Genomic DNA, 57,671 nt, shown 5'->3' with positions numbered 1-57,671 from the left:
GAGCCTTGGGAGGCCGCTTTGCAGGCTGTGATGTCCAGGCTGCGCAAGGATGGACTCAAGGCCGCGGTCGGCGAACTCAAGCAAGGTCTGCAGGCCGCGTGCAGTGATCGAGCCCGCTTTCATTGGCGATTGGCACTGGCCAGGTTGTGCATTCGGGCAGGCAAGCATGAGTTGGGCAAGATCCAGCTCGAGCAACTGGACTTTGAATTACAGCGAGCCGACTTGGAGCGTTGGGAACCCGAGCTGGCTTTTCAAGTCGCCCAGCTCCTGCACCGTTGTTATGACCTTTTGCCACAAGACCAGGCCGTGCGCGAGCGCAAGGAAGTCACCCACCGCAGGTTGTGCCGCTTCGATCTGGAAGCGGTACTTGAATAGGCCTTCGCGCCCACTGAAAAAGGAGAAAAACCATGGCCAAAGACGGTTCGGTAGCCCCCAAGGAACGTATCAACATCACCTTCAAACCCGCCAGCGGCGGTGCGCAAGAGGAAGTTGAGTTGCCCTTGAAATTACTGGTGCTGGGTGACTTCAGCCAGCGTGAAGACCCGCGCAAGCTCGAAGATCGCAAGCCTATTGGTATCGACAAGAACACCCTTGATGAAGTGCTGGCCAAACAAGCCTTGAGCTTGACGTTGAGCGTACCCAATCGCTTGCAGGAGAACACTGACGTTGAAGAGTTGGCCCTCCAGGTTCGGATCAACTCGATGAAAGACTTCAATCCCGCAAGCCTGGTTGAGCAAATACCTGAATTGCAAAAACTGATGGCGTTGCGTGAGGCATTGATGGCGCTCAAGGGGCCGCTGGGCAACACACCCAGCTTTCGCAAAGCCATTGAGCAGGCACTGGCCGATGACACTTCGCGTGCGCGGGTACTCGCGGAACTGGGGCTGAGCAGCCCTGGCGCCGGAAAACTTCAGTAAAAGGACACTGACACCATGATGACGACCCAGCACAACCCGCAGCCCGCAAGTGCGGCTGACGAATACAGCATCCTCGACAACATCGCTGCCCAGACGTTACTGAGTGCCGACGACGAGGCGTACGGCATTGCCAAACGTGGCGTATCGGCGTTTATCGAGGAGCTGCTCAAGCCGCACAACAGCGCAGAGCCGGTGAAGAAACGCCTGGTCGACCGGATGATCGCCGAGATCGATACAAAACTCAGCCAGCAAATGGACGAGATTCTTCATCACCCGGATTTCCAGGCACTGGAGTCGGCGTGGAAAGGCCTGCAGTTGCTGGTCGACCGTACCAATTTTCGCGAGAACATCAAGATCGAGCTGCTGAATGTCTCGCGGCAGGACCTGCTGGATGACTTTGAGGACTCACCGGAGATTACTCAGTCCGGCCTCTACAAGCATATTTACAGCGCCGAATACGGTCAGTTTGGTGGCCAGCCGGTAGGCGCGATCATTGCCAACTACTTCCTGTCACCCAGTGCGCCCGACGTGAAGCTGATGCAATACGCGTCCAGCGTAGCCTGTATGGCACATGCACCCTTTATCGCCGCTGCCGGGCCGGGCTTTTTTGGGCTGGAAAGCTTCACGGGGCTACCTGACCTCAAGGACCTCAGGGACCATTTCGAAGGCCCGCAGTTCGCCAAATGGCAAAGCTTTCGCCAAAGCGAAGACGCCCGCTATATCGGTCTTACCGTGCCGCGCTTCCTGCTGCGAACGCCATACGACCCGCTTGAATGTCCGGTGAAAACCTTTGCCTATCAAGAGAACGTGGTCAACAGCCACGAGCACTATCTATGGGGCAATACCGCTTACGCTTTTGCTACTCGCCTGACTGATAGCTTCGCGCGCTTTCGCTGGTGCCCGAATATCATCGGCCCGCAAAGTGGCGGGGCAGTGGAGGATCTGCCACTGCATCACTTCCAGAGCATGGGAGAGATCGAAACCAAGATCCCTACCGAAGTGCTGGTTTCAGACCGGCGCGAATACGAGCTGGCGCAAGAGGGGTTTATTGCTCTGACCATGCGTAAGGGCAGTGACAACGCAGCGTTTTTTTCCGCCAGTTCCGTGCAAAAACCCAAGACCTTTGGCATCAGTGAAGAGGGCAAGGCCGCCGAATTGAATTACCGACTCGGCACCCAGTTGCCTTACATGATGGTGGTCAATCGTCTGGCCCATTACCTCAAGGTGCTGCAGCGCGAACAATTGGGTTCCTGGAAAGAGCGCACAGACCTGGAGTTGGAGCTCAACAAGTGGATTCGCCAATACGTGGCCGATCAGGAGAACCCCAGTGCCGAAGTGCGTGGGCGGCGCCCATTGCGTGCAGCACGCATCGTCGTCAGCGATGTCGACGGAGAGCCAGGCTGGTATCGGGTTAACTTGAGCGTGCGCCCGCACTTCAAGTACATGGGGGCAGACTTCACGTTGTCTCTGGTTGGCAAGCTCGATAAAGAATGAGTAAAGGCCAGGGCAAGTCCCACACCAATAGTCTTTTCGAGCGCCTCGAATGTGACGCGCCAACCCGGACGTGTGGCGTGGCATCTGTCGCGGCTCATTTGGGGAAAATGCTCAGCACCCGCGCAGGCAGTGTCCAGACGTTGCCTGATTACGGTTTGCCTGACCTCAATGACATGCGGCTCAGCCTGCATGAGTCCATGAGTCAGTCGCGGGTTCTGATCGAGCGTTTCATCCGGGCCTATGAGCCGCGGTTGGTGAATGTGCGTGTCAGGGTGTTGCCCCGTGGGAGCGACCCTTTGGCCTTGGCATTCGCAATCGATGCTGCGCTGATGATTGACGGTGTGATGCAACCCGTGGTGTTTCATGCGCGTCTGGTTGATGCCGGGCGGGTTGAGGTTTGCGCCGATGGGCTTTAACCGCCATTTCCAAAGTGAGCTCAGTGCCTTGCGGCAGCTGGGTCGACGGTTTTCCGAGCGCAACCCCGCACTGGCCCCGTTTCTGGCGCAAACCGGCCAGGATCCGGATGTGGAGCGATTGCTGGAGGGCTTTGCGTTCCTGACAGGCCGCCTGCGCCAGAAGCTGGACGACGAGTTGCCGGAACTGACGCATTCCTTGATGCATTTGCTTTGGCCCAACTACATGCGGCCAATGCCCGCCTTCAGCATCCTGCAATTCGACCCATTGAAACGCACGGGTCCCGCTGTGCGAGTGGCGCGCGATACCGCCGTAGAAAGCATCGCGATACAAGGGGGGCGTTGTCACTTTCGGACCTGCTACGCCACTGACGTCATGCCCCTGCAACTCAGTGGCCTGGAGTACAGCACCCAGGGTGAAAGTGCACGGTTGGAGCTGCGCTTGAACATGACTGCCGAGGGCAACTTCAGCGAGTTGACGTTTGACTCCTTGCGACTGCATCTGGCCGGGGACCGCTATATCAGCCAGGGGCTGTACCTCAGCCTGCTGCGCCACCTTGAGGGCATCCACGTGTTGTTATTGGACGAGTCAGGTTCAGCGGTCAACGGCATCGATGGGCAACCCGTGACGATGCGTCTGCGCGCCAGTCAGGTTAAGCCGGTGGGGTTTTCAGAGGAACAGGCGTTGATACCTTGCAACCGACTGACAGCCTCAAGCAAGATGCCGAACAACTGGCGAGCCTCACATCGGCACAGTCGCCATTGATGCAGCTTTTGCTGCTACTGCGTGAAAATACGCGCCTACTGCCCGCCCCAGAGCTTTTGGGCAAGGCGGCCGCGAAGGCGAGCGAATCAGGCGTGCTCGCCCAGGCGGCGGTAGCCGATGGGTGGGTGGCGGCCGTGCCTGACTCTGCCCGACGTGCGTTGCAACGGCGTTTTGAGCCGTTGCACCAGTTGCTCGATGAGCAGCAGAACCCGGGTGTCGAGTTGACCCGAGCGCTGCGTTTGCTCGACGAATTGCACCTGCAACTGGCGGCGCTGAACCGCGAGAGTTCACCTGAGCAGGCCGCGTTCAAACGGGTAAAGCGGCGTATGGAGGGGCAACAGGATGCCTTGGGCGACCTGCGTGACGCTGCTGCACGTCTACCGCTGCCACTCGCCGGTTGGTTTGAGGGGATGGCTGACGACAGTTGGCGCCACCTGTTGGAAGGCGCCTATGTGCACATCAACCAGCGCTATCAAAACGAGGTGCACGGCCTCTACGCCAAGGCGATTCGCGAGCGTTATCCCTTCAGTGCCCACGCCGCCAGTGAGGTGGCTGTCAACGATTTCCAGGAATTCTTCAAGCCCAATGGGGTGATGGCGGGTTTTTATGACGGCTATCTGCGGCCTTTCATCAGCGCCGACGGCAACCGGTACCGGCTGCGTGGCCTGGATGGCATTAGCTTGCCAATATCGCGTTCGTTGCTGGACCAATTGACGAAAGCCGAGGTTATCCGCCGCGCGTTTTTCAACGAGGAGCACAGTGGGTTGTCGGTTCGGTTCACCTTGGCACCCTACAGCCTGGATCAATCGGTCAGCCGCGCGACCCTGCGCTTTGGCGAGAGGCAGCTGGAGTATCGGCATGGCCCGATCGTGCCTATGGCGTTTGATTGGCCCACGGATGCAGACAATGGCCGTACCAGCCTGGTCGTGGAAAGAGGGACCGAGCAACGGCCATTGGGCATCGAGAAAAATACCGGGGCCTGGTCGCTCTTCAGGTTTTTCGACTTGTTGCAGAAAGAGCCTGCGAGCGGGCGAAATGCGCAGCTCTACAAGGCGGACCTTGCCGGTTTGCGCGCCAATTACCTGCTTACGAGCCCACGTACTCCCAGCCCGTTTGACATGGAGGCGTGGCGCACCTTTCGCCTGCCGGAGCAACTGTGATGCCCATGCAGGTTCACAGTGCCGGGCGTACGCAGCGGGGCAAGACCAGGTCGCGTAACGAAGATGCCTTCCTCGACTGCCCGCAGCAGGGCTGCTGGGCGGTGGCGGACGGCATGGGTGGGCACCGGGACGGCGATGTGGCCAGTCAGTGGGTGATCAGCAGTCTTGCCGCGTTGAAAGCCCAGGGTTCCCTCGACCAACGTGTCAACGCGACTCGGCAACGGCTGCAAGCTGTGAACCAGCGGTTGGAGAGTGTCGGCACCCGTTCCGCTGCAACTATGGGCAGCACCGTTGTGGCGTTGCTGCTTGAGGAGGGGCGTGCGGCGTGTGTGTGGGCAGGCGACAGTCGTTGCTACCTGTGGCGCGGGCAGCGCCTCTACCAGTTGTCGAGGGATCACTCGCTGCTTCAGCGCCTCATGACTGAGCGTCAAATGAGTGTGGACCAAGCCCAGGCACACCCTGATGCGCGAGCGCTGACCCGTGCTATCGGGGCCTGTGCGTCGTTGCAGCTTGAAGTGCTGGAGCTCGGCACCCAGCCAGGGGATGTGTTTCTTTTGTGCAGCGATGGCCTGTATCAGGCACTCAGCCATGGGGAGTTGGGGCGGGCGTTAAGCGCGGGGACGCCGCAACAAATGGTGGACCAATTATTTACGGCGGTGTTGCTTACACCGGCGCGTGACGATTTGACCGCAGTGGTTGTGCAGCCATGAGTGAGGTATCGGCCCCACCCCGTTTGCTCGCTGGGCGCTATCACCTTGAACGCGAGTTGGGCAGGGGCGGAATGGGTGTGGTGTATCGCGCCCGAGATCTGTTGCACGAGCAATTTGGCGAGCCCAGCGCAAGCGTGGCACTCAAGCTGCTGGGTGAAACGTTTTCCGAATGCCCGGATGCGCATGTGCTGCTGTACAGCGAGTTCGCCATGACCCGCAGCCTGCGCCATGAAGGCGTGGTAAGGGTGTTTTCGTTCGAGGTGGACACCCCTGGCCGGTGCGCTTTTTTCACCATGGAGTTGATGCACGGCGTCACCCTGGATCGACTGTTGCCGCAGTGGCCCAGCGGCTTGACCTGGCCGCAATTACAACCGATGGCGCTACAGTTGCTCGATGCGCTGGTTTACACCCATCAGCAAAATGTACTGCATGGCGATATCAAGCCCGCCAACGTCATGGTGAGCGAAGAGGGTGTGCGCTTGTTCGATTTTGGTTTGGGGCATGCCCAAGCACAGGTGGCGGCAGGTTTGCCGAGCTTGAGTCGCAACCGTTTCACTGCCTGGACACGCGCTTACGCAGCGCCGGAATTGCTCGCCGGCGATGAGTTGACCGCGGCCGCCGACCTCTATGGCGTGGCGTGCATCGTGTACGAACTGGCCAACGGGAAACGCCTTGGCGAGCGTCAGCTTACGCAACGACTCACGCGGCCTCGGCACCTACCCAGGCATTGCTGGCCTGCGTTACGCACCGCCTTGGCAGTTGACCCCGAACGCCGAACCATCACCGTTGCTCAATTGCGCGAGGTGATGGGGTACACACGACGTCCCTGGTACTTGTAGGCAATAGCTCACCCAGCCAAGCCATGCAATTGACAGTATTCAGCCCAGCTCAACCCCGCCATCTGCGCAACTTCCTTGTGCACTTCCAGGCGTTGGGCCTCGAACGCTTCGGGGGTCTCGGCCGTCAACTTGAGGGTCAGCTCCCAGGCAAACAGGCCCTGGTGCTCAGCCTCGGCCTCGAAGGCTTCGTGCAGGCGTTCGGCACGATACTGCGCCTGGGTTTCACCCTTGGCCTGCGCGGCCAAGGGGTTGAGGGTATCGAGCTGCGTGGCCACATCCGGATGTTCGCTTAAGAACCGATCCAGGGCACGTTGGTGATTATCACCGGGTTCTGACAAGGGCTTGCTCCCGTTTAAGTGAATTGACTCAATGGGGTCATGCCCCTGGGTTTGCAATCAGGTAGCGCGCGATTGCCTCATACGCCGGCAACGTCACCCCGTCATTCGCGGCATTGGCCGCTACCGGGTGGGAGGCGAAGCGCACAATCACCATTTCGGCCGCCGGGTCGATGTAAATACTCTGGCCATGCACGCCACGGGCCATGAACGCGCCATCCGGGTTGTGGGTGACCCACCACATGTTGCGATAGCTCCAACCTTTCAATTGGCTGTAACCGGCCTGGGCAAACGCGTGCTTGTCGCCACCTTGGCGAATGTCTTTCACCACGCTGTCGGGGACGATTTGCTCGCCGTTGAAGCGGCCGTTATTGCGCAACATTTCAGCGAAGCGCGCCATGTCCCGCAGGCCTGCGTTCAAGCCGCCACCGGCGAACGGTGTGCCGATGGAGTCGACGCTGAAATACGCGTCCTGCTCACTGCCCAGCCGGCTCCAGATGCGTTCACTGAGCAACTGTGCAACATTGCGCCCGGTAGCGCGGGCGATCACCCAGCCGAGCACGTCGGTGTTCACGGTTTTGTAGCTGAACGCCTGACCATGTTCGCCGCGTGGCTTGACGGTTTGCAGGAACTCGAAGTAGTTGCGCGGCCCCATGTAGTTCTTGGGCTTGGGCAGCGGATTACCGGCTTGGAGGTACGCCCAGATCCCGGCGTTGGAGTCGGCGTAGTCTTCGCTGTAGTCAAGGCCCGTGGTCATGTCCAATACCTGGCGCAGCGTGGCGCTGCCGAATGCGGATTGGGCCAGTTCGGGCACATAGTCGGCGATCTTTTTACCCGCATCGAGGGTGCCGTCGGCCACCAGCATCGCGCCCAGTGTGCCGACTACTGATTTGGTCACGGACATGGCCGCATGTTGCCCGTCTTCCTTGAGTACCCCGAAGTAGCGCTCATACACCACGGCCCCTCGGTGCAACACCACGATGCCGTCGGTGTAGGTGGCCTCCAGCGTCTGGCGCCAGGTCAGCGGTTGGTCGGCGCCGATGGGCACTATGGGCAGCGCTTCGATGCGCGGGTCAATACGCTGCGGCAGCGCCGATGCAGCACCGAGCCCCCGCGACACATTGACGGTCGGCATCAGCTGACGGAAGTTCGCCACACTCCAGCGCAAGGCCGGGAAACGAAAGTAGCTGCCATCTTCAAAACGCAGGGTTTTGTCCGGCGGCGGCGGGGCGCCGACCATCCACTTGAGGCGGGCAGGGTCACTGGCTTGGGCGTCGGGAAATTGCTCAACGCCGGCGTTGACGGCGCAGCTCGAAAAAACCAGCAGCGCGCAGCTCATGAGGGGCAGGATGGGGCGCATCGCCAAGCTCCTTGGTGTCGCAAAATGCACACGGAGCAAGGCCTGAGCTCGGGTCCGTTCGAGAGTCACGCGGCAAAGGATGGGCTAACACTCGGTAACCGACAAGCATCAACGGGCAAAATCAATTCTAAATAATTACTGACGAGCCGGTAAAAACCTTTCGCGCAGGCTATCAGGGCGTGTAGCGTTAACCAGGGTTTTCGGGCTTGCCTACCATGGGCGCAGAGGCACAGAGCGATGGGCAGAGGAACAGAGGGACGGAGCATGGCGCAAACGCTGTTCAAACTTTTCCTCACGCAACGTCTGGCTGCCTTGGCCAGCACCGAATCGTTGCGTGCCATCCGTGAGGGCTTGTTGTGGATTTTGCCGTGCCTGCTGGTGTCGGCCGGGTTCCTGATCCTTTCCGAATGCGCCAGGGTGCTGGGGGTCGATCCGCAGGTGGTGGCCTTTCTGTCTGGGCTGCACAACCAAATCAGCTCAGTGATCCCGCTGCTGGTCGCTGCCTCGATTGGTTATATGTTGGCGATTCAGCACCGCCTGCCCCAATTGCCCGTCGCGTTTTTGTGCCTGGCCCATGTGGTGGTCGCCACGTTTGTGTTGCGTGATTACCCGCGCGCTTCGGCCACCTTTGTATTGTTTATCGCCATCGCCTCGCCGCTGCTCAATGTGCCGGCGATTGCCTGGCTGCATCGGTTTCGGTGGACGCGTCTGGTCAACGAGGACCTGGTCGGCCACAACCTGCGCGGCACCATCAATATGGTGGTGCCCGGCGCCATCACCGCCTTGTTGCTGGTGGTCATTCTGTCGTTGCTGCTGCAAATCCCTTATGTGGCGCAACTGCAAGGCCCGCAGGTGCTCGACGCCTTGCAAACGCCGTATGGCAGCGGCTTGTTTGTGACCTTGATGAATTCGCTGCTGTGGTTTTTCGGCATTCACGGTGTGTACGCCATGCAGCCGTTGTTCGATGTACTCGACCAGGCGGTGGTGCTTAACGGTGCGGCCTTGGCGGCCGGTGAACCGATCAAGTACCTGCTCAACAGTGGCTTGCTGGGCAGTTTCGCGTTTATCGGTGGCTCCGGCGGGGCGTTGTGCCTGCTGGTGGCGATCCTGCTGTTCTCTAAAAGCCAGTCCATGCGTTTGCTGGCGATGGCCAGTTTGCCGCTGTCGTTGTTCAACGTCAGCGAAGTGCTGCTGTTTGGGTTGCCGATCATCCTTAACCCGCGTCTGTTCATCCCGTTTTTGCTGGTGCCGGCGCTTAACACCATGGTGGCGTTGGCGGTGGTGCAACTGGGCTGGGTCTCACCGGCGGTGGCCAGTGTGCCGTTTACCGCGCCGGTGCTGCTCAATGCCTACCTCAGCACCCATGGCGATGTGGCGGCAGTGGTGCTGCAAGTCGCGCTATTGGGCCTCGGCACGCTGGTGTACGCGCCGTACGTACGCGCGATTCATCGCCAGTCCAGCGAGGGCGGCACGGTTTACCTTAAATCGCTGGACATGACCTTCCGTGGCCTCGAAGAGAAAGGCCGCCTGTTGGCGCTGGACGCGGTGTTGGCGTCGCACAAGATCCTGGCCCAACAGGCCGTGGCGCTGAGCCGCATCCAGCAGATCAGCGACTACGAGTTCTACCTCGAATTTCAACCGCAAATCTCTACCCGCACCGGCCTGTGCACGGGGTGCGAGGCCCTGATGCGCGCGCGGGACAACCAGGGCACGGTGCATTCACCTTGGGAGTTCCTGCAGTGGTTGGCCCAGGCGCGGTTGATGCCGGACGTGGATGTGTGGGTGGCGTCCCAGGCGGTGCGCCAGTACCAAAAGTGGCGCAAGGGGGGCTTTGCTTTGCCGATGACCATCAATGTTTCCAGCGCCACGCTGACGGACGCTGCCTACGCGGATCGCCTGGTGGAGATCCTCGCCCAGGCCCATGGCCAGGTGTCGGTGGAAATCACCGAAGACGCGCTGGTCGGCGATGTCCAGGCCACGCGCCGGACCATCCAGAAACTCCAGGCCATTGGCGCCAAGGTGTATATCGACGACTTCGGCACCGGGTTTTCAGCCTTGAGTTATCTGCACCAGTTTCCGGTGGATTTCATCAAGATCGACCGCAGCTTCGTGGTGGCCCAGCGCGACCCCAAGGGCGCCCAGGTGCTCACCGGCATGCTGCGTTTCTGCGAGGCGCTGAACCTGGGCGTTGTGGTCGAAGGCGTAGAGACCGCCGAGCAGTTGGCGTTCTTGAATACCGGCACTGAGCTGTTCATTCAGGGCTGGTATTTCAGCAAGGCACTGCCCGGCGATCAGTTGCAGCGCTTTGTGCGCGAACGCGCGGCGGCTCAGGTTTAACCCGGCTGCGCCGCGTATTCGCGCTGGGTCTGTTCGATCTCTTCGACTAAACGATCGATCCCCGCCAAGCGCGCGCGGTTGTCGTGGTCCCAGGGGTGAAAGCCCGGTTTGAAGTAGTGCAGCCACGGCCGCAGCATGCGCGGGAACACGCCCTTGGGGCCGTACAGAAACTTGAGCATGCGCCAGAAGCCCTTCACGTGCCCGCCAGCCTTGCGGTCGGCAATCAGCAGGCGCAGGTGGAAATCCAGTACCACCAGCCAGAAGAATACGCTGGTGACGAGCATGGTGCCGGTGCGCAACAGGTAGCGCCCAGGCCCCGGCTTGATCACCGTGTTCCACACGTCGAACGCCACGGCTTTGTGTTCGGTTTCTTCCAGGGCGTGCCAGTGCCACATCTGCTGGTAGCCTTTGAGTGATTGGCCAAAACGCGAAGGGTCACTCAGCAGGATTTCCGCGAGCATCGCCGTGTAGTGCTCAAGCGCGATGGTGACCGCCAGGTTGAACGAGGGCGGCAGGTGTTTTTTCTGCAGGTCGAGGATGAATTTCAGGCGTCGGTCGAGGGTGTGCGCCGGCAGGCCCGCGGCTTGCAAATGATCGTTGTAGGCCACGTGTTCGCGGCTGTGCATGGCTTCCTGGCCGATAAACCCCTGGATCTCTTTTTTAAGCTCAGGGTCGTCGATGCGATCGCGGTAGTGGCGCACGCTGTCCATGAAAAACAGCTCGCCCTGGGGAAACAGCAGCGACAACGCGTTGAAGAAGTGCGTGATGAACGGGCCTTGTTCATGCCAGTCCTTGATGCGCTCGGCAGGCAAGGCAAAACGGATATCGCGACGGATGGGTAGCATCGTACGTGCTCCTGTTTAGAGACGAGGTTCGTCGTTGGTTTCAAACACCGGCGTGCGCTGTTTGGGCGCCATGCGCTTGCTGGCGAACACCACCAGGGCTTGATAAGCGGCGGGCAGGCAGCGGGCGAGCAGGTCGAGAAAATACGCATCGCGGCCGATCAGCACGCGGCGTTTGTTGTTGCGCACGCCTTGCAGGATGACCTTGGCGGCGTGGTCGGCGTCGGTGATGAAGAGCTTTTCGAAGTCGGCGCGGGCCTGTTGCTCGCTGTGGATCAGAAAGCCGGTCATGTTCGCGTCGATACGGCTGCTGCGGCAGATATCGGTGCGAATACCGCCGGGGTGCACGCAGGTGGCGGACACCCCGCAGCGTTGCAGGTCGAGTTCCTGGCGCAGGGATTCGGTAAAGCCGCGTACCGCAAATTTGGTCGCGTTGTAGCCGCTCATGCCAGGCTGGGCGAACAGGCCGAACACGCTGGAGGTGTTGATCACATGGCCGTCGCCGCTGGCTTTGAGGTGCGGCAAAAACGCCTTGGTGCCATGCACCACGCCCCAGAAATTGATGCCGACGATCCACTCGAGGTCGGCATAGTCCACGCCTTCGACGGTGCTCGACAGCGCCACGCCGGCGTTGTTGAAGATCAGGTTGACCTGGCCGTGATCCGCCACGCAGCGTGCCGCCCAATCCTGCATGGCCTGGCGGTCGGACACATCCAGCACCTGGGTGGTGATCGTTACCGGCGCCAGCGTCGAGGTCTTGATCAGCGCCAAGGTCTGTTCCAGCCCTTGGCTGTTCTTGTCCGCCAGGGCCAGGTGGCAACCTTCGCGGGCGAGCGCCAGTGCCAGTGCGCGACCCATGCCGGACGCCGCGCCGGTGATGGCCGCTACGCGGCCGTTGAATGACTTCATGACAGGCTGCCTTCTGCGGTGGAGTGGGGCGCCGGAACCGCGCGAGGTGTCGGCGCAGGCAGTGGGTGGGCGAGGTAGTCCTTGAGGGCGAAGTGCCGCGTGACCTGCTTGAAGCGCCAGGTCGAGCCGGGCCACAGGGTGGTGTTTTTGCCGGTGCGCGGGTCGAGGTACCAGCTCTGGCAACCGCCGGTGCTCCAGATGGTGCGCTTGAGCTTGGCTTGCAACTGCTGGTTGTAGGCCAGCTCCACGGCGGGTTTGACGTCCACGGTGGCGATGCGTTGGCGCTGCATGTGCTCAATGGCATCGAGGATGTAGGTGACTTGGGCTTCGATCATCAGAATCATCGAGTTATGCCCAAGGCCGGTGTTCGGCCCGACAATCAGGAACAGGTTCGGATAGCCCGGCACCGTGGTGCCTTTGTAGGCGTGGGCGCCATCGCGCCAGGCATCCATCAGGTCGATGCCGTCGCGGCCGATGATGCAATCGCGGGGCAGCGGGTCGGTGGCCTGGAACCCGGTGCCGAAAATCAGGCAGTCGGCCGGGTGCTTGATGCCGTCGGCGGTGATCACACCGTCAGCTTCGATGCGCAGCACCTTGTCGGTCACCACCTCGACATTGCTGCGTGACAACGCCGGGTAATAGTCATTGGAGATCAGCACGCGCTTACAGCCGATGGTGTAGTCCGGCGTCAGGGTTTTACGCAGGGAAGGGCGCGCCACTTGTTTGCGCAGGTGCCGCAGGGCGATTTTCTGCACCATCTTCATCAGCCGTGGGTGCAGGGCAAAGCCGACCACGCGGCCTTCCAGCGCCCAATAAAACGCCCCGCGCACCAGGCGCTGGGTGAAGGGCAGGTGCTTGAAGGCCCAGCGCTCAAGGCGCGAAATCTTGCGGTCGGGCTTGGGCATGATCCACGGCGGCGTGCGCTGGAACAGGTCCAGGTGCGCCACCTGCGGCGCGATCTGCGGCACGAACTGGATAGCGCTGGCGCCGGTGCCGATCACCGCCACGCGTTTGCCTTTCAATGAATAGTCATGATCCCAGTGCTGGGAGTGGAAGCTTTTGCCCTTGAAGTTGTCCAGCCCAGGAATATCCGGCAGCGCCGGGCGCGACAAGCCGCCCATGCCCGACACCAGCACCCGCGCGCTGACTTGGCGGCCATCGCTGAAGCTCAATTGCCAGCGTTGCTGCTGCTCATCAAACACTGCTCGTTGCAGGCCCATGCCGAAACGCAGGTAGGGCGCCAGCTCGAAACGCTGTGCGCATTGCTCCAGGTACGCGCGGATCTCTGCCTGGGGCGCGAACTGGCGGGTCCAGTCCGGGTTTGGTGCAAACGAAAACGAGTACACGTGGGACTGCACATCGCAAGCGCAACCCGGGTAGTGGTTGTCGCGCCAGGTGCCGCCGAGTGTGGCGGCCTGTTCGGCGACAAAGAAGTCGGTGAGCCCGGCTTCCTTGAGTTTGATCGCCATGCACAGGCCGGCAAACCCTGAACCGATGATGGCGATGTCGATTGAGTCGCTGTGGGCATTCATGAGTTGTCCCTCTTGGGCATCAGATGTGCTCCTGTTTTTGTTTTGTCTTTTAGATAGAACACCATTGCAAAGGAAAAATGAATTAATTATTTTAAAAAAGATTTTAAATAATCTACCTGAAAATATCGCCTACGCTAGGACCTTGTTCCTCATGTGCGACTTGTCCGACGGACGAGTACGGGTTGCATGAAGTTTAGGTCCAAGGTGTGGACGATGGCTGAGGCCTTGATCAATACCGGTCGGGTCGCCAGCAGCAGGGAAGCAGAGGGCCAAGCTATGGCGGTTGAATGGGTTGTCGCTGCGGGCGTATTGGCGGGGGCGAGCGTGGTGTTATGGGGCTTCAGTGCCTGGATGACACGGCGCATAGAAGCCCGTGTGCCGATCAACGGGCGTTTTGTCGAGGTCGATGGCGAGCGCTTTCATTATGTAGAGGAAGGCAAGGGCCCGCCGCTGGTGATGATTCACGGGCTGATGGGCAGCAGTCGCAACTTGACGTATGCCTTGTCCGGCCAGTTGCGTGAGCATTTTCGGGTGATCACGCTGGATCGTCCGGGGTCGGGCTATTCCACGCGCCACAACGGCACGGCGGCAGACCTGCCGGGCCAGGCTCGGCAAATCGCTGCGTTTATCAAGACCCTGGACCTGGATAAACCGCTGGTGCTGGGGCATTCCCTCGGCGGGGCGCTTGCTTTGGCGCTGGCGCTTGACCATCCCCACGCGGTGTCCGGGTTGATCCTGGTGGCGCCGCTGACCCATCCCCAGCGCCTGCTGCCGCTGGTGTTCCTGTCCCTGGCGGTACGCCCAGCGTGGTTGCGGCGCTGGGTGTCACACACGCTGACCATGCCCGTTGGCCTGCTGACCAAAGGTTCGGTCGTGAAGGGCGTGTTCGCCCCTGATGCCGCGCCGGCGGACTTCGCCACGCGCGGTGGCGGGTTGCTGGGTATGCGCCCAACCAACTTCTACGCCGCCTCCACCGAGATCAACACGGTCAACGATCACCTGCCGGACATGGTCAAGCGCTACCCGCAACTGACCCTGCCGATCGGCCTGATCTATGGCGCGCGCGACCAGGTGCTGGACTTCCAGAAGCACGGCCAGGCCCTGGCAAGCAAGGTGCCTGGGCTGAAGCTGCAGGTGGTGGAGGGCCGTGGGCATATGTTGCCGATCACCGCCACAGAGCGCGTGGTGGCCGTGGTGGAGCAGGTCGCCAAGCGCGTCAGGCCGGTAGAAAGTGCCACCGTGTTGCACCCGCCGTTTGCCCTGGCGAGTAAATAATTGTGCTACCCGACTCGCGGTTCAACGGCGTCGATGCCTGCTTTAGACACCTGACTAGATGGCTGAAAAAGAGACTGCCCGGTCACGTCAAAAAGCCTTCGAGAAACTAGTTGACGACCTAACGATTCCGCGCTATTTATTTAAAAAAATTATTTCAATGTGAAATTTGAAACGATTTTTGAAATGCCTAAGAGCGAATAAAATAATGAAAAAAACGCCTTTTATCGCATCTCCAATCTGTCTCGTTCGGAGGCTGCCATGAATCAGACTCTGGTAACTCCGACCGTCTGGGCCGACGGCAAACGTCACCTCTGGTGGTTGGGCATCATGCCCCTGGCAACCCCATTGCTTTCCGGCGCGCTGGCCATTACCACCGGCGTGCAGCAACTGTGGTGGGTTGGCGTACTGGTGATCTTTGGTTTCATCCCCTTGATCGACGGTCTGCTCGGCGAAGACGTCAGCAACCCACCCGAATCTGCCGTCAGCAACCTTGAATCGCAAAGCTATTACCGTTGGATCGTCTACACCGGCGTGCTGTTTGTGATCGCCTCCGTGGTGATCACCGGCTGGCTGGCTGCCGGCGGTATCGACTGGATCATCAACGGCGGCCTGCTCAACGCCACCGCCACCCTCGAACCATCTAGCTGGCTGGCCAAAACCGCCGCGTTTATGACCGCACGCACCGAGTTGCACGGCGAAATCACCTGGTTCACTTACCTGGGCATGGCGATGTCCACCGGTGCCGCCACCGGCATTGCGATCAACACCGCCCACGAGCTGGGGCACAAGCCCAAGGCGCTGGAAGTGTTCCTGGCCAAAGTTACGTTGGCGCCGACCTTCTACGGGCACTTCTACACCGAACACAACCGTGGCCACCACGTGCGCGTGGCCACGCCGGAAGACCCGGCCAGCTCGCGCCTGGGTGAAAGCTTCTGGGCGTTCCTGCCGCGCTCGGTGTGGTTCAGCGCCGTATCGGCCTGGAACTTGGAGCGCGAACGCCTGCGCAAACTCGGCCTGCCGGCGTTGCACTGGAAGAACGCCGTGCTCAGCGCCTGGATGTACAGCGTGGTGTTGTGGGGCGCAATGATTGCTTGGTTGGGGGCGTCAGTGATTCCGTTCCTGATCATCCAGGGCATTTATGGGTTCTCGTTACTGGAAGTGGTCAACTACGTGGAGCACTACGGGCTTAAACGCCAGAAGTTGCCCAACGGCCGTTATGAGCGTTGCTCGCCACGGCACTCGTGGAACAGCAATCGGATCGTGACCAATATCTTTCTGTTCCAACTGCAGCGTCATTCCGATCACCATGCTAACCCCACGCGTAGTTATCAGTCGTTGCGCCACTTTGATGAGTCGCCGCAACTGCCTTATGGCTACGCGAGCATGATTGTCTGGGCCTATGTGCCGTACTTGTGGCGACGCCGCATGGACCATCGGGTACTCAATCATTACGCCGGTGATATCAGCCTGGCTAATCTTCAACCGTCACAACGTTTGAAGTACCTGGAGAAGTACAGCAACAGTGCCAGGCCGTTTTGATCTGATTTAAAAACAGGATGGGCGAACTCGGGATCTGTGTATCGCGCAGGTTTTCATCGCCCAAGGTTTAGCGGTTTAGTTGCAAGAAAGTGGTTTGACCCGAACAACAATAATTTCAAGGGAAGGACGTACATTATGCAAAGCCCTGCCAAGTTCACCGCCCATGTCGTATTGGCCGCCCTGGGCCTGATTGTCTACCACCAGGCCCAGGCCGCGCGTATAGAGCCTGCCGGCAGCGCCTTTACGGCCCAGGGGCCGATCAGCTTTTCCAAGGGCGCGCTGATCAGCGCCGACTGCACCATCAAGGTGGCTGGCAAGGTCGCGGCCGATGGTTCATCGGTGAATGTCGATAAAGTTGAATTTGACGGCGGCCTTAAGTGCAGCCGCGTCGAAGCCATCAACTTGCCTTGGGTATTAGTTGCCAAGGATACCAAGAGCGGCTCCATGTCCAAGATCAGCGTGGATGTTCATGCCTTTGGCCTGGGCGGCAAGTGCGGCCCTTCAACCGCCGACGGTACTTGGGATAACGCCACCGGCAAGTTGGAAGCCGTCAATGTGCCGATTGGCGAAGACTGCACGATCAAGACAGTGTCGATCAAGATGCCGCCGACCTTCAAAGTGGTCGAGTAAACGGTGCGGTAATTGAATTGAGATTTGGCTGGAAAGGGAAGTTCTGCAGTTTCACCGTGACCTCTCGATCATGGCCATTACCCCTGGCGAAATGACTCGCCATAACATGTGAGGAAAAACAATGAAAAGCTTGAAAACTCTCGTGTCGTTGACTGCTCTGACTGTTTGCATGGGTGCTGCTTCGCTGGCCAGCGCGGCTTCGATCAGCCCGGAAGGTCCTTTTACCACCACCGCAGGCTCCATCGTCGTGCAGTCACCGTCTTCATTCGGGGGCTCTGTGACGTGCGGTATTACCTTCAGCGGTAATGTGAGTGGCGGCGTTGCCACTATTAACAATGCCGCCCTGACCGGTGGTGGCCTCTGCTCGTTGCCAACCCTCAAAAGCATCCCGTCGCCAGGCTGGAAGCTGACCGCATTGTCGGGCACTACAGGCCAGGTGGAGAACGTGGGTTACACCATCAAAAAGTCCATCGTTATCCCAGCCACCGATTGCGGCCCTTCCACCATCAGTGTGGCCTGGAACGCTGCGACTCACACCCTCACCGCGGCTAACCAGGCGCTGAGCGGCGGCTGCAACATTGTATCGCTGACCACTACTGCCGCCGGTCTGACCGTTAACCCATAAAGGGCGCGCGTCGCAGGACAAAGGGTTGATCTCCCGATGAAAGGCCGGTGTCTCGCAAGAGGTGCCGGCTGACGTGGAAACCCGGCAATACCGGGAGCGCATAATAATAAGGAGTGCCGCATGATCACTAAGAAACAACAGGCTCAAACACTGCTGGGGCTGGCATTACTGGGGGGGCTGATGACGACAGCGCCCGTGCAGGCGGGTGGTTTCTCCACGCCGACTTACGGTGCCCCTGGGTGGGGGCGGGCGTTCGGCGGCGGTTCTCTGTTCAAGAACGACCCAAGTTCTGCTTACAACAACCCGGCGGCCATGGCATTTGTTGACCAGGCCGTGGTTCAACAGACCGTCGACTATGCGCGTGTGAAGATCAAATACAGCGGCCAGGCTTACGACTACGCCGGTAACCCAGTCTCCAATACCGCCGTGATGCCCGATGCCAGCTTTGATCCGAGTACGGCAGTCGTCAACAACAATGACGGTGGCCAGGGCGGTTTCACCGCCTGGTTGCCGACCGGTTTTCTGGTCATCCCGATGGGTGACCGTTTTGCATTCGGCCTCAGTCAGGTCGTGCCACAAGGGATGCGTACCACCTGGAATGAAAACTCCAAGTTTCGCGACTTCGCCGTCGACACCAAAATCGAAACCGTCGGCTTGACGGGGTCGTTATCGTTCAAAGTGCGTGACGACTTCTCCATCGGTGGTGGCATGATCGTCCAGCGTAGCCAAGGCTTCGTCAGCCAGAACATCGATCTGTTTTCGGCTGCGTCGGTCTCTCCCGGTTTGGGCAATGGGGCGTTTCCGTCGGGCGTCGGCAGCGCGCTGATGCGCGTCAAGGTCGATAACGTCTCCGTTGGCTGGTTTACTGGCGTTGTCTGGAAGCCGACTGACCAAGACTCGTTGGGCCTTAACTACCACGCCAAAATCAAAAACAAGCTGACCGGTAAATACAACATTCGGGCTGATGCGTTGAACAACGGCTTGATGACCGACGACACCGTCTTCGGTACCGGTAAGACGCTGGTCGAAACGGCGTACCCTGGGCTGAAGTTGTACCCCAACGGCGCCAATGCCAGCACTCAGCTGGATATTCCGGCGACTGCCGCGATCGACTGGGTGCACCAGTTCAACGACCGTTGGACCTTGGGTCTCAGCGCCATGTGGACGCAATGGTCGTCCTTCAAGGACCTGACACTCAAGTCCGAGGGCTCGACGATCGTTGCCATTCCTTACAACTATCGGGATGCCTGGATGTACTCCGTGGGTGGCGATTTCAAGGCCACGGATGAGCTGACCCTGCGGGCCGGTGTGGCGTATGACCAAACCCCCACGCGCAACTCGACGCGTGACCCACGTATCCCGGACGGCGATCGTTACTTTGCCTCGCTGGGTGCGGGTTACGACATCAAGGCCATTCCGGGCTTGACGCTGGATGCCGCGTATTCGCACCAGTTTGTCGAGAAGGTCAACATCAAAACCCAAAACGTTGATCGTCTTGGTGGCGGTCGACTAGACGGTACGGCTGAGTCTTCAGGCGACATCGTCAGTCTGTCTGCTACCTACAAGTTCTAAAACCATTGCGGCCCGGGCACCCAGCGCATCTAGGTGCTCGCGGCTTAACCCCCTGATTGCTGTTCAAGCAGGCTGACGCGTTCAGCCCGTTATTGTTGCGCGAAAACATTAAATAAAAATTTCAAAACATAATTTGAATTTAGCTTTTCAAGTTTGTAGTGTGGTCTTGCGCCGCCGCTCATTTCGAGTGGCCTGCGCATCGGCCACGCCCTGAATCAAGTAGAGGTATCCCCATGGTTATCTGGTTATTGGTGGGCTTCGCAGCAGCGATTGCCCTGGCGTATCGACAAGCCGTCGCCGCCCTGTGGTTGGGCGCTGGCCTTATCTGGCTGGCGGCGGGTTACCTGTTCAACGTGGTGGCCGGGTTTGGCGCCACCGTCGCGGCGATACTGGTGGTGTTGCCCGCGTTGCTGCTGGCGATCAAGCCCCTGCGCCGCGCGTTGTTGACCAGCAAGGCCCTAGGCCTGTTTCGTACAATCATGCCGGCCATGTCCGACACCGAACGCGCCGCGATCGAATCCGGCACCGTGTGGTGGGATGCCGAGCTGTTCAGCGGCAAACCCAACTGGGACCGCCTGCTCAAGGCCGCACCGGCCAGCCTCAGCGCTGAAGAACAAGCCTTTCTCGACAACGAGGTCGAGACCCTCTGTGACATTGCCAACGACTGGGAAACCACCCAGGTCTGGCAGGACATGTCCCCCGAAGGCTGGCAGTACACCAAGGACGCCGGGTTCCTCGGCATGATCATTCCCAAGCAGTACGGCGGCAAAGGCTTCTCCCACTATGCGCATTCGCAAGTGGTGATGAAACTGTCGACGCGCTGCTCGGCGGCGGCGATTTCGGTGATGGTGCCCAACTCCCTGGGCCCGGCTGAACTGCTGCTGCATTACGGCACCGATGCCCAGCGCAATTACTACCTGCCGCGCCTGGCGCGGGGTGAAGACATTCCCTGCTTTGCGCTGACCAGCCCCTATGCCGGTTCCGATGCCGGGGCGATTCCCGACCTGGGCATCGTCTGCAAAGGCGTGCACGAAGGCGAGGAAGTGCTGGGTTTCAAAGTGACTTGGGACAAGCGCTATATCACCCTTGGCCCCATCGCCACGGTGCTTGGCCTGGCGTTTCGTGCCGAAGACCCGGACGGTTTGCTCGGCAAGGCGGGCTCGCTGGGGATTACCTGCGCGTTGATTCCAACGTCCCACCCAGGTGTGAACAGCGGCCGTCGTCACTGGCCGCTGAACGCCGTGTTCCAGAACGGCCCGACCACCGGCAAGGATGTGTTTATTCCGCTGGAATGGGTCATCGGCGGCCGCGAACAGGTCGGCAATGGCTGGCGCATGTTGATGGAATGCCTGGCAGCCGGGCGGGCGATTTCCTTACCCTCGGCCAACGTCGGCCTGGGCAAAGTCGCGGTGCGCGGCACCACCGCCTACGCGGCGATGCGTAAACAGTTCGGCCTGCCCATCGGCAAGTTTGAAGGCGTGCAGGCGCCATTGGCGCGCATGGCCGGGCATTTGTATGCCTGCGATGCGGTGCGCAAGGTCTCGGTGGCGTCCCTGGATGCCGGCGAAAAACCCTCGGTGATCTCGGCCATCGCCAAATACCACGTCACCGAGCGCGCGCGGATCATCGTCAACGACGGCATGGACATCGTCGCCGGCAAGGGTATCTGCATGGGGCCGAATAACTTCCTGGCCCGCGCTTACCAGCAAAGCCCGATTGCGATCACCGTGGAGGGCGCGAACATCATGACCCGTTGCCTGATCATCTTTGGTCAGGGCCTGATCCGCTGCCATCCCTATGTGTTCCGCGAGATGGAAGCCGCGCGCAACCCGGACCGGCGCAAGGCGCTGGAGGCATTCGACAGCGCGATGTTCGGCCATGTGAGCTTTGTGCTGGCCAATACCGTACGCGCGGCGGTGCATTCGCTGACGGGTGGGCGGCTGCTTTCTGCACCGGCCAAGACCGACCCGGCGCTGGCGTCCTACTACCGCCAGGCCAATCGGCTGTCGGTGGTGCTGGCGTTGATCTCGGACGTGTCCATGGGCGTACTCGGCGGTGCGCTCAAGCGTAAGGAAAGTATCACCGGGCGCCTGGGGGATATTCTGTCGCAACTGTACATCCTGTCCTGCGTGCTCAAGCGCTTTGAGGATGACGGACGGCCCCAGGCAGACCTGCCGCTGGTGCACTGGTCGGCCCAAGACGCGCTGTTGCGTGCCCATGAAGCCCTGGCCGAAGTGCTCGATAACTACCCCTCCAAAGCCGCTGCAGTCGTGGTGCGCGGTTTGAGTTTCCCGTTCGGTATTCCACTGCGTAAACCCTCGGACCGCTTGCTGGCGCAAGTGGCGGATGTGGTGCAAACCCCAGGCGAAACCCGCGGCCGGTTGCTGGCTAACTCCTACATCCCACGCCCGGAAATCGACAAGCTGGCTTACGGCGAATTGGGCTTTCGCTTGTTGCCGCAGGTAGAACTGATCGAAGCGCGGCTCAAGTCGGCGGTCAAGCAAGGCCTGATCGAACCGATGCCGATTTGCGCCACGGCCTTCACCGGCTGGCGCGTCAAAGCGCGGGCGCTGGACTTGATCAGTGACGAGGAAGACAGCTTGCTGGGGCGCTATGTGGAATACGCCGACCATGGCATTCAAGTCGACGACTTCCCGCAGGATTTCGGCTTGCTCGAAGCGTTGCAGCAGCGTCAGCAAGCGCTGGAGCCCAAGGCCAAACGCCGCACCCCCCAAGGCGAAAACGCCTCGGTGAACTAGGAGAAGCGCGGTCCACCTGTGGGGGCCGGCTTGCCTGCGATGGCATCACCTCGGTGTATCGGCAAGACCGAGTCGCCTGTATCGCAGGCAAGCCAGCTCCCACAGGGGGCGGGTTTACAAGGCAAGGCACGTGGTGTGAGTGAATACGTTTACTGAATGAACGCGTTCAATGTGGGAGCTGGCTTGCCTGCGAAGGGATCACCTCGGTGTATCGGCAAGACCGAGTCGTCTGTATCGCAGGCAAGCCAGCTCCCACAGTTGATCGGGTTTACAAGGCAGGATTGTTTTGTGAGTGGGACCTTTTATGAGTGACAGCTACCTATCCTTCGTCAATTCCCCCTGGGGCCGGCGCTTGGCCCAGGCTATCGGCCTGCCGCAACCCTTACCGTTGCAGCGTCATCGCAGCGGCCAGTCAGGTCTGGCCAACCCGGTGATCGTCGCCGGGGCAGGGCGGCTTGCCTCGCAGGTGCAACAGATTTTCGAGGCCACCGACACCGTCGCCGCCACCCCGGCGACCCTCAAGGCGCCGTCCACGGTCAAGGTGCAAGGCGCAGTGTTTGACGCCACGGGTGTGCTCGATTTACAGCAGCTTGATGAGCTGTACGTGTTTTTCCACGCCAACGCCAAACGCCTCGGCCACCACGGCCGCGTGGTGGTGCTCGGCACCGCGCCGGAACATTGCCAGGATTTGCCCCAGGCCATCGCCCAGCGTGCCCTTGAAGGCCTGGTGCGTTCGCTGGCCAAGGAGCTGCGCCGGGCGATCACCGTGCAATTGATCTACGTCGCGCCGGGTGCCGAACACGCCCTGGACAGCAGCTTGCGCTTCTTCCTGTCGCGCCGTTCGGCCTATGTGTCGGGGCAAGTGGTGCGCCTGGAAAAGCCGGTGGACGGCGCTGTCGCCGTGAACTGGGACAAACCCTTCGCCGGTCGGCGTGCGCTGGTGACGGGTGCTTCCCGTGGGATTGGTCTGGCCATCGCCCAGGTGCTGGCCCGCGACGGCGCCTATGTGGTTTGCGTCGACGTGCCCCAAGCCCAGGAGGCGCTGCGCCAGGCCGCTGACAGTGTGAACGGCTCAGCCTTGGCGCTGGACATCACCGCCGCGGATGCCGCCGCGTTGTTGCAGGCGCATGTCAGTCAATACGGCGCCTTCGACGTGGTGGTGCACAACGCCGGGATCACCCGCGACAAAACCATCGCCAAGATGACCGAGGCGGCCTGGCGCAGTGTGCTGGCGGTCAACCTGCAAGCGCCGTTGCAGCTGAGCAATGCCTTGTTGCACAGCCAAGGGTTGAACCCGGGCGGGCGGATTGTGTGCGTGTCGTCGATCTCCGGCATTGCCGGCAACCTGGGGCAAAGCAACTACGCCACCTCCAAGGCCGGTGTGATTGGCCTGGTGCAGGGCCTGGCGCCGTTGGCGGCGCAGCAGCAAGTCACGGTGAATGCCGTGGCGCCCGGGTTTATCGAGACGCAGATGACCGCGAAAATTCCGCTGATGATTCGCGAGGCGGGGCGGCGCATGAACTCGATGTCCCAAGGCGGGCAACCGATTGATGTGGCCGAGACCATCGCCTGGCTGGCCCATCCGGCGTCCGGCGGGGTTAACGGCCAAGTCGTACGCGTGTGCGGCCAAAGCCTGCTGGGAGCCTGAGCCATGGACTACGTGACGCAGATCATCGACCCACCACCCTCACGCACCCAGCTGTTACTGGATGGTGTGCGCGCGCTGCGCAAACCCAAGCTCGACGGCGCGCCGTTGCTGCCCCAGGCACTGTTGGTGCGCGCGGCGGTGGAGCTGTCGGCCAGTGACATCGCCGCGTATGGCCGCGCCTGTGGTTTCCGGCGTGAGCAGGGCGTGCCGCTGTCCTATCCGCACGTGCTGGCGTTCCCGTTGCACCTGATGCTGCTGACGCGGCCAAGCTTTCCGTACCCGGCCAGCGGCATGGTGCATCTGGCCAATCGCATTCGTCAGCACCAGCGCTTGCACGAAGGCCAGGCGCTGCGCCTGGAGGTATTTTGCGAGCGTTGGGTCGCGCATCCCAAAGGCCAGGCGCTGAGTATCGCCACGCGGGCCTACAGCGCCGACGCGCTGGTGTGGGAGAGCGACAGCCTGTACCTGCGCCGCGCCGTGAAAAACCCGGTCGGTGAACCGTGGGATGACGTGCTGGGGTTGCAGGAAGACGGCCTGTTACGCACCCAGCGCTGGGTGCTGCCCGCCGACCTCGGCCGACGGTTTGCCAAGGTTTCGGGGGATTTCAACCCGATTCACACCTCGGTGATCGGCGCCAAAATATTCGGCTTTCGCCGTGCTATCGCCCACGGCATGTGGACCTTGGGCCGCGCATTGGCGGCCCAGCAACCGCCGGGTGGTCTGGATCAGGCGCAAGCGCATTGCGACTTCAAACTGCCGATCTTCCTGCCCGGCCAGGTCGCCCTGTGGAGTCGCCCGGCAACCGGCCCGCGCCGTGAGTTCGAAGTGCGCAACTTTGCCGGTGATAAACCGCATATGCGTGGGCTGTTTATTTGGAATGAGAGCCACCCATGAGTGATTACAGCTTCAACCCGGCCCCGACCCGCCGTGTGGCGATTATCGGCGGCAACCGTATTCCGTTTGCCCGTTCCAACAGTGTGTATGCCCATGACAGCAACCAGGACCTGCTGGTTGCCGCCTTGCAAGGCCTGGTCGAGCGCTACAACCTGCACGGCCAGCGCCTGGGCGAGTTTGCTGCGGGCGCGGTGATCAAGCATTCGCGGGATTTCAACTTGGCGCGTGAGTCGTTGTTGTCGACCACGCTGTCGCCAGAAACGCCTGCGTACGACGTGCAACAAGCCTGCGGCACGGGCCTGGAAGCGGCGTTGCTGGTGGCGAATAAAATCGCCCTGGGCCAGATCGAAGTGGGCATTGCCGGGGGGGCCGACACCACCTCCGATGCGCCCATCGGCATCAATGAATCCCTGCGCCACACCTTACTCTCGGCTAATCGCGCCAAAGGCCTTGGCGACACGTTGAAAGCGCTGCTGAAGGTGCGACCGGCGATGTTTTTCAAGCCGTTGCTGCCGCGCAATGGCGAGCCGCGCACCGGCTTGTCGATGGGTGAGCACTGCGAAGAAATGGCCAAGCGCTGGCAGATCAAACGCCTGGCCCAGGACGAGTTGACCCTGACCAGCCATCAGCGCCTGGATGCGGCCTACCAACGTGGCTTCTTTGACGATTTGATCAGCCCTTACCGTGGCCTGGTGCGCGACAACAACCTGCGCGCCGACGCCAGCCTGGAGAAGCTCGCCGGGCTGTCCCCGGCCTACGACCGCCAGAACGGCACCCTCACGGCGGGCAACTCCACGCCGCTGACCGATGGCGCCTCGGTGGTGCTGCTGGCCAGCGAAGAATGGGCGGCTGAACATGGCTGGCCAGTGCTGGCCTACCTGCGCACTGGCGAGACGGCGGCGGTGAGTTTTGTCGACGGCGCCGAGGGCCTGTTGATGGCACCGGCCTATGCGGTGCCACGCATGCTCAAACGCGAAGGCCTGAGCTTTGCCGACTTCGATTTTTTTGAGATTCACGAAGCCTTCGCCGCTCAGGTGCTGTGCACCCTCAAGGCCTGGGAGGACGCCGATTATTGCCGCGAGCGTCTAGGCTTGGACGCACCGTTGGGCGCCATCGACCGCAGCAAGATGAACGTCAACGGCGGCTCGCTCGGCTGCGGTCATCCGTTCGCCGCCACCGGTGGCCGGCAACTGGCGGCGCTGGCCAAAACCATCCATGAGAACGGTGGCGGGCGCGGCTTGATTTCGATCTGCGCGGCGGGCGGGCTGGGCATTACCGCCATCGTCGAAAAGTAGCGTTACCCAAAACAATAACAAGGAGACTGCCATGAACGCTGTAAGCCTGGAACACGCCGAACGGATCTGGTTGAACGCTTACTTGCCCGGCGTGCCGGCAGACATTGAGGCGGGTATCGAGGCGTATCCGTCGTTGCGTGAGGTGTTCCTGGAACACCTGGAGAAGTTCCGCGAACGCGTCGCTTACGTCAGCATCGGTACCGAAATGACCTATGCCGACTGGCAGGTGCAAGGCATCGCGTTTGCCGCGTGGCTGCAGGGCCAGGGCGTGAAGAAAGGCGACCGTGTGGCGTTGATGATGCCCAACTGCTTGCAGTACCCGATCTGCCTGCTGGGCACGATCCTGGCCGGTGCGGTGGTGGTCAACGTCAACCCGCTGTACACCGCCCATGAGCTCAAGCATTTGCTCAAGGACAGCGGCGCCGAAACGGTGGTGATCTTCGAAAACTTCGCCCACACCCTCGAAAAGGTTGTGGCCGGCAGCAGCGTCAAGCGCGTGGTGCTGGCGGCCATCGGCGATTTACTCGGCACCTTGAAGGGCGCGGCGATGAACTTCATCCTGCGCAGCGTGCAAAAGCAGGTGCCCACATTCAACCTGCCCGGCGCCGTGCGCTTCAACAAGGTGCTGAAACAGGGACGGGCGCTCAATCACCTCCCGGTGGCGATGAACCTCGATGAGCTGGCCTTCTTGCAATACACCGGCGGCACCACGGGGGACGCCAAGGGCGTGATGCTCAGCCACCGCAATATCATCGCCAACCTGTTGCAGGCCAAGGCCTGGGTCGGTGACCAGTTGGACCAGGACACGCAAGAAACCAACGTCACCTTGTTGCCGCTGTACCACATCTTTTCCCTGACGGTGAACTGCCTGATGTTCATGTGCCTGGGCGGGCGCAACATCCTGATCGCCAACCCGCGCGACGTGAAGCGCGTGCAGATGATCCTGCGCAAAGAGCGTTTCAACGGGATTGCCGGGGTCAACACCTTGTTTAATGGCTTGCTGGAAAACAAGGAATTCTGCGCGAGGGACTTCTCCGACCTGCGCATGGTGATTGCCGGCGGCATGGCCACGCACACGGCGGTGGCCAAGCGTTGGAAGGAGGTGACCGGGCTGCCGATCATCGAGGGCTACGGGCTGACCGAATGCTCGCCGGTGGTGAGCATCAGCCCCATCGACATCTCACGCATGCGCGAGATGGAGTTTACCGGCAGCATTGGCGTGCCATTGCCGTCGACCTGGGTGCGCTTTATGCGCGAGGACGGCGAGTTGGCCGGCATCGGTGAGCAGGGCGAGCTGCAAGTGCGTGGGCCGCAGGTGATGCAGGGTTACTGGAAGCGCCCGAAGGAAACCGCCGAGGTGCTGGATGCCGAGGGCTGGTTGTCGACCGGGGATATCGGCGTAATGGATGAGCGCGGCTATATCCGCCTGGTCGACCGCAAGAAAGACATGATCCTGGTCTCGGGCTTCAACGTGTACCCCAATGAAATCGAAGACGTGGTGGCCTTGCACCCAGGCGTGAGTGAAGTGGCGGCCATCGGCGTGGAAGACGCTGTGACCGGGGAAAAAGTGAAAATCATCGTCGTGCGCAAAGACCCGAACCTGACCCAGGAACAGATCCTCGCTCACTGCCGGGAATACCTGACAGGGTACAAAGTGCCGCGGTATGTGGAATTTCGCACCACCGAACTGCCCAAGACCACCGTCGGCAAAGTACTGCGCCGCGCCTTGCGCTGATTTACCGGTGTAGGTGATCTAACTGTGGGAGCGGGCTTGCCCGCGATAGCTCTGTGTCAGTCACCGAATTCATCGACTGACACACCGCCATCGCGGGCAAGCCCGCTCCCACATGGGTGTTGTGTAAGTCTAGGCGATCAGTGTTTCCAGGCGGTTGGATTCACCAGGTTTTTCGGCCGTTCACCCGCCAGCGCCGCCAGCAGGTTGTCCACCGCACACTTGGCCATCGCCTCACGCGTTTCATGGGTCGCCGAGCCGATGTGTGGTGTGGCCACCACGTTGTTCAAGCGCAGCAACGGCGAGTCGTGGTTCAACGGTTCACGCTCAAACACATCCAGGCCCGCCGCCCGAATCGTACGTTGCTGCAACGCTTGGACCAGTGCGGCCTCGTCCACCACTTTGCCACGCGAGATATTGATAAAGATCGTCTCTGGGCCCATCAGCGCAAACTCTTCAGCGCCGATCAGCTTTTCGGTTTCGGCGGTCAGCGGCAAGGTCAGGCAAACAAAGTCGGCTTCCTTGAGCAAGGCCACCAAACTGCGGTACTGCGCGCCGAAGCGTTCTTCCACCAACGGTTTGGGCGAGTGGCTGTGGTAGATCACCGGCATGCCAAAACCAAAATGCCCGCGTTGAGCCAGGGCTTCGCCGATGCGGCCCATGCCGATAATGCCCAGGGTCTTGCCGTGTACGTCGCTGCCGAAATGCGCGGGGCCGATGTTTTTGTTCCATTGGCCGGCGCGGACCATGTCGGCCAGTTCGACCACACGGCGCGCGGTCGCCAGGATCAGCGCGAAACCGGTATCGGCAGTGGTTTCGGTGAGCACATCCGGGGTGTTGCTGAGCAGGATGCCACGTTGGGTGAGGTAGTCGATGTCGTAGTTGTCGACACCCACCGAGACGCTGGCGACTGCTTCAAGCTTGGGCGCCAGGTCGAGCAACTGGGCGTCCAGGCGCAGGCTGGCACCCAGCAGGCCCTGGGCACGGGGTAAGGCGTCGCGCAGTTTGGCCAGGCCCGGTTCGTCCAGCGCGTCGATCAGCGTGACGTCGGCGTGCTCGTGCAGCCGGGCCATCAAGGGCGCGGAGAGTTTTTTATATAAAACGACAGATTTTTTCATCAGGTTTTCACCTTCAATCCAAGAGTGGGCATCGGCACGCGTACACGGTCGCTGGCGCCGGGCTTGAGGAAAATCGTCAGCACCACGGCCAGCATCAGCGCACCGCTCATCAGCAGGTACGAGGCGCCAGGCGAACCGGTGCTGCTATTGAGGTAACCCACCAGGTAGGAGCCGCCGAAAGAGCCGAGCGCGCCCATGCTGTTGATCAGTGCCATGGCGCCACCGGCAACGTTGGCCGGCAGAATTTCCGGGACGATGGCGAAGAACGGCCCGTAAGGCGCATACATGCAGGCCCCGGCAATCACCAGCAGGGTGTAGGACCACCAGAAATGCTCAGCGCCGAGTGCGTAGGACGCATAAAACGCGATGGACGCAATCAACAAGGGCGGCCACACAAAACGTTTACGTTTTTGCAGCTTGTCCGAGCCCCACGACACCACGAGCATGCCGATCACCGCTGCCAGGTACGGCAGCGCCGACAGCCAGCCGGCTTCGACCATGTCCATCTGCAAACCGGCCTTGAGGATCGACGGCAGCCACAGCACAAAGCCGTACACGCCGATGCTCCAGCAGAAAAACTGCAGCGCCAGGACGATCACCTTGGGCGAGCGAAACGCCTCGGCGTAGTTCTTCACCGCCTTGATCCCGACTTGTTCGGCGGCCAGGGCGCTTTCCAGGTCTTTTTTGTGTTGCTCACTCAGCCACTTGGCGTCGGCGGGTTTTTCATCCGCCAGCTTCCACCAGATAAACGCCCAGATCACCGCCGGCAAACCTTCGATGATAAACATCCAACGCCAGCTGAAATGCTGCACCAGATAGCCCGAGACCACCGACATCCACAGCATGGTCACCGGGTTGCCGAGGATCAGGAAGGTGTTGGCGCGCGAGCGTTCCGCACGCGTAAACCAATGGCACAGGTAAACCAGCATCGCCGGCATCACGGCGGCTTCGACCACCCCGAGCATGAAGCGTATGGCGATCAACATGTAGGCGTTGGACACCACGCCGGTCAGGGTGGCGAGGCCGCCCCAGAGGATCAGGCTGACGAAAATCAGTTTTTTAACGCTGCGCTTTTGCGCGTAGATCGCCCCCGGCACCTGGAAGAAAAAGTAGCCGAGGAAGAACAGCGCGCCCAGCAGCGAGGACATGCCGGGGGTGATCATCAGGTCTTCGGCCATCCCGGAGGCGGCGGCGAAGCCGTAGTTGGCGCGGTCCAGGTACGCCAGGCTGTAGGTGATAAACACGATGGGCATGATGTACCACCAGCGGCGGGTGGCGAGTTTCAAGGTATCCATGGGGTTGCTCCTGAGCTTGTTGTAGTTGTGGCAACAGGGTGTGGGTCATGCAACGGATCGGGCAGGTAACTCCAAGCGGGTCGGCAAGCCTTCCATATCGCCCCGGCTCTGCACGGCGCGGCTGCCGATCCAGTTGCCGCGCTTTACCGCGTCGGGGAAGCTGAGGTTCTCCAGCAGGGCGCTGATCATGCCGACGGCAAAGCCATCGCCGGCGCCGACGGTGTCGACGACTTTTTCCACCGGCACGGCGGCGACAAAGCCTTGGTCCATTTGGGTGCGGTAATAGGCGCCATCCGGCCCAAGCTTGATCGCCACGGCTTCGGCGCCTTGGTCGAGATAGAACGCGGCGATGTCGGCCGGGTCGTCGAAACCGGTGAGCAAGCGGCCTTCGCTCAAGCCTGGCAATACCCAATCAGCCAGCGCGGCAAGGGCGTTGATTGCGCCGATCATTTGCGCTTGGCTGGCCCATAGCAACGGGCGCAGGTTCGGGTCGAACGACACACTGCGCCCGGCCTTGCGCGTTTGCGTCATCAATTCCACCGACAGCTCGCGGGTCGCCTCAGACAAGGCCGGCGGTATGCCGGTGGCATGCAGGTGCCGCGCCTGTAACAGCGCGGGGCTGATGGCGGCGATGGACAAGTGGCTGGCGGCCGAACCTTTGCGGAAGTATTCGACCTGAGGGTCTGCGCCGGCTTCTTCGCGGGACTTGAACTGAAAGCCGGTGGGGTGCTGCGGGTCCACCGCCACATGCTGGCAATCCAAGCCTTCTTTTTTCAGTGTGTCGACCACAAAACGCCCGAGCGAATCATCCCCGACGCGGCTTAGCCAGGCCACGTTGAAGCCCAGGCGCGACAGGCCGATGGCGACGTTGCTGTCGGCGCCGGCAATACGTTTGTGGAACTGGGCCACCTGAGCCAAATCGCCGGTCTGCTCGGCGACAAACATCGCCATGGTTTCACCAAACGACAGGATATCGATCTCAGACATGGGCATTCTCCGCACGGGGTTGGCCAAGGACGGCGAGGGCGGCGACCTGCTGCGCGGTGACCTCCACCAGGTCATCGCCTTGCAACGGGAATTCCACGGCCCGGGTAATACCTTGAGTCATATGTTTGAGCAGTTGTTCCCACAGATGCAGGTCGGTGGCGCCGGGCGGCAGGGCCACCAGCTTGCCGTCCTGGCGGCGGGCCACGGCCTTGCAATGCAGGTAATCCACATGCCGGCCGAGCAGGCGTGCGGCGGTGAGGGCGGATTGGTCCTGCCACTGCCAGTTGCCGATGTCGAACGTCATTTTCACGGGCAGGCCAAGGCGCTCGACCTCAGTGAAGAACCGCTGCAACGGCTCGATACGCCCACCCTGCAGGGTCTGGTCGTTTTCCACCAGCAGCTGAACGGGGTGGCGGTTGAGCAGGGCGTGCAGGCTTTGCAGGTCGTTGGTGTCGGTGAAGTAACCGAGGGAGACCTTCAGCCAGCGCGCGCCAAATGCCTGGGCGCGGTCGAGGGTGGCATTCAGCTCGGCGTTGGGCTGGGCGCGGCCGGCGACCCACAGTTCCAGCGGCGAGGAGAACACGCATTCCAGGCCATGCGCGGCGGCGGCCTGGGCCAGAGCGGCAGGGTGTTCGCGGGTCAGCAGTTCTTCGCGCCATTCGATGCGCTGGGCGCCGGCGGCGCTCAGCAACTCGACGAAACTCAGTTGGCCCTGCTGGCGTACCAGGTCAGCGCCGTAGCTGGAAAGGCTGATGGAGACGGGGTATTTATGCATTGTTATGTACCTCTGAAACCGGTTTCATTTTTCTACGCAAAACAAGTGTGGGAGCTGGCTTGCCTGCGATGACGGTGTGTCAGGCGATTACTACTTCGTCTGCTGAACCGTCATCGCAGGCAAGCCAGCTCCCACAAGGGATTGTGTGGAGCCACGGATGATTAATTCCGGCAAAAAATCCAGGGTGCGCGTCGGCGCGTCATCGCCGCGCAGGCGTTTGAGCAGGCAGTCGAAGGCACTGGCGCCAATCGCTTCAGTGGGCTGGGCGAGGGCGGTGATGCCGTTGCCCACCAATGGGTACCAGTCCAGGTCATCCAGGGCGATCAGGCCCACATCGTCAAACAGGTTACAGCCCAGGGCCTTGAGCGCACGGGTACAGGCCAGCGCGGCAATGCCGTTGGCGCAGAACAACGCCTTCGGGCCGGGCTTGGCAACAAAGGCCTGCAAACGGCTTTCCAGTTCGCCATCCAGTTCCAGCACTGCGCCAGTCAGTTCGGGGCGGCTGGCGATCTCGGCCGTGAAACTGGTCTGGCGCTCCAGGCGCGAGCTGGTGCCGTCGGCGGCTTCGCTCACCAGCAACACATCGCGATAACCCTGCTGTTGCAGATGCTCCACAGCGATGCGCACGGTGGCGGGGTTATCCAGCCCGACCAGGTCGCTGTGCAGCGGCTCGACCTTGCGGTCCACCAGCACCAGCGGCATTTCCTGCTGCAGTTCGAGCAATTGGTCGAGGTGATGGCCGAGGGTGTTCACAATCAACCCTTCGATGTTGTACGAGCGCAGCGCCGCCAAGTGTTGGCGTTCCTGTTCGTCATCGCGGTCGGTGTTGCACACCACCAAGCTATAGCCATGCCGGCGGCAGGCGGTCTCGACGCCGTGCATCACGGCAATGGAATAGGGGTTGCGGATATCGGCGACCAGCATGCCGATCAGGCGTGTGCGCCCTCGTTTCAAACCGCGGGCCATTTGGTTGGGGCGGTAGCCGAGGTCGCTGATGGCTTGCTCGATGCGCAGGGCAATGGCGTCGGAGAGCAGGGCGCGGTCATCACCGATAAAACGCGAAACGCTGGCCTTGGACACGCCGGCGCGCTCGGCGACGTCAAGCATGGTCACGCGGCTGCGTTGGGCGGCGGAAAATGGAGTCACGGTGGCGGGCCTTTCTTATTGGATTTAGTCGTTTGATTGCCAGCATTCGGCAGTCTGAAACCGGTTTCATAGAATGCCAGGCAGCCCGTTTCGTCAAGAACTATTTAAAAAAGGTCACGGCACCAGGCGTGAGAAAACCGACGAACGGATAGGGCTACCTGTTAGTTATGACAGTATCCGGCCAAAGGCTTTAGGCGTTTAATTTTCCTACGGACGATAGGCAGAAGTAATCCTCTCCTGTGATGCGTCGTCATGAAAATTAACCTGAGGCCGGAACATGGCTAACCTCCAAAAACCCTATCCGCGCTTCGGTTCGAAGATACTGACCCTGGGGGTCGGCGCAGAGTTACCGCCGATGACGATCACGGGTGTCGACCTTAACGACCCCGATGGCGTGGTGCCGCTCAACTATTTGTTAACCCCCTTGAAAGTCCAGATCCCACGTTGGTCGCCGTTACAGGTAGCGGGTGATGAAGACCATATCCTTGAGCTTCGAGAGCTCAGCGACGATGGCGAGTGGCTTATCGAGCGAATAACAATCAAGCCACCGCCGCCGGCAATTCCCAACGAATACGAGTTTGAAATCCCTTTGGCGTGGTTGAGGCGCCGTCCCCGTCGTACAGCGTGGCTTTTTTACTCGGTTATCAATGGCGGCAACACGACGGAATCTCAAAAAACACAGATCCTCGTCGATCTGGAACGGCCAAGCCTGCTGAAATCGACGGATACCGTGCGGTTTGTGGTGCCGCCCGTACCGGCGGTCAACGAGGCCTATTTGACAGCCAACCCTCTCGTGGCGTTTTACATCCCGCTCTACAACGTGATGGCGAAAGGGGATCGGATCGAGTTCTTTTTATCCAACCAGCCTAACGCTCCCGTAGCGGCGGCGGCGGGCGGGTCGTTGCTGAATGTCAGTAGCCTCCCATGGACCGCAACACTCGCGGCTGACGCCTTTCGCAAGCTGAGCAATGGCAACGCGTACGTGCGCTTCAGAATTTACGACGCGACGGGAAATTACAGTGACTTGAGTGCCGATCTCCCTTTCGTGGTGGGGTCTGCTGTGGTAGTCCAGCCTGTCACGCTTCCGGCGCCGAGACTGGAAAGCACACTTAATAGACTAGGTTACTTGACGTGTAGTTCGCTCACTACCGAGAAGAAAAGCGTTAGTTGGACAATTCTTCCGAACACCAACATACAGGTGGGCGACCAGATAAAGTTTATCTGGCAAGGGTATCAAACCAATAACTGGGAAACACTGCTTGCGAACGTCCTATTTGAACAGACTGCGACGTGGACGTTACTGCATCAAACGACAGGCATGCCGGTCGTCATGGATGCGTACTACACGGCACTGTTTCCCTTGCGCAAATTTTCATCCGCTATTGGTCGATATGAAGTCTGGCGTGGGGGTGCAAAGTTGGGCGACTCGCTGCAACGTTTGTTGCGTGTTGATTTGACTTTTCCCACGGGGGGCTATTGCGCGCCGGGTGGAATCATTTTAGATACGTGAGCCTTTGCTGTTTTGAACAGCGTGTCGTTGTTTTCGGAAAATAACGTAAGCACTCAAGGTGCGCCTTAAAGATTCGTGGTGGGTAAGCGTAAGTTTGCTCGAGTGGCGAAGTGGGTAGAAGGTTGTATGGTTTAAAACAACGGAGAATTAAAATGAATGTCGCAAATAGAAAAATTATCACTGATTTTGAGACCGCGATTCTTGCTCGTAATTATACCGATAGGTTTGCGCCAGCCACGTTTTTGGGTGAAGTGCCTAACTTTACTGGCTTGCTGTACCGAGAGACGGCATTGGGCGATACGATAACTGTCACTATACCGCTTGGGACTGGTGTACTAGCTGGTAACACCCTAACATTTGAGGTGGTGCCGTTTGATGTTACGGTACCCTTTGCCCTTCCTACTCCTGATGTTGAGGCAACCGATAGTCCATATTTTTTAACGGCTAAGACTTACCTCGCTTTTAGATTCCTTGCCGACCCCATCGGCGATACGGTGGTGTCTCTTCCTCGATCCCTTTTCTCATCGGGCGTACACTTGCTACGGTACGGTATCGGCGACGACGACCCGACTGTAGGCAACAGAACCATGTCTGTACCACAGTTGATCATTATAGACGGTGTGAGCCCGTATGATCTGCCGCGAATAGCCCCGCCTGCACCGGTGCCCCCTCAGCCTCTACCGGTCCCGTTTGATCGCAATTACTTCGCGAGCCAGCCCGGTCGAAGGGTGATGTTTACGCTGCCGTACGATGCTGCGAGAGGTCGTCAGGAAGGCGATTATGCGCAGTTTAGATTCGGCGAGTTGCCCTATCCTATTCCCATTGATTCAACCAGTGCGGAAACAAAATACCCGATTTCCAACGATCCGGCGGTTGCCGTTACCGTTCCATTGTCATTGGATACTATCGAGGCTGCGCCTAATGGTAACTTCCGTTTCAGCTACCAGCTTTGTGACGTTGCCAACTACTGCAGTGAATGGTCGAATGTTTACCTGCTAAACGATGTAGCCATGGGCCCCGCCGCCACTGACTTTTTGGCGCCGCAGGTTTTGCATGCAGTCCCTGGTGACAACCTGATCAATCGCGCCGATATGGCGCTTGAAGGCGGCTTGCAAGTACTCATTCCGCCTTATACCAATCCTCAGCGCTCAACCCCGACAGATACGTTCAGAGTGACCCTTACCCCGACGGCGACCCCGGGTTCGACTGGCGTTGCCGTGACGTTGGCTGATAGGCCACTGGGTAATACGCCTTTCTCCGTTCCCGTGCTGGCCACCCCGGCTCAACTTGCTACGCTCTACGGTAATGCAGTAGGCACCCAGCAAGTCACGGTTTCTTACGTCGTTATACGCGGCGGGGTTACTTACCCGGTAGCGGCAACTACGATATTCAATCTGGACCTGAATGTAATCGTAATACCCGGGACGACAGATGGAACGGATGCTAACCCTAATCTCCCTCCGGTCGTTGTTCAACCGGTACGCCCCGCTGGTGAAACCCGACCTAACAATAGACTCGAGCGTGTTGACAATGGCCGCGATGCCGTGGGTCTGGTAACACTGTGGAATGTGGCGACACTGCCTGCAGCCGCCACGCCGTTCGTGATTTCTTTCAGCTACGGCGCCTATTCGGCGGAAAAGACTTTTTCGACCCCTGCGGACATCCCAGCCAATGGAATCGTAGAGTTCCCAATTACTTGGGACACTATCAGGGCATTGGGCGGCCCTCTGCAAATTGCTAGCTACACGGTCCGTCGAACCACCTCTACCAACCAGCAGCAGCCGCTAAACGCGACGGAGGTCACTGTAGAATCTGTCTTCAGGCGAATGAATGCGCCTATCGTTCGACGGGCGACAACGACGGTTGTCTGCTCGACCTTGGATCCATTGAATACCGGCATACTTAGAGTATTTATTCCGCCTTCAGTGAATTTAGACGGTGCCACGAACGGCTCGATTACTATTACGGGGTATAGAAATACTAGCCAGGCGGCACCTGTAGCTGCGTCGACAACTATACCTTTCCCAAACCCACTCCCGCTGTCGGCGTCGACATTAGGGTTTGATTTAACGTTTCCTTCGCCCGGTGCTTTTTTCAAACAGATTCAAAACGCTCGGTCGGTGAACGCGGCCTCGCTAAGGTTGATATACAGTGTGACGGTAGCGGGTGAACTGGTGAACTCTGATCCTGCAGATTATCGCCTGAATCACATCAGACCTGGGCCGATTACCTCTGCGCTGTATTGTGATGGTACGCCTGTGCCAGTAGTGTAAAACCAAGGTAATAGCCAGAGCGCGGGAGACCGTCTCTGGCTTACTTGGTTATGTCAGTTGTTGTGTGTTGAAAAAGTGTCGCAATGATTCGGTCTTACAGCATCTGTTTATTGTTGACACTCCAGTTCAGGAAAAATCCTACAGAACTGGCGTGTTTGCTGGGTAATTATGGCGACGCTTGATTGGAGGGGTCTCACGAGATTTAGAATCCGCCCTATCGTTTCGTGAAGGAACGCCAACTAGAGGTCAACTAAGATGTCGGCAGTATTTAATTTCAAACCCACGCCTTTGAGCCTGGCCCTGACGGCTCAGGCTGTTACGCTGTTTCTTCTGGCGTCCCCTGATGTGCAGGCACGGATCATAACTCAGCCTGGCACGGTAATATCGTCGACTGCTCCGGTTACTAATTACGAGCTTAGCGCAGGTTCGAGCTTGATTGTTGACGGTGCGACCACCACGCAAATTAAGGCGGTGGGTGCAGGCTTGACGCTGCGGCCGGGTAGCACAACGTTAGATATCGATGCTACGGGTGGATCGACCGTAGTGGTTGATGGCTCTCAGGTGACTGCTCGTACAGGAGTATTTGGGTTAACTGCCGCTGTTCACGTTCTTAACAACAGCAGCGTATTGATCACTAACAACAGCACGGTCACTAATACCGGTTTGGCAGGTGTGCAGGCCAGCCGGAACGGCCTCAGCCAGGTTGGATCGACCATCACGGTAAACAACAACAGCCGGGTATCCGGTAGGGATTTCGGTATTACGGCCAGTGCCTACAGCACGGTCAACCTTGATCGCGCGCAGGTCCAGGCCACGGGTGCCACGGGCACCGGTTTGCAATTGGCGAACGCTGACGCCTTTGTAAGGAATAACAGCAGCATCGTAGGGGGGCGCAACGGCGTATTCATGCGTGCGGAAGGTAACGTGACCCGGACCAATACCTTGATCCTCGACCATTCTGTCGTCGAGGGCAAAACCGGTTCGGCGATCTTGGTAAACCCTACGGCGAACAATAGACCCTCGTCCGATATTCAGGTGCTGAACGGATCGAGGCTGATTGGCGGCAATGGTGTTCTGCTTGAGGTGGGCAATAGTTCCATTGCCAACATGAACGTCGACAACAGCACCTTGGTCGGTGACGTGCGCATTGGTGCAGGCAGCACGGGCACAGTGCAACTCAACAACAATGCGTCGCTGACCGGCCAGCTGTTCAACGTCAAGCAACTTGATGTCAACGGTAATGCCCAGTGGATGCTGGTGGGTGACAGCCAGGTCAATGCGCTGAGAATGGCCGGCGGTAACGTCGTCTTTGGCAGCCCAACCCAGTACTTTCAACTGAACACTAACAGCTTGGCCGGCAACGGCACGTTCAAAATGCACACCAACTTCAACACCGGCGAGACCGACTTGTTGAACGTCAATGGCAACGCCGAAGGTAATCACCAGCTGTTGATTGGCGCCAGTGGCTCGGAGTTGGCCACCGGCGAGGCCATCAAGGTGGTGCACACTCAAAGCGGCGGCGCCAAGTTTGGCCTGGTGGGCGATACCGTCGATGTCGGCGCTTTCGAATATGGGCTCAAGCAGGAAGGCACCGATTGGTACTTGGACACCGAGAAACGGGGTACCAGTACCAGCGCCAAGGCGGTGCTCGCACTCGCGAACGCGGCGCCAGCCGTATTGCTCGGCGAATCGAGCATACTGCGCACCCGCATGGGTGAAGTACGCTTCGGCGAAGGCAAGAGCCAAGGCCTGTGGATGCGTGGCTACGGTAACAAGGTGGACGTGGCGGCCAACAGCAACGGCGTGGGCTACTCACAGAATCAGTCGGGTCTGACCATCGGTGCAGACTGGGCGGTCGATGAACTGTGGACATTGGGTGTGATGGGCGGTTACAGCAATTCCACCCTAGGCCTGAGCCGCGGCAGCAGCGGTATGGTCAACAGCTACTACGCGGGTGTCTATGGCATTTTGCGTGATGACGAGAGTGGTGTGTATGTAGACCTCACGGCGAAGGTCAACCGCTTGAACGGCCAAAGTCAGGTCAACATGAGCGATGGTCAGCGCGCCAAAGGCAAATACTCGCAAGACGCGGTCAGTGCATCGGTTGAGGTCGGCAAGAATATCAAGCTCGATGACGACGGTTTGTATCTTGAACCCTTCGCTCAGTTGGCCGTCGCTGCTATCGGCGGCTCCAACTACACGATGGACAACGGTTTGAAGGCAAAGAGCGACCGTGCCACTTCAGCGATCGGTAAGGTCGGTGTAACCGCAGGTAAAAATATCCAGCTCGAAAGCGGTGGCATCCTGCAGCCGTACCTGCGTACTGCCGTGGCGCGTGATTTCAGCCCGGACAACAAGGTCTATGTCAACGATCAGCAATTTAAAAACAACCTGTCGGGCGGCAGTGTAGAGGTCGCGGCCGGCTTGGCTGTTTCGTTGTCACCCAGCCTGAGCGTGCATGCCGAAGGCACTCACATGAAAGGCAAGGCCTATGACCAGCCTTGGGGCGCTACTGTAGGCGTGCAGTGGGCTTTCTAAGCAGTTCACGCAGTTAAAAATGGGAAGCCTCGGCTTCCCATTTTTTTGCCTGCCAGATCTGTACGCCGGCCTAGCTGAACAACCCTGCGGCAATGTTGATCGAGAAACCCAGAATTGCGGTATTGAACAGGAACCCGATCAACGACTGGCCCAGCACGACTTTGCGCATACTGCGCGTGGCCACCCCCACATCCGCCGTTTGCACCGCCACGCCGATGGTGAACGAGAAGTACAGAAAGTCCCAATAGTTGGGGTTGCGCAAGCCTTCGGCAAAGCGCAGCGCTGGCTCGTCACCTTCCCAGGTATAAAAAAGCCGCGCGTAGTGCACGCTGAAAATCACCCCCGTCAGCAACCATGAACCGATCACGGTCATGCCGGTAAAACCGTAATGCAGCAGGCGCGCCGTACTGTCCAGGTCCTTGCTGCCTACCAGGTTGACCGTGATGGTCGCCAGGCTCGCAATCGCCGCGATGCACACCATAAACAGCACCAGGCCTGCGTTTTCATCCTCGACTTCGGCGATGCGTTTTACGTCGTCGGCGCGGGCGCGGGTCGCCAGCCACACCATCAGCAGCAGGTAGGTCCACACCCCGGCGTTCCAGCCGATGAGGACCTTGCTGATCAGCGTATCGGCAGGCGCCAGAATGCCCACGGCAAGGCCGAGCACGGCGGCGGATGAGAGGCGAGGGTGGGTGCGGGCAAGGAAGGCCATAGGTGCTCACAACAGAGGATGTTGTGAGCACCATAGCGCATTCTCCAGAGGCTAACTTGCTGGGGTGAGCCTGTTGGCCTGGATTTTCACGGGGGCGCTGGAAGCATATCCGTTATTTGGGTGATGGCTGATATGGGTTCTGCTCTTACAGCGGGTCACTTTTGGAAAAGAGCCCGGAATGCCGGCCCAGCCAAAAGTAACCAAAGGGCTCTTGCCCCACCACTCGGCACCTCGCTTAGGCTCGGCGTGCGGCCAGCGTGGTTTAACGGAGCGCCTAAGATCAAAAGCAAGAGCACGGCGGCCTAGTAGCCGACCTGAGTGGTTAGATCAAAAGCAAAGCCGAGGCGGCCTGACAGCCGACCTGATAGTGGAAGCTGAAACTCAATCAACTGTGGTAGCTGGCTTGCCTGCGATGCAGACACCTCGGTCCATCAAGTACATCGAGTTGATGCCATCGCAGGCAAGCCAGCTCCCACAGAAAAGCAGAGCACTGCGGTGCTGACAGTCGAACTCGGTCAAAACTGTGGGAGCGGGCTTGCTCGCGAAGGCGGTGGGTCAGTCAGCTCATGTGTAACTGACCCACCGCCTTCGCGAGCAAGTCGAGTCGTCGCACCGCCGCTCCCACATTGGGATCTCATTACATCAGCTAGATAGGGTGTTGCTGTGCTGTTGCCCTGCTTTTGCTTCAACCACTCAGGTCGGCTACTAGGCCGCCGTGCTCTTGCTCTTGATTTTGATCTTAGGCGCCCCGTTAAACCACGCTGGCCGAACGCAGGCTTTGGAGCGTGGGTAAACCGGCAGGACGCCGGTTTAGCCGCGATGGGCCAAGGATGGCCCATGGCGGCGGCCCACGGTCCAAAGCCTGCGTGAGGGCACACCGAAGCGTGAGCGAGGTGCCGAGTGGTGGGGCAAGAGCCCTTTGGTTACTTTGGGGCTTTTCCAAAGTGACCCGCCGTAAGGGCGGAACCCTAACCAGCCGTGACCGCAGCAACGGATATGCACTCAATCTACAAACCCCCGTCACAACCTCAGAGCAACACAAAGACTTGCGTCGATACCTACGCCTGTTGTGGCAAACCCGCTGATAGCAACGGGCCCGCCCGCCACTTAGGGTTTCTTGCGCACCAGCTTCATGACCACCACAAAGAACACCGGCACAAACACCACCGCCAGTGTGGCGGTGATCATCCCGCCGATCACCCCGGTACCAATCGCCTGCTGGCTGGCCGAGCTGGCACCGGTGGCAATCGCCAACGGCACCACGCCGAGGATAAATGCCAGCGACGTCATGATGATCGGCCGCAGGCGCAGGCGCGCGGCTTTTAAGGTGGCGTCGATCAGGTCTTCGCCCTGGTCATACAAGTCCTTGGCAAACTCGATGATCAAAATCGCGTTCTTCGCCGACAAACCGATGATGGTGATCAAGCCAACCTTGAAGAACACATCATTAGGCATACCACGCAAGCTCACGGCCACCACGGCGCCGAGTACGCCCAGCGGCACCACCAGCAACACCGACGTCGGGATCGACCAGCTTTCATACAGCGCCGCCAGGCACAGAAACACGATCAGCAGCGACAGGCCCAACAGCAACGGTGCCTGGGAGCCGGACAAGCGTTCCTGCAGCGACAACCCGGTCCATTCCTGCCCCAGGCCCGCAGGCAGTTGGCTGACCAGACGCTGGATCTCCTCCATGGCCTCACCCGTACTGTGCCCCGGCGCCGCCTCGCCGCTGATGGCGATGGCGGGGTAGCCGTTGTAGCGCGTCAACTGCGCCGGGCCCTGGGTCCATTTGGCTTCGACAAACGCCGACAGCGGCACCATTTTCCCAGCATTGTTGCGCACGTTGATCTTCATCAAGTCCGCCACCTGGCTGCGCTGGTCGCCTTCAGCCTGTACCACCACCCGCTGCATGCGGCCCTGGTTGGGGAAGTCGTTGACATACGCTGAGCCAATGGCCGAGGACAGCACATTGCCCACATCGGCAAACGACACGCCCAGCGCGTTGGCCTGCTTGCGGTCCACTTCCAGCTGCACTTGCGGCGCCTCGGCCAGGGCGCTTTCGCGCACGTTGGCCAGGATCGGGCTTTTTTCGGCGGCGGCTAGCAACTCGGTACGCGCAGTCATCAACGCGGCATGGCCGACCCCAGCACGGTCCTGCAGGCGGAATTCGAAGCCGCTGGACGTGCCCAGGCCGTCTACCGGCGGCGGCAGGATCGCGTAGGCAATCGCATCCTTGAGTTCGCTGAAGGCTTCGTTGGCGCGGTCGGCAATCGATGCGGCGGAGTCATCGCTGCCGCGTTCCGACCAATCCTTCAACGTGGTAAACGCCAACGCCGCGTTCTGCCCGGAACCAGAGAAACTGAAGCCCATGATCATGGTGGTGTCACCCACCCCGGGCTCCTCGGCGTTATGCGCCTCGATCTGCTCGGCCACCTGCACCGTGCGGTTCTTGCTTGCACCCGGCGGCAGTTGGATATCGGTGATGGTGTAACCCTGGTCTTCCACCGGCAGGAACGAGGAGGGCAGGCGGCTGAACATCCAACCCAGGCCTACCAGCAGCACCAGATAGATCAACAGGTAACGCCCGCTGCGCTTGAGGGCATAGGCCACCCAGCCTTCGTAGCGGTCAGTGAGGCGTTCAAAGCGTGTGTTGAACCAGCCGAAGAAACCGCCCTTGGCATGGTGCTCGCCCTTGGGAATCGGTTTGAGCAAGGTGGCGCACAGGGCCGGGGTCAAGGTCAGGGCGAGGAACGCCGAGAACAGGATCGAGGTGGCCATCGACAGCGAGAACTGCTGGTAGATCACTCCCACCGAACCCGGCATGAACGCCATCGGCAGAAACACCGCCACCAGCACCAGGGTAATACCGACGATGGCACCGGTAATCTGGCCCATGGCCTTCTTCGTCGCGTCCTTGGGCGACAGGCCCTCGGTGACCATGATGCGCTCGACGTTTTCCACCACCACAATCGCGTCGTCCACCAGGATACCGATGGCCAACACCATGCCGAACATGGTCAGCACGTTGATCGAGAACCCCAGCAACAGCATGGTGGCGAAAGTGCCCATCAGTGCAATCGGCACCACCAACGTTGGGATCAAGGTGTAGCGCACGTTTTGCAGGAACAGGAACATCACCGCAAACACCAGCGCCATGGCCTCTAGCAAGGTGTAGACCACCTTGGTGATCGAGACTTTGACGAATGGCGAGGTGTCGTACGGAATTTTGTACTCCACGTTGGCCGGGAAGTAGCGCGACAGCTCGTCCATCTTCGCCCGCACCAGGGTGGCGGTGTTCAACGCGTTGGCCCCCGGCGCAAGTTGCACACTGACGGCGGTGGACGGCTTACCGTTCAGGCGCGTGGAGAACTGGTACTCCTGGCTGCCGATTTCCACCCGTGCCACATCGCCGACGCGCACGGTGGAGCCGTCCGGGTTGGCCTTGAGCACGATGTCGGCGAATTCCGCCGGGGTCGACAGCTGGCCCTTGACCAGTATCGCGGCGGTGATTTCCTGGGTTTTGGTGCCTGGCAAATCACCAATGCTGCCTGCCGAAACCTGGGCGTTCTGCGCGCTGATCGCGGCGTTGACGTCAGCCGGCGTGAGGTTGAAGCCAATCAGTTTCTGCGGGTCGATCCAGATACGCATGGCGCGCTCGGCCCCATACAGCTGCGCCTTGCCCACACCGTCCAGGCGCTTGAGCTCGTTCATCACGTTGCGTGCCAGGTAATCGCTGAGCGCTACGGCATCGAGCTTGCCGTCGGTGGAGGTGAGGGTGACCAGCAGCAGGAAGCCGGCGGACACTTTCTCCACCTGTAAGCCTTGCTGGGTCACCGCCTGCGGCAGGCGCGGCTCTACCGCTTTGAGGCGGTTCTGCACATCGACCTGGGCCATTTCCGGGTTGGTGCCCGGCTGGAACGTCGCGGTAATGGTGGCCGAACCCAGGCTGCTCTGGGATTCGAAATACAGCAGGTGGTCGGCGCCGTTGAGTTCTTGCTCGATCAGGCTGACCACGCTTTCGTCCAGCGTCTGGGCCGAGGCGCCCGGGTACACCGCGTAGATTTCCACCTTCGGCGGGGCGACGTCGGGGTACTGGGCCACCGGCAGCTGCGGGATGGCGAGCGCGCCGGCCAGCAGGATAAACAGGGCGACCACCCAGGCAAAGATCGGGCGATCAATAAAGAACTGCGGCATGGCGGGTTATTCCTTGACTGGCTGGCCGGAGGCTGGACTGTTATCCACCTCGACTTTTTCACCGGGGCGCGCGTGTTGCATGCCTTCGACGACGATGCGGTCACCGGGCTTGAGGCCGCTGCTGACGATCCAGCGATCCTCAATCACCGCACCCAGCTCCACCGGTTGCAGGCTCACGGTGTGTTCGGCGTCCAACAGCAGCACCATCGGGATACCGGCGCTGTCGCGGGTGATGGCGCGTTGCGGCACGCTGATGCCTTGTTTATCCACGGCCTGTTCCAGGCGTACGCGCACAAAGCTGCCGGGCAACAGGTCGAGGTCCGGGTTGGGGAATTCGCTGCGCAGGATGATTTGCCCGGTGCCGGGGTCCACGCTGATTTCGGCAAACAGCAACTTGCCCGGCAGCGGGTACAGGCTGCCGTCGTCCTCGATCAACGTGGCCTTGGCCTGGTCCTGGCCGACCTGTTTCAAGCTGCCGGCCCGGAAGGCGCGGCGCAGGTCGTTGAGTTCGCGGGTGGACTGGGTGAGGTCAGCGTGAATCGGGTCCAGTTGCTGGATGATTGCCAGCGGCGTGGCCTCGTTCTGGCCGACCAGCGCGCCCTCGGTCACTAACGCCCGGCCGATACGCCCGGAAATCGGCGCGGTCACGGTGGCGTAGCCCAGGTTGAGCTTGGCGCGCTCGACGGCGGCTTTGTTCGCGGCCACCTCAGCATTGGTCTGGCGCACGGCGGCGCGGGCGTTGTCGTAGTCCTGGCCGCTGATGGCGTTGCCTTCGACCAACTGGCTGTAACGCTGCTCTTGCAGGCGTGCCTGGAAGGCGTTGGCCTGGGCCTTGCTCAGGTTGGCCTGGGCGCTGTCGAGGTCGGCTTTAAAGGGCGCCGGGTCGATGCGAAACAGCACGTCGCCCTGTTTCACGTCGTGGCCTTCCTTGAACACGCGCTGCATCACTACGCCTGCGACCCGTGCACGCACTTCGGCAATGCGCGGCGCGGCGATACGCCCGCTCAGTTCGCTGGTGATGGAGAGGGGCTTGGCCTCAAGGGTTTCGATGCGGACCTTGGCCAGGGGCGTTTCCGGCGCTTCGTCCGCCGATGGGCCACACGCGCTGAGGGCGAGTGTCAGTGCCAGCAGGCAAAACGGCGCAAACAGATTCTTCGACATGCTCATATCCCAATATTGACTGGCGCATCCTAAAGACACCTGCGTCGTGGTGCTGTGAAGCTGTGTAGCTCGTCTGTGAAGAAATGTAAGGTGCGACCCACAGTCGCCTGAGGGCGTATATCCTTGCACAATCCTGCAAACAGCAAAGATCAAATGTGGGAGCGGGCTTGCTCGCGAAAGCGCTGTATCAGCCATAAGTCTGCCAACTGAACCATCGTTTTCGCGAGCAAGCCCACTCCCACAAGGGTCTGGCTACAGCCGACGAACCGTATTATCTGGAAACACCATGCCCAATATCCTCCTGGTGGAAGACGACGCCGCACTCTCCGAGCTGATTGCCAGCTACCTGGAACGCAATGGCTACCACGTTAGCGTGCTCAGCCGTGGCGACCACGTACGTGAACGAGCGCGTCTGAACCCACCGGACCTGGTGATTCTCGACCTGATGCTGCCCGGCCTCGACGGTCTGCAAGTGTGCCGCCTGTTGCGCACCGACTCGGCGGGCTTGCCGATCCTGATGCTCACCGCACGCGATGACAGCCACGATCAGGTGCTGGGCCTGGAGATGGGCGCCGACGACTATGTGACCAAACCCTGCGAGCCGCGCGTGCTGCTGGCCCGTGTGCGCACCTTGCTGCGCCGCAGCAGCCTGTCCGAACCCCAGGTGGCTAATGACCAGATCGTCATGGGCAACCTGTGCATTGACCTGTCGGAACGCACCGTGACCTGGCGTGAGCAGGCGGTGGAGTTGTCCAGCGGTGAATACAACCTGCTGGTGGTGTTGGCTCGGCATGCCGGTGAAGTGCTTAGCCGCGACCAAATCCTGCAACGCCTGCGCGGTATCGAGTTCAATGGCACCGACCGTTCGGTAGACGTGGCCATCTCCAAGCTGCGCCGCAAGTTCGATGACCACGCCGGTGAAGCGCGCAAAATCAAGACCGTGTGGGGCAAGGGCTACTTGTTCAGCCGTTCCGAGTGGGAATGCTGATCCATGTTTCGTGTCCTGTTGCGCCTCTATCTGATCACCATCGTCACCTACAGTGCGGCGATCTACCTGATCCCCAAATTGGTGATCCAGGTGTTCGAACACCGTTACCTGAACTACAACGTCGAGCAAACCCGCGGCCTGCAAAAGCTCATCGTCAAGCAATACCTGCGCGCGCCGGTGGAGCGTTGGTCCCAGGTCACCGACCAACTGAGCCGCGACTTTGCGCCGCTGAAAGTGCAACTGCTGCTGCGCCAGGATGCGAGCTACACCCCTGAAGAAGAACAGCTGCTGGAACACGGCAAGCCGGTGATCCGCCTGGGCGAGTGGGGCTGGATGGAAGAAATCAGCTCGCCGATCAACCAGCAATTCGCGGTCAAGCTGACCATTCCGCCAGACCCGCTGGACATGAACCTGTTGTACTGGTCGATGAACGTGCTGATCGGCGCTGCGCTGCTCGCCTGCCTGCTGTTCTGGCTGCGCCCGCACTGGCGTGACCTGGAACGCCTGAAAACCACCGCCGCGCAATTGGGCAAGGGCAACCTGGCCGAGCGCACGCGTATTCCTGCCAGCTCCAACATCGGCAGCCTGGCATCGGTATTCGACACCATGGCCGACGACATCGAGCGCCTGCTCAACCAGCAGCGTGACCTGCTCAACGCGGTTTCCCATGAACTGCGTACGCCGCTGACTCGCCTGGATTTCGGCCTGGCCCTGGCGTTGTCCGAAGACTTGCCGCCGGCCAGCCGCGAGCGCCTGCAAAGCCTGGTGGCGCACATCCGTGAGCTGGATGAGCTGGTGCTGGAATTGCTCTCCTACAGCCGCCTGCAAAACCCGGCGCAACTGCCGGAGCGCGTAGATGTGGTGCTCGACGAGTTTATCGACAGCGTGCTTGGCAGCGTCGATGACGAGCTGGAAAACCCCGAGATTGTCATCGACGTGGCGCTCGACTGCGCCGTGGAGCGCTTCAGCCTCGACCCACGCCTCACCGCCCGCGCGTTGCAGAACCTGCTGCGCAACGCCACGCGCTACTGCGACAAGCGCATCCAAGTGGGCGTCAAGGTGTGTGCCAACGGCTGTGAAATCTGGGTGGATGACGATGGCATCGGCATTCCCGTGGACCAGCGTGAGCGCATTTTCGAACCCTTTTATCGCCTGGACCGCAGCCGCGACCGCGCCACCGGCGGCTTCGGCCTCGGCCTGGCCATCAGCCGGCGCGCGATGGAAGCCCAGGGCGGCAGCTTGACGGCCCTGGCCTCGCCCCTGGGTGGGGCGCGGTTTCGGCTGTGGCTGCCCAGCGTCGGCTGATCAGAGCACTTTGACGGCACGGCCGATTGCCTGGATCGGCCCGGTCGGTTTGCCGGTCGGTGAGCCCTGTAGATCTTCCAGGGTCAGCTCGAACAGCTGGTTTGGCGCCAGTGGCGGCAGTTTGTCCAGCGGCACCGACAACGTCTGGCCGGGCTTGACCAACCCCAGCGATACAGGGCCTTGCCAGCCATCGCCCTTGGTCCAGAATTGCAGGGCCTTGTCGGCAGGCACTTGCATCACACCCAATGGAATCAGCTGGATCTGCTGAGTATTGCTGGCTTGGATCACCCAGCCTGGCGCCTGGCTTTGTGGCGCTACCAGCACCACCACAAAGGTCGGTTCAGCGGTTGGCGGGCGCGTCAGCAGCAGCGCTGCCAATACTAACGTGGTGACCAGCCCTGCACCGGCCAAGCCACGCCAGAGTGCGAGCAGGTTCCACCACGGGGTTTGGGTGTTGGCGGGGGCGGGTGCGACAGTGCGCTCGATGCGCTGCCATAGCTGGGCGGAGGGTGGCACCGGTTCGGCCAATGCCGTCAACGGCAACAGGCGCTGCTCCCAGGCATCCACCGCCGCGCGCAACTCGGCATCCTGGGGCAAGCGCTGTTCAACCTCGGCGCGTTGCTCAAAGGGCAGGGTGCCCAGCACGTATTCGCCGGCCAGTTCGTCCAATGGGTTGCTCATGCCATGCACTCCCGCAGCGCGGCGAGGCTACGTTTGATCCAGGCTTTGACTGTCCCCAGTGGGGTGTCCAGTTTCTGCGCGATTTCGCTGTGGGAATAGCCGTCGACATACGCGTGGAGTACGCAACGGCGACGGGCCGGGTCGAGTTGTTCCAGGCAGTGCTGAATCTGCCCTGAGCGCGCAGTGAATTCAAAGCTGTCGTCGGCGTCTGCAACGTATTCATGTTCTTCGCCCAACGCCACTTCGCGGTGATGGTTGCGCACCCCATTCAATGCCAAGTGCCGAGTTACGCTGAACACCCAGCCACGCGCCGAACCACGGTTGGGGTCGAAACTGCCGGCGCCGCGCCAGATCTTGATAAACGCATCATGCACGATGTCTTCGGCCAGGGCTCTGTCCCGGGCGATACGCATGGCCACGCCGAGCAGTCGGCTGCTGTCGTGCTCATACAGTCGGCGCAGGGCGCGTAGGTCGCCACGGGCACAAGCGCCCAAACAGGCTTCGTAATCAAAAGTGGTTTCGGGCAAGGACACTGTTTTCCGCAGCAAGAACAAAACCAATGCCCCGACCCAGAGGTCGGGGCGCTAGCTCAGCAGCGTAGCTGAAATTGCTCAGTTGGCCGCCCAGAAAATGTAGTCGGCCTGGTACTTCACCCTCTCTTGCTTGCCCTTGTTGGCGGCGGTGCATTCGGTACTCGGCGCTACACCTCCTTGAAGCGCGACCCGCTGGACGTAACTGACGCCACTCATCGCGCCTTTGCCTTCGGCGGGGTTGGCCTTGACCAACTGATAGGGCAGGTTGCCCGCACTCGACGGCGCTACGGCCAGTTGAGTGCCGGTGATTTTCGAGCCGTCATTGGCCTGCCAGGTGGCCGGCGGGCCGAAGTAAGTGCCGACGGGCTTGCCGCTGCGATCGTTGAGTACGGCTTTGGGGCCAACGAAGGTCCATTCGGTCTGGCCGGCGGCGTTGGCTTTGTCGCGGCATTCGTAGGTGATTTCGCCGACGCCGGTGGTCTCCAGCGCCACCTTGTGCCCATCCGGCACCTTGATGCTGTCGGGCAAGCCGGTCTGGGCGAAAGCCGTTGGCGCAGCGGCCAGCAGGGCGGTCAGGCAGAACAGTGCTTTAGCGTTCATCGGTGTTTCTCCATTGAGTAAAACAGCGGGACAACTGTAAGCACTACCCGGGACGCGCACGATTGGATGCAGTGATTAGAAAATAAACGCGCAAGGGCGCACACTGTCGCCCCGCTATACCCGAGGAGAGATTGGCAATGACTGGTGTCCACACGTCTGCTCAACAGGGTTTCTCTACCCAAGCCGTCACCTACGCCCAGGGCCGACCCGACTATCCACGACAACTTACCGGCTGGCTGACCGAGGCGCTGCACATCGACGCGCACTCGACGGTGATCGACCTGGGCGCCGGCACCGGCAAGTTCACCCGTTTACTCAACACTCTGGCGCCTGCGTTAATCGCCGTCGAGCCGGTGCAAGCCATGGGCGCGCAGCTGAGTAAACTGTTGCCGGATGTGCGCCTGGTCAATGGCACCGCCGAATCCATTCCGTTGCAAACCGCCGTCGCCGATGCGGTGGTGTGCGCGCAAGCCTTCCATTGGTTCTCCACCGAGGCGGCGCTGACGGAAATCCACCGGGTGCTCAAACCGGGCGGGCGGCTGGGGCTGGTGTGGAATGTGCGCGATGAGTCGGTGGACTGGGTCGCGGCCATTACCGACATCATCACGCCGTACGAGGGCGACACGCCGCGCTTTCACTCCGGTCGTTGGCGCGAAGCCTTCACGGGGGAGTACTTTACTGCGCCCGAAATGACCACTTTTGCGTATCAACATGTTGGCAGTCCGCAGGAGGTGATCATGGATCGTTTCCTCTCGGTGAGCTTTATCGCGGCGCTTCCAGCGGCGCAAAAAGCCACGGTCACAGCGCAATTGCAGGCGTTGATCGAAACCCACCCGGCGTTGCGCGGGCGCGACACGGTGGCTTTTCCGTATCAGACCCAGGCCTATGTCTGTCATCGGCTGGCGTAAAAGGCATAAAGTCAGATCATATTGATATAAGTCGTTATAAGAAAAATCGCTATCCTGCGGCCAGAAATTTATAAGGCCGCAGGTAGCTGTAATGGATGTGGGTAATGTTGGTTTTGTAATTGCGGGCCTGATCGTTGGTTTTATCGTGGGCATGACCGGTGTCGGTGGTGGTTCGTTGATGACGCCGATCCTGTTGTGGTTCGGCATTAACCCGGCCACCGCCGTGGGCACTGACTTGTTGTATGCGGCTATCACCAAGTCCGGTGGCGTGCTGGTGCACAGCAAGAATAAGAACATCGACTGGACCATCACCGGCTGGCTGACGTTGGGCAGTGTGCCGGCGGTGCTGCTGACGCTGTGGTTCCTCGCAAGCCTGCACACTGATCCCAGTGCCATGAACGCGGTGATCAAGCAGGCTCTGGGTTTTGTGTTGCTGCTGACGGCGCTGGCGATTCTGTTCAAGAAAAGTTTGTTGGCTTTTGCCCAGCGTCATGCGGGTGATGACTATCACATGAGCCCGCGTAATTTGAACGCGTTGACGGTGGTGACTGGGGCGGTGCTGGGGACCATGGTTGCGCTGACGTCTATCGGCGCGGGTGCGCTGGGGACGGTTGCGCTGTTTATCCTGTATCCGTTTCTGGCTACGCGGCGGTTGGTTGGGACGGAGATTGCCCACGCGGTGCCGCTGACGCTGGTGGCGGGATTGGGGCATGCCAGCATGGGGAATATGGACTGGCATCTGTTGGGGTTTTTGCTGATGGGGTCGTTGCCTGGGATTTATCTGGGCAGTCATATGACCGGCAAGGTGCCGGATGGTGTGTTGCGGCCGTGTCTGGCGGTTATGTTGATGGGTATTGGGTATAAGTTGGCGTTTTGATTTTTCGCCTGGATTGAGTACATATCCGTTACCGCAGCAATGGATATGTACCCGGTCGTGATAAATCCTACCCCTTGCCCGGCCCATTCCCGATCTGCCACACAAACGGCGGCTCCGCCCCATTGATCACCCAATCCCCCACAATCCGCGCCTTGTAGATCACCGGATTATGCGAAGACACCGTCCGCGCATTCCGCCAATGCCGGTCAAGCGCCTTGCCTTGGCGCACATCCGACGCCCCCAGCGCATTAAACAACTCCGTGGTAGCCCGCTGAACCAACCCCGACACCACCACCTGCGCCGTCGCCGATTCAATCTCGGCCGCCACATTCGCTTCACGCTCCGCTACGTCATCCCCACCAAACCGTGCCAAGTACGCCCGTTGCGCCGGCACCGCAGCTTTCAACGCACTGGCCTCGGCGGCATACACCAACGCCGCCACGTCACCCACCACCTGTTGAACCTGCGCATCCTGACTGACATGCGCGGCATTGCCATGGCTGTAAATACGCGTGCGATTACGCACCTGATGCGCCACATCGTTGAGCGCCGCGCGGCCAATCCCGGCCAGGCTTGCCAGCAACACCAGCTGGTAAAAAGCGGTCTGGTATTTGAAACGGGTGGCAAAGTCGATCACGTTTTCCGCTTCCACCTCCGCATCGGTAAAGCGCGTAGTGCCGCTGCCCGTGGTGCGCTGGCCAAAGCCGTCCCAATCATCGCTTTGCACCACGCCAGGCTGGCGCGTGCGGGTGGCGGCGATCACATTTCCACCGGTGTCACTGCGCTGCGCATACACGTCGATCCAGTCGGAGAAAAGACTGCCGGTGCTGTAGAACTTTTCACCGTTGAGCTTCCATTGGTCACCGTCGGGGCTGACCTGTGTGACCACATCACCGATGGCCACGTTGCCGATTTCAGTCCAGGCGCAGCCGACGATATCGCCATCGACAAAGCGCTTGAACCACCGCTCACGGCCGGCGCTCGGTGGCGCATTCAGGCGGTCCTCGGCAAAGGCGAAATGCCCGCGCAAGGCCTGCGGCACGTTGGAGTCGGCGGCCGCCAGTTCAATCAGCAGTTCGAACAGCTGTGGCAACGACGCGCCGCCGCCGCCGTATTCCACCGGCACCCGCACCGCGCCAAAACCAGCTTGCTTGAGCCATTGGATCGGCTCGTAGGGCAGGGTGCGGGTGCGTTCGCGCTCCACGGCACCCTCGGCAATGCGCTGGAAGATCGGCCGAAAGCGTGCGGCCAACGTGGGGTAGTCGACGCCGGTGGACAGTGGGTTGATGACGTGTTGCTCGGTCATGGGGACGGCTCCTGGGCAGTGATCAATAGGTAGCCGATTGCACAGTCCGTGCCGGGCGCCAGGGCCCGTGTTTACGGCGCCTGGATACGTACAATTGTTGCCCCGGCAACAGCAAACCGACAAACCGGCGCGATCCACGACATTCAAGCCAGCGCCGCTGAACATCGGTTCTAAGTCGCCAACGCCTTTGCGCCGGGCTTTTGCCGCTGCCTGGCACGCTTGCTGCTCAAGCACTGGGTACATCCCTTTGTGCGAGGTACTCCCAGATGAGTCAGCAAGCCGTGAAATTTGCCTATTGGGTGCCCAACGTCAGCGGTGGGCTGGTGGTGAGCAAGATCGAGCAACGCACCCATTGGGGCATCGACTACAACCGCAAACTGGCACAGCTGGCCGAAGCGGCCGGCTTTGAATATGGGCTGACGCAGATCCGCTTCACCGCAGGTTACGGCGCGGAAAACCAGCATGAATCCGTGGCGTTCAGCCATGCATTGCTGGCGGCGACCACCACGCTCAAAGTGATTGCGGCGATCCTGCCCGGCCCGTGGCAGCCGGCGCTGGCGGCCAAGCAACTGGCAACCATCGACCAACTCACCAACGGCCGCATTGCGGTGAATATCGTCAGCGGTTGGTTCAAGGGCGAATTCCAGGCGATCGGTGAACACTGGCTGGAACACGATGAGCGTTATCGGCGTTCCGAGGAGTTTATCCGCGCGCTGAAAGGCATCTGGACCCAGGACGATTTCACCTTCAAAGGCGACTTCTACCGGTTCAACCATTACACCCTCAAGCCCAAGCCACTGGGCCAGCCGGAAGTGTTCCAGGGCGGCAGCTCGCGAGCGGCGCGGGACATGGCCGCGCGGGTGTCAGACTGGTACTTCACCAATGGCAACACGCCGGAAGGCATCAAGGCCCAGGTCGATGATATTCGCGCCAAGGCGGCGACGAATAACCATTCGGTCAAAGTTGGCGTGAACGCCTTTGTGATCGCCCGCGACACCGAGGAAGAAGCCCGCGCCGTGCTCGCCGAGATCATCGACAAGGCCGACCCGGAAGCCGTGAATGCCTTTGGTGACGCGGCCAAGCAGGCCGGCAAAGCCTCACCGGAAGGCGAGGGCAACTGGGCCAAATCCAGCTTTGAAGACCTGGTGCAGTACAACGACGGCTTTAAGACCAACCTGATCGGCACGCCGCAACAGATTGCCGAGCGCATTGTTGCGCTCAAGGCCGTCGGCGTGGACCTGGTGCTGGCGGGCTTCCTGCACTTCCAGGAGGAAGTCGAGTACTTCGGCAAACGCGTACTGCCGCTGGTGCGCGAGCTGGAAGCCAAGGCCGGCATCAAGCAGGTGGCCTGAGCCTTTACCGAGTGAAGAGCACGACGGCCGCGCGCAGCTTGTTGTTGCCAAACCGGCACATGCGTTCGAACTCCCCATGGCTGACCGGCAAGTGCTGGCAGTCCAGGGGCTGGCGGTGCTGGCTGTGGTCCACATCCGGGTCGTGCAGGTAGACGAAGTCGTCGTCGCAATCGGTGACCATCACCCAGTGCGGCGACTTGGAGCGGGTCAGCCGGTAGCTGCTGATCAGCACCAGCGGCTGCCCGCCATCGCGCAGTACCTGAGGTAAATCCAGCGCGCCGCCAAGCACCTGCTCGACGTCGCTGCCCGTCAGTTCTTCCTCAAACGCCTCGTGCACCAGGCGCATGACGTCCTTTTTATGCTGGTCACGCACGCCATCCAGAAACAGCGGCCCGCGCACATTCACCTGCATACGTACGCGAAAGCCCCGGCGCCACGCCGCCAGTGCCAGGCCCTGCGGGCTGCAGCCACCGTGGCCTGCGGTCATGAACACGGTGGTCGCTTCACGCCAGATTTGCAGCTCCTCGCGCCGACCAGCCACACGCGCAGGCACCAGCGCGCCCATGGCCATCAGCAGGCACGCGGCGCCACAGGTGAAGTCGGTGGTCTGCTGGTAATACGGCACGCTTTGCGGGCGCGCGTCCTGGTGCTGGACGATGCGTTTTTCAAGGCGCAGGGCCGGGGCGTGGTCTTCGTAGTAGTCGTTGATCAGCGCAAAGCGCCGGTAACCATTGCGCTCATACAGGGCCAGGGCGCCGGGGTTGTCGGTGCGTACTTCGAGGCGCAGGTAGGCGCAATCGTGGGCCACGGCGCAAGCCTCGATACGCGCGAGCAACTGTTTGCCCAGGCCCATGCCGCGTGCGTGCTCGGCGATGGCGATGGAATACAGCCGCGCCAGTGAAGTACCGCGATGGAACAGCACCAGCGCATAACCGAGCAAACCGTCGTCATTTTCAGCGACCAGCAACTGGCCATGGGCGCGGCTGACCATCCACTGAAAACTGCGTGGCGACAGCCGGTCGGTGGTGAAGCAGTGCTGTTCCAGTGCCACCAATTCGGGCACGTCAGCGGGTGTTGCAACGCGAAAGGAAAGAGCCATATGACCGCCGTAAAAGTTGCGTAACGAAACGGGACTTCTCTAAAAGATCGTGCTTAATAGAAAAGGTCGAGTTCTCTAAAGCGGATCAAATATTATGTCGGCGGTACAAAGTCATTGGCGTGAAGTATCCGAGCAAACAGTCGCGGCGACAATAACTTCCAAGGGTTATTTTTCGCCTCCCCTCAAAGGTTCCAGCCAAGTCGTGATCATTGTCGAACGCAAGGAAGATTGGGCCTCCTACTTTCCCAGCGAAGACATCGTCACCGCCCAGGAGTACCTGGAGCAAACCCGCGAGAACGAGACGGGCAAGCGTGTACAGGTGATCAACCTGTGCCGCAGCTACAAGTACCTGGGGCACGGTTACTACTGCTCGCTGCTGGCCGAGGCGCGTGGGCACAAGGTGATTCCATCGGTGCGTACCATCAGCGAACTGACCAAGAAGTCGTTGTATGGCTTGTCGCTGGATGACCTGGATAAAACCCTCGATAAAGCCTTGAGCCATCACCTTTACAGCAATACCGAAGGCTTTACCCTGACGCTTTACTTTGGCCGAACCAATATAGAACCGTTGCAGGAGTTGGCCCGTCAGTTGTTTGAAACCTTCCCGTGCCCGATTCTGTTAGTTGAGTTTCGCAAGAATAACGGCTGGCACATCGAAGGGGTCAAGTCCGGCGTATTGCATAAGTTACGCGACGACCAGGAAGACCAGTTCGCCCACGCCCTCGACAACTTCAGCCGCAAGATCTGGCGCCAACCGCGCTCACGCCGGTTGGCCCGTTATGACCTGGCGATTTTGCACGATCCCCAGGAGCAACTGCCGCCATCCAACGCCCGCGCCCTGGAAAACTTCGTGCGGGTCGGCAAGGGCTTGGGCATTGATGTGGAACTGATCGAACGCAAGGATTATTCGCGCCTCGCCGAATACGACGCCTTGCTGATCCGCGAGACCACCAGCGTCGACAACCACACTTACCGCTTCGCCAAAAAGGCCGAAAGCGAAGGCCTGGTGGTGATGGACGACCCGGCGTCAATCCTGCGCTGCACCAATAAGGTCTACCTCACCGACCTGCTCAACAGTCACCAACTGGGCATGCCCGCCACCGAAATTCTGTACAAGGAACGACCGGAAGATTTCGAGCGGGTCGGCGAGCGCCTGGGCTTCCCGCTGGTATTGAAGATCCCCGACGGCTGTTTCTCCCGGGGCGTGATCAAGGTGGAAAGCCAGGAGGCCTTGCTCAAGGCCACCGCCGAGTTGTTCGAACATTCGGTGCTGTTGCTGGCCCAGGAATTCTTCTACACCGAGTACGACTGGCGCATCGGCGTACTTAACCGCAAGCCGATCTTTGCCTGCCAGTACTTCATGTCCAAGGGCCATTGGCAGATCTACAACCACAAGGCCATCGGCCAGGACATCAACGGCGAATGCCGCACCCTGGCGGTCCACGAAGCGCCCAAGGCGGTGGTGGAACTGGCGGTGAAGACTGCCAACCTGATCGGCGACGGCCTTTATGGCGTCGACCTCAAGCAGTCCGGCGACAAAGTGGTGGTGATCGAGGTCAACGACAACCCCAATATGGACGCCGGCATCGAAGACGCCTACCTGCAAGACGACCTGTATGCCCTGGTGCTGGAGGAGTTTGTGCGGCGCCTGGAGTTGAAGCGTCAAGGCCAGGTGTGGTGACGCGCGATGATCCAGCGCTTTGAGTTCTCCGGTGGGAAGTTGCGCAGTGGGGAGAGCGAAGATGCCCCGATCATGCTGTTCAACAACCCCGACCTTGCAGAGCGTGAGTGGCTGCGCGACCACCACAAGCTGGATGAACATGCCCTGGCCTCGGCGCTGGACCCGGATGAGGTGTCACGTATCGAGTTTCACCCCGATAACCTGTTCCTGATCTGGAAGCGCCCGGAAAACTATTCCGGCGGCGGCAATCTGGTGTTTGAGGTGTCGTCCTGCGGCCTGTTGTTTTCCCAGGATCGCCTGTTGGTGATCGCCACTGATGAAACCCCGCTGTCTGGGCTCGGCGCACGCCGGCCGCTGCACACACCGTTGGATGTGTTGCTCGACTTGTTGCTCAATAACATTCATCACTACTTGGGCCACCTTAAGGTGATCAAGCTGGTTGCGCGGGAGTTGCAGCAGCAGTTCAACGCGTCGATGAGCAACCATCACTTGATGCAGATGTTCAGCCTCAGCGAGAGTTTGATCTATTACATCAATGCGCTGCACAGCAACGGCGCGGTGCTTTCGCGGCTGCGTAACCATGCGGAAAAGGAGCATTTCAGTGCTGAGATTTTGGGGTTGATCGATGATTTGATCATCGAGAATCACCAGTGCTACAAGCAGGCGGAGATCTACTCCAATGTGTTTTCCGGGTTGATCGATGCGCGTGGGAACTTGATGAACAACAGCATGAATAATCTGTTGCGTAAGTTGACGCTGATCAATGTGGTGTTTTTGCCGCTTAATCTGATTGCCAGTGTGGGTGGGATGTCGGAGTTCAGCATGATGACGGCGGGGACGCCTTGGTGGGTGTCGTATCCGCTGCTGATGTCGGCGATGGCGTTGGGGGCGGGGTTGATGGTGTTGGGGTTGAAGCGGATTGCGGGTGGGGCGAGTGTGGTGTGATTTGAGGTGATGTAAGTACATATCCGTTGCTGCGGTAACGGCTGATATGGGTTCCGCCCTTACGGCGGGTCACTTTTGAAAGAGCCCAAAAGTAACCAAAA

Annotated in this window: 45 protein-coding genes and 2 pseudogenes (1 of these 47 running past the window's edge); 29 read left to right on the top strand and 18 right to left on the bottom strand. The window is 60.2% G+C overall.

What is annotated here, in order from left to right; genetic code table 11:
* The 8 genes and pseudogenes from tssA to ACI77I_RS19445 all read left to right on the top strand — a co-directional run.
* Window positions 1-375: the final stretch of a type VI secretion system protein TssA gene (gene tssA, locus ACI77I_RS19480; protein ID WP_406998209.1), read on the top strand. 1,179 nt of this gene lie to the left of the window's left edge; 375 of the gene's 1,554 nt are visible here — the last part of the coding sequence; its start codon lies beyond the left edge, outside the window; its stop codon occupies window positions 373-375.
* Between the two features lie 32 nt (window positions 376-407).
* Entirely contained in the window at window positions 408-917 is a 510-nt protein-coding gene (gene tssB / locus ACI77I_RS19475) for a type VI secretion system contractile sheath small subunit (protein ID WP_094951981.1), read from the top strand.
* A gap of 18 nt (window positions 918-935) precedes the next feature.
* Complete coding sequence (tssC, locus tag ACI77I_RS19470) at window positions 936-2,411, top strand: type VI secretion system contractile sheath large subunit (RefSeq protein ID WP_406998217.1); 1,476 nt, start codon at window positions 936-938, stop codon at window positions 2,409-2,411.
* Window positions 2,408-2,827 (top strand): type VI secretion system baseplate subunit TssE, encoded by a 420-nt coding sequence (tssE, locus tag ACI77I_RS19465; RefSeq protein WP_242155840.1) that lies wholly within the window; start codon window positions 2,408-2,410, stop codon window positions 2,825-2,827. Before tssC ends, tssE begins: the two co-directional genes overlap by 4 nt.
* Window positions 2,817-3,578, top strand: a pseudogene (locus tag ACI77I_RS19460) (type VI secretion system baseplate subunit TssF); the annotation flags it as partial. The gene tssE and the pseudogene ACI77I_RS19460, both read left to right, overlap by 11 nt.
* Window positions 3,518-4,750: pseudogene (locus ACI77I_RS19455) on the top strand (type VI secretion IcmF C-terminal domain-containing protein); the annotation flags it as partial. The pseudogenes ACI77I_RS19460 and ACI77I_RS19455, both read left to right, overlap by 61 nt.
* Complete coding sequence (locus ACI77I_RS19450) at window positions 4,750-5,460, top strand: PP2C family protein-serine/threonine phosphatase (protein ID WP_406998208.1); 711 nt, start codon at window positions 4,750-4,752, stop codon at window positions 5,458-5,460. The pseudogene ACI77I_RS19455 and the gene ACI77I_RS19450, both read left to right, overlap by 1 nt.
* Window positions 5,457-6,299, top strand: a complete 843-nt coding sequence (locus tag ACI77I_RS19445) for a serine/threonine-protein kinase (protein WP_094951968.1) — start codon at window positions 5,457-5,459, stop codon at window positions 6,297-6,299. Before ACI77I_RS19450 ends, ACI77I_RS19445 begins: the two co-directional genes overlap by 4 nt.
* An 8-nt stretch (window positions 6,300-6,307) precedes the next feature.
* Here the strand turns inward: ACI77I_RS19445 and ACI77I_RS19440 are convergent, their stop codons facing one another.
* Window positions 6,308-6,637, bottom strand: a complete 330-nt coding sequence (locus ACI77I_RS19440; protein ID WP_242155846.1) for a DUF6388 family protein — start codon at window positions 6,635-6,637, stop codon at window positions 6,308-6,310.
* A 37-nt stretch (window positions 6,638-6,674) separates the two neighbouring features.
* Entirely contained in the window at window positions 6,675-7,973 is a 1,299-nt protein-coding gene (locus ACI77I_RS19435) for a serine hydrolase domain-containing protein (protein ID WP_406998216.1), read from the bottom strand.
* Window positions 7,974-8,258: 285 nt separating this feature from the next.
* On the opposite strand from ACI77I_RS19435, the gene ACI77I_RS19430 reads away from it, so the two are divergent.
* On the top strand, window positions 8,259-10,331 hold the full coding sequence (locus tag ACI77I_RS19430; protein WP_406998207.1) for a PTS sugar transporter subunit IIC/EAL domain-containing protein: 2,073 nt from the start codon (window positions 8,259-8,261) through the stop codon (window positions 10,329-10,331).
* Here ACI77I_RS19430 and ACI77I_RS19425 read toward each other — a convergent pair.
* Genes ACI77I_RS19425 through ACI77I_RS19415 form a run of 3 tightly spaced genes read right to left on the bottom strand, consistent with a single transcriptional unit; the run spans window position 10,328 to window position 13,614 of the window.
* Window positions 10,328-11,176, bottom strand: coding sequence for a metal-dependent hydrolase (locus tag ACI77I_RS19425; RefSeq protein ID WP_094951964.1), 849 nt, complete (start codon window positions 11,174-11,176; stop codon window positions 10,328-10,330). The two genes, ACI77I_RS19430 and ACI77I_RS19425, sit on opposite strands and share 4 nt — an antisense overlap.
* 15 nt (window positions 11,177-11,191) lie before the next feature.
* Window positions 11,192-12,082 carry an SDR family oxidoreductase gene (locus ACI77I_RS19420; RefSeq protein ID WP_094951963.1) on the bottom strand — a complete coding sequence of 297 codons (891 nt, stop codon included), beginning with the start codon at window positions 12,080-12,082 and terminating at the stop codon, window positions 11,192-11,194.
* On the bottom strand, window positions 12,079-13,614 hold the full coding sequence (locus tag ACI77I_RS19415; protein ID WP_406998206.1) for a flavin-containing monooxygenase: 1,536 nt from the start codon (window positions 13,612-13,614) through the stop codon (window positions 12,079-12,081). Before ACI77I_RS19415 ends, ACI77I_RS19420 begins: the two co-directional genes overlap by 4 nt.
* Before the next feature lie 276 nt (window positions 13,615-13,890).
* Between ACI77I_RS19415 and ACI77I_RS19410 the strand changes: the two genes are divergently transcribed.
* The 10 genes from ACI77I_RS19410 to ACI77I_RS19365 all read left to right on the top strand — a co-directional run bounded on the left by ACI77I_RS19410 (window position 13,891) and on the right by ACI77I_RS19365 (window position 27,586).
* The gene (locus tag ACI77I_RS19410; protein ID WP_406998215.1) at window positions 13,891-14,889 is read left to right on the top strand and encodes an alpha/beta fold hydrolase; all 999 of its coding nucleotides are present in this window, start codon (window positions 13,891-13,893) and stop codon (window positions 14,887-14,889) included.
* Window positions 14,890-15,147: 258 nt separating this feature from the next.
* Window positions 15,148-16,428 carry an alkane 1-monooxygenase gene (locus tag ACI77I_RS19405; RefSeq protein ID WP_094951961.1) on the top strand — a complete coding sequence of 427 codons (1,281 nt, stop codon included), beginning with the start codon at window positions 15,148-15,150 and terminating at the stop codon, window positions 16,426-16,428.
* A gap of 135 nt (window positions 16,429-16,563) precedes the next feature.
* Window positions 16,564-17,058, top strand: coding sequence for an alkane oxidation protein activator PraA (gene praA, locus ACI77I_RS19400; protein WP_094951960.1), 495 nt, complete (start codon window positions 16,564-16,566; stop codon window positions 17,056-17,058).
* Between the two features lie 121 nt (window positions 17,059-17,179).
* Window positions 17,180-17,683, top strand: coding sequence for an alkane oxidation protein activator PraB (gene praB, locus ACI77I_RS19395; protein WP_083358168.1), 504 nt, complete (start codon window positions 17,180-17,182; stop codon window positions 17,681-17,683).
* Window positions 17,684-17,803: 120 nt separating this feature from the next.
* Window positions 17,804-19,255 (top strand): outer membrane protein transport protein, encoded by a 1,452-nt coding sequence (locus ACI77I_RS19390; protein ID WP_094951959.1) that lies wholly within the window; start codon window positions 17,804-17,806, stop codon window positions 19,253-19,255.
* Window positions 19,256-19,488: 233 nt separating this feature from the next.
* Window positions 19,489-22,014, top strand: a complete 2,526-nt coding sequence (locus tag ACI77I_RS19385) for an acyl-CoA dehydrogenase (RefSeq protein ID WP_406998205.1) — start codon at window positions 19,489-19,491, stop codon at window positions 22,012-22,014.
* Window positions 22,015-22,318: 304 nt separating this feature from the next.
* Complete coding sequence (locus ACI77I_RS19380; protein ID WP_406998204.1) at window positions 22,319-23,662, top strand: 3-oxoacyl-ACP reductase; 1,344 nt, start codon at window positions 22,319-22,321, stop codon at window positions 23,660-23,662.
* 3 nt (window positions 23,663-23,665) lie between these two features.
* Complete coding sequence (locus tag ACI77I_RS19375) at window positions 23,666-24,556, top strand: MaoC/PaaZ C-terminal domain-containing protein (RefSeq protein ID WP_094953518.1); 891 nt, start codon at window positions 23,666-23,668, stop codon at window positions 24,554-24,556.
* Complete coding sequence (locus ACI77I_RS19370; RefSeq protein WP_094953519.1) at window positions 24,553-25,851, top strand: acetyl-CoA C-acetyltransferase; 1,299 nt, start codon at window positions 24,553-24,555, stop codon at window positions 25,849-25,851. The genes ACI77I_RS19375 and ACI77I_RS19370 overlap by 4 nt, the downstream gene beginning before the upstream one ends.
* Before the next feature lie 31 nt (window positions 25,852-25,882).
* Window positions 25,883-27,586, top strand: coding sequence for an AMP-binding protein (locus tag ACI77I_RS19365; RefSeq protein ID WP_242155854.1), 1,704 nt, complete (start codon window positions 25,883-25,885; stop codon window positions 27,584-27,586).
* Window positions 27,587-27,723: 137 nt separating this feature from the next.
* Here ACI77I_RS19365 and ACI77I_RS19360 read toward each other — a convergent pair whose 3' ends face one another.
* From ACI77I_RS19360 to ACI77I_RS19340, 5 genes are all read right to left on the bottom strand, one after another.
* Entirely contained in the window at window positions 27,724-28,701 is a 978-nt protein-coding gene (locus ACI77I_RS19360) for an NAD(P)-dependent oxidoreductase (protein WP_242155856.1), read from the bottom strand.
* Window positions 28,701-29,996: an MFS transporter gene (locus ACI77I_RS19355; protein ID WP_094953522.1), complete on the bottom strand. Its 1,296-nt coding sequence runs from the start codon at window positions 29,994-29,996 to the stop codon at window positions 28,701-28,703. Before ACI77I_RS19355 ends, ACI77I_RS19360 begins: the two co-directional genes overlap by 1 nt.
* Window positions 29,997-30,041: 45 nt before the next feature.
* Window positions 30,042-30,983: a sugar kinase gene (locus tag ACI77I_RS19350; RefSeq protein WP_406998203.1), complete on the bottom strand. Its 942-nt coding sequence runs from the start codon at window positions 30,981-30,983 to the stop codon at window positions 30,042-30,044.
* Window positions 30,976-31,758, bottom strand: coding sequence for a sugar phosphate isomerase/epimerase family protein (locus ACI77I_RS19345; protein WP_406998202.1), 783 nt, complete (start codon window positions 31,756-31,758; stop codon window positions 30,976-30,978). Before ACI77I_RS19345 ends, ACI77I_RS19350 begins: the two co-directional genes overlap by 8 nt.
* A 90-nt stretch (window positions 31,759-31,848) precedes the next feature.
* Window positions 31,849-32,904, bottom strand: coding sequence for a LacI family DNA-binding transcriptional regulator (locus tag ACI77I_RS19340; RefSeq protein WP_406998201.1), 1,056 nt, complete (start codon window positions 32,902-32,904; stop codon window positions 31,849-31,851).
* 277 nt (window positions 32,905-33,181) lie between these two features.
* Between ACI77I_RS19340 and ACI77I_RS19335 the strand changes: the two genes are divergently transcribed.
* From ACI77I_RS19335 to ACI77I_RS19325, 3 genes are all read left to right on the top strand, one after another.
* A complete protein-coding gene (locus ACI77I_RS19335; RefSeq protein WP_406998200.1) occupies window positions 33,182-34,414 on the top strand; it encodes a hypothetical protein in 1,233 nt (410 codons plus the stop codon).
* A gap of 152 nt (window positions 34,415-34,566) precedes the next feature.
* Entirely contained in the window at window positions 34,567-36,687 is a 2,121-nt protein-coding gene (locus tag ACI77I_RS19330; protein ID WP_406998199.1) for a hypothetical protein, read from the top strand.
* A gap of 255 nt (window positions 36,688-36,942) precedes the next feature.
* On the top strand, window positions 36,943-39,225 hold the full coding sequence (locus tag ACI77I_RS19325; RefSeq protein WP_242155864.1) for an autotransporter outer membrane beta-barrel domain-containing protein: 2,283 nt from the start codon (window positions 36,943-36,945) through the stop codon (window positions 39,223-39,225).
* Window positions 39,226-39,295: 70 nt separating this feature from the next.
* On the opposite strand, the gene ACI77I_RS19320 is transcribed toward ACI77I_RS19325, so the two are convergent.
* From ACI77I_RS19320 to ACI77I_RS19310, 3 genes are all read right to left on the bottom strand, one after another.
* A complete protein-coding gene (locus ACI77I_RS19320) occupies window positions 39,296-39,937 on the bottom strand; it encodes a DUF1345 domain-containing protein (protein ID WP_406998197.1) in 642 nt (213 codons plus the stop codon).
* Between the two features lie 1,107 nt (window positions 39,938-41,044).
* Entirely contained in the window at window positions 41,045-44,134 is a 3,090-nt protein-coding gene (locus ACI77I_RS19315) for a multidrug efflux RND transporter permease subunit (protein ID WP_406998196.1), read from the bottom strand.
* 6 nt (window positions 44,135-44,140) lie between these two features.
* Window positions 44,141-45,295, bottom strand: a complete 1,155-nt coding sequence (locus tag ACI77I_RS19310) for an efflux RND transporter periplasmic adaptor subunit (protein WP_094953628.1) — start codon at window positions 45,293-45,295, stop codon at window positions 44,141-44,143.
* Between the two features lie 286 nt (window positions 45,296-45,581).
* Here ACI77I_RS19310 and ACI77I_RS19305 point away from each other — a divergent pair, with 286 nt between their 5' ends.
* Window positions 45,582-46,283 (top strand): response regulator transcription factor, encoded by a 702-nt coding sequence (locus tag ACI77I_RS19305; RefSeq protein ID WP_094953622.1) that lies wholly within the window; start codon window positions 45,582-45,584, stop codon window positions 46,281-46,283.
* Between the two features lie 3 nt (window positions 46,284-46,286).
* Window positions 46,287-47,588: an ATP-binding protein gene (locus ACI77I_RS19300; RefSeq protein ID WP_242155867.1), complete on the top strand. Its 1,302-nt coding sequence runs from the start codon at window positions 46,287-46,289 to the stop codon at window positions 47,586-47,588.
* Here the strand turns inward: ACI77I_RS19300 and ACI77I_RS19295 are convergent, their stop codons facing one another.
* The 3 genes from ACI77I_RS19295 to ACI77I_RS19285 form a co-directional block, all read right to left on the bottom strand.
* Complete coding sequence (locus ACI77I_RS19295; protein ID WP_242155870.1) at window positions 47,589-48,269, bottom strand: anti-sigma factor domain-containing protein; 681 nt, start codon at window positions 48,267-48,269, stop codon at window positions 47,589-47,591.
* Window positions 48,266-48,796, bottom strand: coding sequence for a sigma-70 family RNA polymerase sigma factor (locus tag ACI77I_RS19290; RefSeq protein ID WP_406998195.1), 531 nt, complete (start codon window positions 48,794-48,796; stop codon window positions 48,266-48,268). Before ACI77I_RS19290 ends, ACI77I_RS19295 begins: the two co-directional genes overlap by 4 nt.
* Before the next feature lie 84 nt (window positions 48,797-48,880).
* Window positions 48,881-49,402, bottom strand: a complete 522-nt coding sequence (locus ACI77I_RS19285) for a DUF3455 domain-containing protein (protein ID WP_094953625.1) — start codon at window positions 49,400-49,402, stop codon at window positions 48,881-48,883.
* A 137-nt stretch (window positions 49,403-49,539) separates the two neighbouring features.
* On the opposite strand from ACI77I_RS19285, the gene ACI77I_RS19280 reads away from it, so the two are divergent.
* A complete protein-coding gene (locus ACI77I_RS19280; RefSeq protein ID WP_263275012.1) occupies window positions 49,540-50,310 on the top strand; it encodes a class I SAM-dependent methyltransferase in 771 nt (256 codons plus the stop codon).
* A gap of 91 nt (window positions 50,311-50,401) precedes the next feature.
* A complete protein-coding gene (locus ACI77I_RS19275; RefSeq protein ID WP_406998194.1) occupies window positions 50,402-51,187 on the top strand; it encodes a sulfite exporter TauE/SafE family protein in 786 nt (261 codons plus the stop codon).
* A gap of 67 nt (window positions 51,188-51,254) precedes the next feature.
* Here the strand turns inward: ACI77I_RS19275 and ACI77I_RS19270 are convergent, their stop codons facing one another.
* Window positions 51,255-52,493 (bottom strand): acyl-CoA dehydrogenase family protein, encoded by a 1,239-nt coding sequence (locus ACI77I_RS19270; RefSeq protein WP_406998193.1) that lies wholly within the window; start codon window positions 52,491-52,493, stop codon window positions 51,255-51,257.
* Window positions 52,494-52,759: 266 nt separating this feature from the next.
* Between ACI77I_RS19270 and sfnG the strand changes: the two genes are divergently transcribed.
* Window positions 52,760-53,845 (top strand): dimethylsulfone monooxygenase SfnG, encoded by a 1,086-nt coding sequence (gene sfnG / locus ACI77I_RS19265; RefSeq protein WP_406998192.1) that lies wholly within the window; start codon window positions 52,760-52,762, stop codon window positions 53,843-53,845.
* 4 nt (window positions 53,846-53,849) lie between these two features.
* Here sfnG and ACI77I_RS19260 read toward each other — a convergent pair whose 3' ends face one another.
* A complete protein-coding gene (locus ACI77I_RS19260) occupies window positions 53,850-54,944 on the bottom strand; it encodes a GNAT family N-acetyltransferase/peptidase C39 family protein (RefSeq protein WP_094953806.1) in 1,095 nt (364 codons plus the stop codon).
* 94 nt (window positions 54,945-55,038) lie between these two features.
* Between ACI77I_RS19260 and ACI77I_RS19255 the strand changes: the two genes are divergently transcribed.
* Together ACI77I_RS19255 and ACI77I_RS19250 are read left to right on the top strand one after the other, a co-directional pair.
* Entirely contained in the window at window positions 55,039-56,625 is a 1,587-nt protein-coding gene (locus ACI77I_RS19255) for a RimK family protein (protein WP_094953807.1), read from the top strand.
* A gap of 6 nt (window positions 56,626-56,631) precedes the next feature.
* Entirely contained in the window at window positions 56,632-57,570 is a 939-nt protein-coding gene (locus ACI77I_RS19250; RefSeq protein ID WP_094953808.1) for a magnesium transporter CorA family protein, read from the top strand.
* Window positions 57,571-57,671 lie beyond the last annotated feature (101 nt).

Source organism: Pseudomonas sp. D47 (assembly GCF_045447305.1).
In the GTDB taxonomy this organism is placed as follows: Bacteria; Pseudomonadota; Gammaproteobacteria; order Pseudomonadales; family Pseudomonadaceae; genus Aquipseudomonas.
Note: the sequence above shows the minus strand (reverse complement) of the source record. Positions and strands in the feature narration are given on the sequence as shown.

Coding starts and splice junctions, on each gene's coding strand:
- tssB (WP_094951981.1), top strand. CDS start 408: ATGGCCAAAGACGGTTCGGTAGCCCCCAAGGAACGTATCAACATCACC.
- tssC (WP_406998217.1), top strand. CDS start 936: ATGACGACCCAGCACAACCCGCAGCCCGCAAGTGCGGCTGACGAATAC.
- tssE (WP_242155840.1), top strand. CDS start 2,408: ATGAGTAAAGGCCAGGGCAAGTCCCACACCAATAGTCTTTTCGAGCGC.
- ACI77I_RS19450 (WP_406998208.1), top strand. CDS start 4,750: ATGCCCATGCAGGTTCACAGTGCCGGGCGTACGCAGCGGGGCAAGACC.
- ACI77I_RS19445 (WP_094951968.1), top strand. CDS start 5,457: ATGAGTGAGGTATCGGCCCCACCCCGTTTGCTCGCTGGGCGCTATCAC.
- ACI77I_RS19435 (WP_406998216.1), bottom strand. CDS start 7,973: ATGAGCTGCGCGCTGCTGGTTTTTTCGAGCTGCGCCGTCAACGCCGGC.
- ACI77I_RS19430 (WP_406998207.1), top strand. CDS start 8,259: ATGGCGCAAACGCTGTTCAAACTTTTCCTCACGCAACGTCTGGCTGCC.
- ACI77I_RS19425 (WP_094951964.1), bottom strand. CDS start 11,176: ATGCTACCCATCCGTCGCGATATCCGTTTTGCCTTGCCTGCCGAGCGC.
- ACI77I_RS19420 (WP_094951963.1), bottom strand. CDS start 12,082: ATGAAGTCATTCAACGGCCGCGTAGCGGCCATCACCGGCGCGGCGTCC.
- ACI77I_RS19415 (WP_406998206.1), bottom strand. CDS start 13,614: ATGAATGCCCACAGCGACTCAATCGACATCGCCATCATCGGTTCAGGG.
- ACI77I_RS19410 (WP_406998215.1), top strand. CDS start 13,891: ATGGCGGTTGAATGGGTTGTCGCTGCGGGCGTATTGGCGGGGGCGAGC.
- ACI77I_RS19405 (WP_094951961.1), top strand. CDS start 15,148: ATGAATCAGACTCTGGTAACTCCGACCGTCTGGGCCGACGGCAAACGT.
- praA (WP_094951960.1), top strand. CDS start 16,564: ATGCAAAGCCCTGCCAAGTTCACCGCCCATGTCGTATTGGCCGCCCTG.
- praB (WP_083358168.1), top strand. CDS start 17,180: ATGAAAAGCTTGAAAACTCTCGTGTCGTTGACTGCTCTGACTGTTTGC.
- ACI77I_RS19390 (WP_094951959.1), top strand. CDS start 17,804: ATGATCACTAAGAAACAACAGGCTCAAACACTGCTGGGGCTGGCATTA.
- ACI77I_RS19385 (WP_406998205.1), top strand. CDS start 19,489: ATGGTTATCTGGTTATTGGTGGGCTTCGCAGCAGCGATTGCCCTGGCG.
- ACI77I_RS19380 (WP_406998204.1), top strand. CDS start 22,319: ATGAGTGACAGCTACCTATCCTTCGTCAATTCCCCCTGGGGCCGGCGC.
- ACI77I_RS19375 (WP_094953518.1), top strand. CDS start 23,666: ATGGACTACGTGACGCAGATCATCGACCCACCACCCTCACGCACCCAG.
- ACI77I_RS19370 (WP_094953519.1), top strand. CDS start 24,553: ATGAGTGATTACAGCTTCAACCCGGCCCCGACCCGCCGTGTGGCGATT.
- ACI77I_RS19365 (WP_242155854.1), top strand. CDS start 25,883: ATGAACGCTGTAAGCCTGGAACACGCCGAACGGATCTGGTTGAACGCT.
- ACI77I_RS19360 (WP_242155856.1), bottom strand. CDS start 28,701: ATGAAAAAATCTGTCGTTTTATATAAAAAACTCTCCGCGCCCTTGATG.
- ACI77I_RS19355 (WP_094953522.1), bottom strand. CDS start 29,996: ATGGATACCTTGAAACTCGCCACCCGCCGCTGGTGGTACATCATGCCC.
- ACI77I_RS19350 (WP_406998203.1), bottom strand. CDS start 30,983: ATGTCTGAGATCGATATCCTGTCGTTTGGTGAAACCATGGCGATGTTT.
- ACI77I_RS19345 (WP_406998202.1), bottom strand. CDS start 31,758: ATGCATAAATACCCCGTCTCCATCAGCCTTTCCAGCTACGGCGCTGAC.
- ACI77I_RS19335 (WP_406998200.1), top strand. CDS start 33,182: ATGGCTAACCTCCAAAAACCCTATCCGCGCTTCGGTTCGAAGATACTG.
- ACI77I_RS19330 (WP_406998199.1), top strand. CDS start 34,567: ATGAATGTCGCAAATAGAAAAATTATCACTGATTTTGAGACCGCGATT.
- ACI77I_RS19325 (WP_242155864.1), top strand. CDS start 36,943: ATGTCGGCAGTATTTAATTTCAAACCCACGCCTTTGAGCCTGGCCCTG.
- ACI77I_RS19320 (WP_406998197.1), bottom strand. CDS start 39,937: ATGGCCTTCCTTGCCCGCACCCACCCTCGCCTCTCATCCGCCGCCGTG.
- ACI77I_RS19315 (WP_406998196.1), bottom strand. CDS start 44,134: ATGCCGCAGTTCTTTATTGATCGCCCGATCTTTGCCTGGGTGGTCGCC.
- ACI77I_RS19310 (WP_094953628.1), bottom strand. CDS start 45,295: ATGTCGAAGAATCTGTTTGCGCCGTTTTGCCTGCTGGCACTGACACTC.
- ACI77I_RS19305 (WP_094953622.1), top strand. CDS start 45,582: ATGCCCAATATCCTCCTGGTGGAAGACGACGCCGCACTCTCCGAGCTG.
- ACI77I_RS19300 (WP_242155867.1), top strand. CDS start 46,287: ATGTTTCGTGTCCTGTTGCGCCTCTATCTGATCACCATCGTCACCTAC.
- ACI77I_RS19295 (WP_242155870.1), bottom strand. CDS start 48,269: ATGAGCAACCCATTGGACGAACTGGCCGGCGAATACGTGCTGGGCACC.
- ACI77I_RS19285 (WP_094953625.1), bottom strand. CDS start 49,402: ATGAACGCTAAAGCACTGTTCTGCCTGACCGCCCTGCTGGCCGCTGCG.
- ACI77I_RS19280 (WP_263275012.1), top strand. CDS start 49,540: ATGACTGGTGTCCACACGTCTGCTCAACAGGGTTTCTCTACCCAAGCC.
- ACI77I_RS19275 (WP_406998194.1), top strand. CDS start 50,402: ATGGATGTGGGTAATGTTGGTTTTGTAATTGCGGGCCTGATCGTTGGT.
- ACI77I_RS19270 (WP_406998193.1), bottom strand. CDS start 52,493: ATGACCGAGCAACACGTCATCAACCCACTGTCCACCGGCGTCGACTAC.
- sfnG (WP_406998192.1), top strand. CDS start 52,760: ATGAGTCAGCAAGCCGTGAAATTTGCCTATTGGGTGCCCAACGTCAGC.
- ACI77I_RS19260 (WP_094953806.1), bottom strand. CDS start 54,944: ATGGCTCTTTCCTTTCGCGTTGCAACACCCGCTGACGTGCCCGAATTG.
- ACI77I_RS19255 (WP_094953807.1), top strand. CDS start 55,039: ATGTCGGCGGTACAAAGTCATTGGCGTGAAGTATCCGAGCAAACAGTC.
- ACI77I_RS19250 (WP_094953808.1), top strand. CDS start 56,632: ATGATCCAGCGCTTTGAGTTCTCCGGTGGGAAGTTGCGCAGTGGGGAG.